Origin of the sequence: Stenotrophomonas maltophilia (genome assembly GCF_004920835.1) — a bacterium.
Taxonomy (GTDB): domain Bacteria; phylum Pseudomonadota; class Gammaproteobacteria; order Xanthomonadales; family Xanthomonadaceae; genus Stenotrophomonas; species Stenotrophomonas maltophilia_AQ.
Map to the genome: position 1 here is coordinate 218,572 of NZ_QFHO01000003.1, position 42,293 is coordinate 260,864.

Below are 42,293 nucleotides of genomic sequence, written 5' to 3' on the forward strand. Positions count from 1 at the left end.
TACGCAGAGGACCAGATGTGACCATGACCAATCCAAGTGCGGCGGTCATGCGCCAGCTGCCCATCGTCGGTGCCGTGCGGCGTGAGCTGGCCCTGGTCGGCGGCACCGCCGTGGCGCTGGCCGGTGCAAAGAAGGGCCAGAGCAAGTCGCGCGAGCCGGTCGAAGGCCCTGACACCCTGCGATCGCGTTCCTTCGCGCGCGTGCTCGACCTGATCAGCGAGGGCGAGATCCGTGGTCTGGTCGCGGGCAACCAGTCGATCTACCTGGACCAGGTGCCGATCCAGAACGCCGACGGCACGCTTAACTTCCAAGGTGTCAGCGTCGAGACCCGGTCAGGCACGCAGGACCAACCCCACATTGCCGGGTTCCCCTCGGTGGAGAACGAGGTGGGCGTTGGCGTGGAGCTGCGCAGCAACACGCCAGTGACCCGCACTGTCTCTGGGTCGAGCCTGTCGGCTGTGCGGGTGCGCCTCGCCGTGCCGCAGCTCCAGAAGGTGAACACCGACAACGGCGACACCGAGGGCTACAGCGTCAGCTATGCCATTGACCTGTCGACGGACAACGGCCCGTTCAACACGGTTCTGACCACTGCCTTCTCGGGCAAGACCACGACCGAGTACCAGCGCAGCCACCGCATCGACCTGCCGGCGGGCAATCAGTGGCAGACGCGCATCCGGCGCCTGACCCCGAACGCCAACAGCGCGACCATCGCCGATACCACGAATGTCCTGTCTATCACTGAGGTTATCGACGCGAAGCTGCGCTATCCGAACTGCGCGCTCGCAGCGATTCAGGTAGATGGCAGCCAGTTCCAGAGCAAGCCGAGCACGGCCTATCGCATCTGGGGCCGCATCATCCGCGTGCCGGCGAACTATGACCCGCTGACCCGAGCCTACTCCGGGGTGTGGGATGGCACGTTCAAGTCGGCATGGACCAACAACCCGGCATGGGTGTTCTACGACATCGTGACCAACGATCGGTTCGGCCTTGGCCACCGGATCCCGCAGGCCTACGTCGACAAGTGGAACCTCTACGCGATCGCGCGGTATTGCGACCAGCTGGTGAGCGACGGCGTGGGCGGCATGGAACCGCGGTTCACCTGCAGCCTGTACCTGCAGACCGAGGCTGAGGCCTTCCGGGTGCTGCAGGACATGGCTTCCATCTTCCGCGGCATCAGCTTCTACGCCGCCGGCCAGGTGATCGCCTCGGCAGACATGCCCAAGGACCCGACGTTCACCTACACCCAGGCCAATGTGGTGGAGGGGCGTTTCACCTACGAGGGCACCGGACGCAAGGCGCGCCACACCGTTGCCCAGGTGTCGTGGACCGACCCGGACGACTTCGGCCGGCAGAAGGTGGAGACCGTACAGCTGCGCAGCGGCATCGCCCGCTACGGCATCAACAGCACCAGCGTGACCGCCTTCGGCTGCGACCGTCGCAGCCAGGCCCAGCGCATGGGCAACCACATCCTCTACAGCGAGAACCTGGAGACGGAGACTGTTGCCTTCGCAGTGGGTCTGGACGCGCTGCGCGTCACGGTCGGGGACATCATCCGGGTAGCGGATCCGGATCGGGCAGGGCGCCGCATGGGCGGCCGCATCCGCAGTGCCACGGCCAGTGCGCTGGTGCTGGACCGGGTGCCGGAGGCCACCGCCGCCGGCCAGACGATCCATGCCACGTTGCCCAGCGGCGTTACCGAGACCCGCACCATTCAGTCGGTCACCGGCAACGAGGTGCGTGTGACCGTGCCGTGGTCGACCGTGCCGGTTGCGCAGTCGGTGTGGGCTACCGAGTCGAGTGAACTGGCGCTGCAGCTGTTCCGGGTGATGTCGATCACCGAGCGCCCGATCACCGGTGAGGACGGCATCACCTACGACGTGGTGGGCCTAAAGCACGTGCCGGGCAAGTTCGCTGCGATCGATGACGGCACCCGGATCGAGCAGCCGCCGATCAGCATCATCCCGCCCAGCGTGCAGCCGCCGCCGGCCAACGTGCATCTGTCGTCTCACTCGGTGATCGACCAGGGCATTGCCACCCATGTGCTGACCATCGCGTGGGACCAGGCCGACAAGGCCATCGCCTACGACGTGGAGTGGAAGCGGGGCGACCTGGACTGGGTGCGCGCGGGCCGCGTGTCGACGCAGAGCATCGAAGTGCGCGGTATCTACGCCGGTGAGTACTTGGCGCGCGTGCGGGCGATCAATGCCGTGGGGGCGGTGTCCCAGCCGGCGCTGAGCCCGCTGACCAGCATCGAGGGCAAGACCACACCACCGCCTGCGCTGACCTCGCTGACGACCACGCCGCTGCCGTTCGCCATCGCGCTGGCTTGGGGCTTCCCGCCGGGCGCTACCGACACCCAGCGCACCGAGATCTGGCGCAGCATGGGCCCGAACAGGGAGAACGCGGTGAAGCTGGGCGATTACGCCTATCCGCAGAACCGGCTGCAGCTGGATGGCTTGGCGGCGGGTGCACGGTTCTACTTCTGGGGCCGGCTGGTCGATCGCAGCGGCAACATCGGCCCGTGGTATCCGGCCGGCACCGGTGTGATGGGCGAATCCAGCACGAACCAGTCGGACTACGACGCGTATTTCTTGGGCAAGATCAGCGAGAGCGCGCTGGGCCAGAGCCTGCAGACCAAGATCAATAGCATCAGCTCGCTGGTGCCGTTGGTCTGGACTGCCGGCGCGACTTACGAGCCAGGCCAGACGGTGGTCTACAACGGGCGCATCTGGCAGTGGAAGGGGCCGGGCAACGGCAACGAGACGCCGCCGGGCACAAAGTGGGTGGACGTTGGCCAGGCCGTGACCGAGGCAGGCGCGCTGGTTGGCCAGGTGAATCAGCTGCAGCTGGACGTGCAGGAGGTGGACGGCAAGGTCACTGCGGTGGGCCAGCAGGTCAACGGCCTAGTGGCGCAGTACAGCGCAGAGCATGCCGGCGATGAGGATTGGAACGCCGGTGACGAAACCTCCTTCGCGGGCACCATCACCACGCTGTCGGTCATCGCCACTGGTGACTACGCACTGTCGGAACGGGTGGAAAATACCGAGGCATCGGTGGGGGAAACCCAAGCGATCGTGCAGCAGACCTCGCAGGCCGTGGTCGATATGAACGGCCGGATCAGCGCGTCGTGGAGCTTGAAGCTGCAGGTTGCGGCCAACGGCCAGTACTACGCGGCCGGCATGGGCATCGGCATCGAGAACCAGCCGGACGGCAGCTACCAGAGCCAGATCCTGTTCCAGGCGGACCGGTTCGCGGTGATCAATGTGGTCAACGGCCAGGTGACGTCACCGTTCGTGATCCAGGGCGGCCAGACCTTCATCAGCCAGGCGCTGATCGGCACTGGCTGGATCCAGAACGCGATGATTGGTGACGTGATCCAGTCGAATGCAACAGGCGTTGGTGGACAGCCGCGCTGGAAGCTGGACAAGAACGGAACACTCACGATGACCGGCGCGAACAGCGGCGGCTACCTTACGATCAACGATCGTGTCATTCAGGTGTACGACGGCAATGGCACGCTGCGTGTTCGCCTTGGAATCTGGTCGTGACGCAGGGTCTGCAGGTATGGGATCAGAATGGAGCGCTGGTGCTCGATGTCACCGATCGTCTGACCCGCCATGTCGTTTCAGGATCATACGTGGCGCCGGCCGGATCATGGCCAATCATCGCTTTCATCAGTGTTCCAGGGATGGTCAACGATGGAACTTGGCTCGCCGTAGCATCGTCGGGTCCAGGCGCTGGGAACCCTGTGACAATCATCAATGGCGGTTTCAACGTTCTGTGTAACGACGCCTTCGGCGGGGTCCGCAACACTAACTACTACTCGGTGTTTCGCATATGAATGCAGGACTGCAGGTGTTCAATGACGATCAGATTCTGCAGATCGACAGTGACTATCGAAACCCGAGGTACGCGTTTGGTGGCTATTGCAACACCAAGGCCGTAGGCAGCAACAGCTACTTCGTGGATGTGGCGATGGATGCGACGACCAGCATCGCAACAGAGTGCCCAATGGTGATTATCAGACCGGAGTCTGCTGATCAGTACGTCGGGGGGTGCTTTGTCAACGCGCCCCATCCCGAGGTTGGCAGTTTCCCGGCAAGGCCAAACGGTGCGGTCCAGTTGTGGGGGCAGTGCCCGTTCGATTGGGCTGTGCTTTCAACACGTGTAGCGATCGGGTCAGGTGGGTCGCCATACGGATTGGACATCTTTGACGCGAGTGGCAACCTGGTATTTGCGTCTGCATACCGACAGTTGAGGATCACGCAAACGTTCGATGATCCAGACAGCCAGGGATGGCCTAAGACGTTCGCGCTCACGAAGGGTCAGAACAATCCGTGGATCTGGGCGAATCCGATGATCGGACTGGCTGGAGGCACCTGGGATGAGCAGTTTCCTGGCATCGTGGGACGCTTCAATTCCGCTCGCAATCAGCTCACCGTCGCAGCACTCGATCTGGTGACGATGCAGCCGATCGTTGGTGGCGGTAACCCCTTCGCAGGCGTTCGCCGACTGTTTGGCACCGCGAGCTACTAATGCGCGTGAGCTGGGGCTGTCTTCCTGTTTTTCAGGATTGAATGCGGAATGGAGACCTCTTCCGGCAGCTTCATGGTCAGCTGGATAATCATGTGGCTACCGGTCTTCCATCGGAAGCGTCGCGCGCGAACCTGGAAGGGGAGTTTTTCTCCGCCTACATCGAGATCGACGAGATCGCCTGTCCCGGGCGTGAGGCCGTCCACTGGCAATAGGCCAGGAAGCGACACTGGGATGCCCTGCAAGCGATCGATGGTGTCCTGGGTGAACAGCAGATCGAAGGTTACGTTGAGGGCTTCGCTCATGGCTCCATTCCGTGGGTGCGAGGTTCGGGAAGTCTAATCCAAGCGGGCCAGCTGCCGCTAAGCCACTGGCGCCAGCAGATCCTCGCGGTTGTTCCGCGGCGTGTTGACTGCGCGGCTGACGCGGTAGGCCTCCATCGCCGGCGTCTCGCTGGCCAGCAGCATCGCCATAGCGTCGTCCGGGCCCGCTGCCATCCACTCATCGATCTGGCCGGCATGCAGCCACACCGGCATGCGGTCGTGGATATCGGCAGAGACGCCGCTGCTGTCGCCGGTGATGATGGTGAAGGTGCCCAGGTTGCCGTCGGGCAGCAGAGGGCTGGTGTCCTCCCACAGGCCGGCGGCCAGTAGCGGCCCGGTGGCGTGGATGAACCACGGGTCCTTCTTCTCATCGATCGGGCTGACCGACCACTCGTAGTAGCCGGCCATGGGGATGACACACCGGCGTTTCTTGAACGCCGACCGGAAGGCGGGCTTTGTGGCCACCGTCTCTATCCGGGCGTTGATGGTCGAGCCCTGTAGGCCCTTGGCCTTGGCCCAGAACGGCAGCAGGCCCCACGCAAGCCGGGTTACCTGCCGGCCTTCGCCGCGATCGAGGATCACGGATGCGCGCTGCGTCGGCGCCAGGTTGTAGCTGGGCTGGATCTCGGCCAGGCCGGGGGCAAGGTCAGCCAGCCCCGGCTGGCCGAAGTCGATCACGGGGAGCTGGACGAAGCGGCCGCACATACGTGTAAGACTGCATCTCGGCTCGTGAGAACGCTGTCAGGTATGCTCATTTTTGACGGGGCATTGCTAGGCTAGGTTCTATAGCTTAACGTTCAGGTTTGTTCGCACTCGACACCGGACGTCCCCACATGACTGTGCCTGAATGGAACTCGGCAGGTTTGCTCCCACCTCACGATCCAGAGGCTCCTGTCTCCCGGGAAAGATCTCCGTATCTGGTGACCGTCGCGGACCTCGTTGCCAAGCTGTCTACAACGCCTCAGCGTTGCGTCATTGCCGACGGATTTCTCCGCTACAGAGCAGATCTTCACGCTTTAGGGTTCACCTCTGGTTTCCAATGGGTGGACGGTAGCTTCTGTTCCGATGTTGAAACGTTGGAAGGCCGGCCGCCCAGCGATATAGATGTTGTTACGTTTCTCGACGCACCTGCGGACGTGGATCACGAAGCGGCCTTTGTAGCAAAGCCTCAGTTGTTTTTGGACCCGAAGAAAGAATATTTCTGCGACGCCTATTTTGTGGAGCTGAATGGCACTAGCCCTGAATATTTGGTTGCCAACTCTGCGTACTGGTCAAGTGTGTGGGGGCATACCAGGGGAGGTGCGTGGAAAGGCTTCTTGCAGGTGAGTCTTGATCCCGCATTTGATGCGGCCGCTAGGGGCATGCTGCAAATGGCTGAGGTGGCTCAGTGAGAATCTTCGAAAAAAATTCGCTCAAGAGTGAAATTGCTGAGGTTTCGAGGTTGCTTCGGCTGGCTGGTCCGAATGACGTTTTTACGCGCATCGGATTAGAGCGCAGGCTAAGAGAGCTCACTGCTCAACAAGACGAGGATCCTGGTAATCATTTCCAGTCGCGTGTGACTTTTAAAGGTGCACCAGTCGTTGGAAGTTATGGGATTTCGGCATCTTTTGGTGCTAAAGCTATGACGGCTTTCTCAGACGCCGTCTCTGCGGTCGGTGCATCCTTGCGTGGAGTTCTCGCTCCTCGAGGGCCACTCCCTGATCGGCCTGATTTCGAAATGTTGATCACAGGAACGGCTGTGGGGTCGTTTGGTTTCGAGCTTGAAAGTCGGAATAGGGAGCTGGTGGAAGGTGGCACCGTTTCTGAGGCAGTGGAGCGAGCACAGCTTTTGCTTGAGGCTGCATCTCAAGAGGAAGACGATGCTCTCGCAGAAGCTCTTGTTGATCTTGATAGGCGTGCCATAGCGACCGTTCGTTCATTTGTCGAAGTCCTTCATCAGCATGGCGCTCTGTGCACAGTAGCTACTGCACATAGGACATTCAGCTTCTCTAACAACATGGAAGTTGTGCGTAGCGTGGCCCGGCTTGAGGACGGGAACATTGAAGAGGATGAGGAAATACTGGATGGGGTCCTGATCGGTGTTCTTCCCGTAACTAGGACGCTCGAGTTCCGCTTGCCGGATGCAGTGGTTATCCGAGGGAAGGTAGATAGATCCGTTGGAGATCTTGAAACTGTCTATGAGGCGTTGCACCAACGGTCCACGGTCCGCGTCCGAACGACAAGAGTCGGCAACGGAAGGCCTAAGTATTTGTTTGTTAGCAAGCCAGAAGCCTTAGGCAATGGGGATAACGTTCTGAACCCATAAATTCCTCCGAGCAAAGGATCAACATCCAGCGGGTGCGATCTCGTGCACGGAGCTTGTGTAGTTCGGCAAGACCATGTGTTGCCGCATGCCCCACGCTGGCCGCAGCTGCCAACCTGATGCGCCAAGGCCGGCCGTGCCCGGGGTGTGTAGGGCACGGCCGAACTGTGACGCCGGTCAGGCGGCCTCTACACGGTACTTGCGGTGTCGGATCTACGCTCGGTCTCCCCCAGGAGCCTGGAGAGAGCCATGCCTAACAGGGCTGTTGTATTTGTCAGTGAAGCGGTCGGCGACCTGACCTCGGCCCACCTGTCCAAGATCATGGCGGACGCAGAGCGATTCAATCGCACTGCCGGAGTAACCGGGGTCACGCTGTTTGATGGACAGAGGTTCCTCGCTTACATGGAGGGGCCGCCCGATGGCCTGGATGTGGCCTTTTCCAGAGCAGCGGGCGCCACCAGCCATTCAAGCCTGATCGAGATTGCGCGGGGGCGGGTCGGGCAGCGCAGGCTTCCGTACTGGCCAATGCGTTGCATCCCCCTGTCGCCGCCGGAGCTGGTGCAGCTGGTGCGGGCCGACTGGACTTCCTTCCTGCAGCGGGGAGGCGATCAAGCTGGCCAAGCCACCGCGATGGAGATGCTGGTGGCACTGGTCGAACCATTCGCCGAGGCTGCCTGAGCAAGATCTTCGACAACAAGCGGCATCCGTTCTACGAGAACGAGGCCGCGTGGGGAGAACCCCGAACGACGGTGGGTGGTTGCCCGATAGTGCCCAGCCGCCGGCGCTGGCATTCTGACTGTACCGGATCCGGGGCCGCAGGCAGCTCAACCCGGGGGCGCTTGAGCAGCGCCGTGCCGGCACTCATCCCGAACGATTCAGCCAGGTCGCCGCCGCGTTCGCAGGATCTGCGACGGCCGGTCGTATCCTTCCGGCCATGCTTCCCATGCACGGCTACCAAGGCTTCCGCAGCGCCCCCGTTCCCACTGGCTGGGTCCAGCTGGGTGACAACTGGGTGCTGTGGTGGAGCGGTCGGCAGATCGCCCAGGTTTCCCCAGCCAAGGACCGTGGGGTGCGTGTGCACCTCGATGCCCGGAAGATGTGGCAGACCAAGGACGAATGGGCAGCCAGTCTCGCCCAGGGCAAGCGCTATGCCGAGCGCTGGTGCGCGGTCAGGCTGTACCCAGAGCTGCGCCTTCGCGCCGCCGTGGCCCGGCTGCTGGGCACCAAGCCGGCCGAACCGCTGCCCGGCCTGCCACCGACCCGCGAGCAGCAGCAACAAGCCCGGCGCCTGGCTGAGGCCACGGCTACCGCTACGGCGCGGGTCAAGGAAGCGCTGGAGCCGGCCAAGCCGCCGGCGACAAAGCCCCGTCCGAAGGACGCGCGCAAGGCGTGGGTGAGGGCAGGGCTGCAGCAGATGCGCCGCGGTGTGTAACGAGAGGGGGAGTTAAAAAAGGCGGAGCCGGAAGATTCACGACTCCATTACGCCATTTTCTTGGAAACCCTTATGCCGCTAGGGTCTTTGGTGCCGGTGAAAGGACTCGAACCTTCATGGGGTCACCCCCGGCTGATTTTGAGTCAGCTGCGTATACCATTCCGCCACACCGGCAGGCAGCGTGCGAGTGTAACCGAGGTCGGCAGGGCTTTCATAGGGGGAGAGGCGATCAGGGCGCTTCCTGTCGGCTTCGACCCCATGGTGGCTATACTGCGGCGGCATGTATCCCTCCAGGAGCGGTAGCCGATGACAGTGTTGCAGGACCTGAGGGTGCTGGTGGTCGAGAACGACGAGATGAGTGCCGCCTTGCTGCAGATGCAGCTGGTGCATGCCGGCGCGACCGTGGTCGGGTTGGCGGCGGGCGTGGCCGAAGCGCTGCGCCTGCTGGAGGATTCGGCGCCGGACGTGGCCCTGCTCGATTATCGCCTTGCCCGCAATGAAACCAGCGAGCCGGTCGCAGCTGCGCTGTCGGCGCGTGGCGTACCGTTCGTGCTGGCCACGGGGATGCTGGCCGAGCAGCTGCCTGAGTCCATGCTGGCTGGTGTGCTGCTGGTCAAGCCGTACCTGTCGGCGGATCTGAGCCGGGCGCTGGCGCGCGCGGTGGGTCGTTCCAGCGCGAAGGCCTGATTGGTCCTGATGGAATCGGCGGGCGTATGCTGCCCGGGCCTGAATGCTCAGGCCTACAAGGAGAGTGGCATGAAGAAGTGGATCAAGCGCGTGGTTGCTGCGGGTGTCCTTTCGATGGCTGTCTTCGGTGGTACGGCCTCTGCCGCGTGGTGCGGCCAGCCTTGTTACCAGCTCTACAAGAGCTGCATTGCGCGGGGTGGCGAGGTTGAGCAGTGCCTGCAGGAGCAAGCGTTCTGCGAAGAGGCGATGTGCGGCGGCAACCCCTGATCCAGGAACCCCGCCCAGGCGGGGTTTTTCATTCGCGCGCCATGTTCAACCTGCTTCCTCATACATGTAGCGGATGTCCTCGCGGTCATCGAGAATTCGGTACTGCCGCGCCAGGTCGTCCGGATCGGGATTGAGCCAGGCATCGAGGTATTCCTTGCGGATAGGTACCACGCCGCGATCATGACCAGCCGCAGCAACGTCGCCGGGCGGTGTGTCGGTGATGGTGGCGAATGACAGCAGGCGGCCCTCCGGGCCCTCCCATTCCGCCCACAGGCAGGCCAGCAGCAGGTCGCGCGGTGGATCGGGACGAAACTCCAGCACCGCGTCCTGTTCCTTTTCGTCTGCGCCGAGCGTGCGTCCCGCGATGGCATGGCGGGGCACGTGCTCGTAGAACGCCTGCACCACCACCACGCCGTGGCGCAGGCCGAACGCACCACGCCAGTAGCCTTCCAGACTGTCGCGTCGTGCGTTGTAGGTGCCGGGATAAAGCACGTCGTTGCGTGCGGGCTTGTCAGGAAGCCGGCACTGGTAGCGCATCGGCTTGATCACCCGCTCACCGTTCTCGCTGATCATCACCGGCGCATAGGTGCCAGGGAAAATCCGGTTATCGCGTGGCAGCAACTGCACCCGGTGCAGGTCTTCAAGCCGGGCTTGCGCGCGCTCGATGCGGTTGCCGGCCACGCGCAGGTCATTGCGTGCTTTCTGGGTAGGGCGGGTCGCCAGCGTGGCGTTGGCGATATCACGCCGCTCGCACTGGCGGGCCAGGTCCGCTTCCAGTTCGCGTTGCTCCTGCGCATGCCACTGCTGGATCTTCGCCACGATGTCGCGCCCCAGCTCGGTGCGTGCAGCAGCGAAGCCGTCATCCATCGCCTTGGGTGTCTTCGGTCGCTTCTTGCCCGGATCGTGCGCGTACAGCTCCGCGAAATCTTCCAGCGACAGGATGGCGCCGAACTCGCGCACCAGCTTGGCGTAGTCGGCGCGGATCAGGGCGGAATAGCACATGGTAAATCTGCCGGGATGGATCGCAGCAACTGCGACGGGGATGAGGCAGGATAGCTCGACCTATAGGGAGATACCGCATGAATGATTCCGCCACCTGCCAGTTCCGCGAGACTGTGCCAACCGTCGAGGGCTACTGCCGGTTGCGTGTGCTGGCCGGTCTGAGTGCCAAGACCGAGGAGGCCGCGGCGCGTGCACTGCCCAATACCTTGTTCGGCGTGTGTGCCTACCAGGGCAACGAACTTGTGGCGATGGGACGGATCGTTGGTGATGGCGGATGTCACCTTCAGGTCTGCGATATCGCGGTGTTGCCGCGCCTGCAGGGGCAGGGTCTGGGCAAGGAAGTGATGCGGCGCCTGAGCGAGTGGATGCAGGGCAACCTGCCGCCGTCGGCCTATGTGAGCCTGTTGGCCGATGGCGAGGCGCATCGGCTGTACGCGCAGTTCGGTTTTGCACCGACGGCACCGGCATCGATCGGGATGTATCGGCGGTTCTGAGGCGCGGTCCAGCGTTTTCCATCCACGCATGGCATGGATCTACTGCAGAGTCGGGGTAGATCCACGCCATGCGTGGATGCGTTCCACCAGCAGATCGCAGGCAAAGAAAAACCCCGGTCGAAACCGGGGTTTTCAAGAATTGGCGTCCCCACGGGGATTCGAACCCCGGTCGCCACCGTGAAAGGGTGATGTCCTAGGCCTCTAGACGATGGGGACGCACGAAAACTTCAAGTTGTAGATTCTTCGACGGCCTAATGTCGAAGTGGTGGAGCCAAGCGGGATCGAACCGCTGACCTCCTGCATGCCATGCAGGCGCTCTCCCAGCTGAGCTATGGCCCCATGAAACGTCGGAATTCTGCTGGGAGCAGAGTCCGTTTGAAACTGGCGTCCCCACGGGGATTCGAACCCCGGTCGCCACCGTGAAAGGGTGATGTCCTAGGCCTCTAGACGATGGGGACGCACGAAAAACTTCAAGTTGTAGAACCTTCGACGGCCTAATGTCGAAAGTGGTGGAGCCAAGCGGGATCGAACCGCTGACCTCCTGCATGCCATGCAGGCGCTCTCCCAGCTGAGCTATGGCCCCGTGTTACCGAGCCGCCCATCATACCTGCGTGTTCACATTTGTGGAAGCTTTTTTTTAAGCTTTTTTCGTTCCGGATCAACCGCAGCCATGAGGGCAGGGGAACCGCAACGCCACAACCTGAATGCCGGTGGGCGGTGAACAAAAAAGACCCGGTTATCGGCCGGGTCCTCGTTGTTCATGATGAGTGGCGTCCCCACGGGGATTCGAACCCCGGTCGCCACCGTGAAAGGGTGATGTCCTAGGCCTCTAGACGATGGGGACGCAATTCTCATCAATGTTCTTTAGCGACCTTTCGACGGCCTAATGCCGAAAGATTGGTGGAGCCAAGCGGGATCGAACCGCTGACCTCCTGCATGCCATGCAGGCGCTCTCCCAGCTGAGCTATGGCCCCACGTCGCTGAGGAGCGAAATAATAGCCTTGCCCCAGGGGGTTGGCAAGCATTTGTTGCACTTTTCTTCACGTCGATTGCGAGGTGGATCTCGCTCGCCTGGGCTCATGCAGTGTCGTCGGTCAGCGCGGCCAGGATCGGGCATTGATCCAGCGTGCCGTGCCCCGGGCAGGCATCGACCAGTTGTGACAGCGCGTTGTGCATGCGCTGCAGTTCGGCCATCCGCTGCGCGATATCCAGCAGGCGTGCCTGGGCCGTGTCGCGGACGCTGCCCATGTCCTGCTGGTGGCGATCACTGAGCGCGAGCAGCTCGCCGATTTCTTCCAGGCTGAAGCCCAGTGATTTGGCCCGGCGGATGAAGCGCAGCCGGCGCAGGTCCCGCTCACCGAAGATGCGGTAGCCACCGGCCGAACGTGCGGCCGTGGGCAGCAGATGCTGGCGCTCGTAGTAGCGGACCGTATCGATGGGCACGCCAGCCTGGCGGGCCAGTTGTCCAATGTTCATGGCGGATTCCTGCGGATGCTGCCGCGCATTGTGAAGCCTTGAGTCTGGTCAAGAGTCAAGACTTTCTGCCGAGCCGCGTATTCAGCGCACTTTGCAACTTTCTTCATAGCCCTGCCGCTGGACCAGTTCCTACCCTTCGCCTGAACCGGCCATTCGATGGCCCGCAACGAACCGAGGAGGTGGTGTGTGGAAGGATTCAGGAACGAAGGATTCGTCGAGGTCGCGGTGGTCGAGTACCCGGGAGGCGATCCCTCGGCCGCCTCGGTGCTGGCAGAGATGGCGCACGTGGCCAATCGCCTGGCCCAGCAGCAGCGCCGGCCGTTCAAGCGCGTGTTGGTTACCCGCTGGATCGTGCCGGCCAGTCAGACCGGCGTGCATCGCATCGCCGGTGCGGAAATGCTCGATGCCGCCATTCCCGCAGTGATCGCGGTGCCGGGCCAGATCAGCCCCGGAGCCTGCCTGCGTGCCGACGAGATCCTGCTGGACTGGCTGCGGGCTCATTACGACGGCGGCAGCCTTCTGGCGGCCGCCAGTGATGGCGTAAGCGTACTGGCACGCGCCGGATTGCTGGCCGGGCGCACCGTCAGTGGACCTGATCTGGCGCGGCATCCCGGGCTGCAGGCACAGGCTGCCAGCTGGGTGCCGAGTGAACGCGCACTGGTCGATGACGGCGACCTGTTGACCGTTGGCGGTTCGCAGGCCTGGCGCTTCCTGGCGCTGCGCCTGCTGTACCGGTTGCACGGGCAGGGCGTGGCCAGCGCGGTGGCACAGCAGTTGGGAATCACCGTGCCGGCGACGATCCAGCAGGATCTGGAGCGTTTCAGCGCCAACTTCGCCCATGGCGATCGCGATGTGCTGAAAGCGCAGCGTTGGTTGCATACCACAGCAGCACGCGGCGCTACTCTCGCCGCGATCTGCGAGATTGCCGGGCTTGAGCCGCGGACGCTGCAGCGACGCTTCCTGCGGGCCACGGGGCTGCGCCCCATCGAGTACTGCCAGCGGCTGCGCATCGCCAAGGCGCAGACCCTGCTCCAGCAGGGGGCAGGCATCGATGAAGTGGCCTGGGGCGTGGGCTACGCGGATCAGAGTGCCTTCCGGCGTCTGTTCCTGCGCATTGTCGGCATGACGCCGGCCAATTATCGCCGCCATGTCAACAGCAAGCGGCGTGAACGGCCGTTGATGCCATCGGTGGCGGGCAGCCTGCGCGGTCTGCAGGTCCCCTCGGCACTGCAGTTGGGACGCAGTGCGGCCTAGCGCATGATCAGATGTCGCGCTTGCAACGTGGGCGTGACCCTTCGACCATGCAGCCAGTGAACGAATGAGGCAGGTGGGCTGATGTCGAGTGTTGGACCGGTGCCGATGCCGGTGGTATTGATTCTCGCGTGCGTGTTGCTGGCGATGGCCGTGGCCCATTTATGGCCACGTCGGAAGGACGGGGGGCCGTTACCCTCGGCGGCAAGCATGGTGCTGGACATGTTGCTGATCGGCCTGCTCTTTGGCCGCATCAGTTTCGTTGCCTTGAACCTTGCCTTGTATCGCGAGGCACCCTGGAGCATTCTGCAGATCGCAGACGGCGGCTACCACCTGCCGGTAGTGCTTGTTGCCGGGCTGGCGTGGGGGCTGTGGCGATTGCGGCGTTGGCGCCCACTGCGCGCGCCGGTACTGGTCGGCGCGTTGATTGGTATGTTGCTATGGGCAGGTGGCAGTCAGCTGCTGTCAGCCTGGCAGGAACGGCAGATGCCGCTGCCGACGTTGCAGGTGGCTGATCTGCAGGGCGGGAAGGTTGATCTGCAGCAGTTCAAGGGTAAACCGCTGGTACTGAATCTCTGGGCGACCTGGTGCGGGCCCTGCCGGCGCGAGATGCCGGTGCTGGCGGCGGCACAGCAGGCACACGCGGATGTGCAGTTCGTATTCCTCAACCAGGGCGAAACCCTGGGCGAGGTCCAGGGTTTCATCGCCGGCGAGCGGCTCATACTCGGCAACGTGTTGCTCGACGATGACGCTGCAGCATCCACCGTGCTCGGCGTGCAGGCCTACCCGTCGACCCTCTTCTTCGATGCCGAAGGACGCCTGCGCGAACTGCACCTCGGCGAACTGACCGCAGCCGGTCTTGAACACAAACTGCGCCGGCTGCGGTAGCCTGCGCGGGCATCTCACTACGGAGTTCCCATGTTGTCGACTTCCCTGCGCACCGTTCCTGCGGTGCTGTTGCTGCCGGTCATGCTGGCATTGGCCGCCTGCAGCCAGGCACAGACACCGCCGGGCAAGACCGCCGCGGCACCGGCAGCAAGTGCTGCGGCCTCCGCCGCCAAGGGCGACCGCCCCGCTGTGCTGAAGGGCATCGAGAAGCATGGCTTCGAGGTTGTTGCCGAATTCGACGCCCCCGGTGGCCTGCGTGGCTTTGCCGGCGTGGTCGGTGGCCAGCAGCCGGCCGCGGCTTACGTCACTGCCGATGGCAAGCATGTACTGGTTGGCAGCCTGTTCGATGCCGAGGGCAACGACGTGGCCGCCGAGGCCGTTGAGAAACTGGTTGCGCAGCCGATGTCGGCCAAAATGTGGACCAAGCTGGAGGCCAGCGCGTGGGTGCGCGATGGCAAGGCCGACGCGCCGCGGGTGGTCTACACCTTCAGCGATGCCAACTGCCCGTACTGCCACAAGTTCTGGGAAGCGGCGCGTCCGTGGGTCGATGCGGGCAAGGTCCAGCTGCGTCACATCATGGTCGGTGTGATCCGCGAAGACAGTCCGGCCAAGGCGGCCGCCATCCTTGCTGCGCGTGATCCGAGTGCAGCGCTGCTGCAGAATGAGCATGAGTTCGATCGCGGTGGCATCAAAGCGCTGCCGAACATCAGTCGCGAGATCGCTGGCAAGCTCGACGCGAACCAGGTGCTGATGATCGAGATGGGCTTCCAGGGCACGCCAGGCATCCTGTTCCAGGATGCGCAGGGCCAGGTGCAGCGTCGCGCCGGCCTGCCGCAGGGTGCCGACCTGCAGACGGTGCTGGGCCCGCGCTGAGCCGCGACTCTCATCGTGAATGACCCACGGGCCCGCATGGCAGCATGCGGGCCTGTTGCTTTTCGTGATCAAAACCGACATTGCGGCCTGCGCATGACTTGTTCGTCATCACGTCTGAATAGTGACTGACATCAAGCCTCGCGCCTTGATTCCAATCAAGGCCAAAAACGACAGGTGAATTAGCCTGTGACGCATGGAATACAGCGTCAATGCGCGATGGATGCCGCGCTCGCCACGCCCTGATCAGGGTCGGCCGGCTCAGCCATTCACGACAACCTCACCCCGTGCTTGTTACCCAGACCGCTGCGGCCGCCACCTCTCTGGCAGCGCGGCCTTGTTGGCGTCGACATTGGTGTGGGCAGGACAGTGTCATCGTCCTGTGGCCTGCGATGTGCAGGCTGACTGGTGTCGTCAACGCAGTATCCGCATTTCCAGCAACGGTAACGTGAGGCCGGAGCGGCGCATGCGTGCGTCCCGCCATCGCGCTGCGAGTGTTTTTCCAGGGAGGATGCAATGCGCTTGGCGGTAGTGAGTCTGGCCTGTTTGACCGCGTTGGTGATCACACCGGCGTATGCGCAGCAGGATGACCGGGAGGACGCGCAGGCCCTGCGCCGTGAGATCGCGGCCATGCGGCAGGCACTTGAAGGCATGCAGCAGCGCTTGGACCGTCTCGAGCGGCACGATGGGGCTGCTGTACCCGCCAGCGCATCGCTGCCAGCTCCCGTGATCGCACCCACCGGTACCGCCAACCTGCTGCACCCTACCCAGGTGCCGGGCGTGGCGCCGCCGGTGCTGCCACTGCGCGAATCGGTGGCCGATCCGTCCACCGCTGCGTCGCGTCCCGACAGTGCTGCTGGTCCGACCGATCCCGATCTGAAGGGCTTCTTCGCTATTCCAGGTACCGACACGGTGATCCGTATCGGCGGCTACGCCAAACTCGATGCCATCGCCGATTCGCGTGGAGCAGGTGACGAGGATCAGTTCATCCCCTCGTCGATGCCGGTGGGCGGCAATCATCGCGATGTCTCCAACTTCAACATCCACGCCAAGCAGACCCGTTTCAGCTTCGAGGCACGGCGCCCGACCACGCATGGCAACCTGCGCTTCTACCTGGAGAATGATTTCTTCGGCAGCAGCGATGGCTACCAATTCCGCCTGCGCCATGCCTATGGCCAGCTCGGCAATACCTACGCCGGCTATGGCTATTCCAGTTTCATGGATCCGGACAGCCTGCCCGATACGCTGGACTTTGCAGGGCCCGGCGGCGCCGGTTACCTGCTGGTGGCAGGCATCCATCACAGCTTTGCGATGGGCAAGGGCAACACCCTGACCGTCGCTGCAGAAGATCCGAAGACCGAACTTGCCGGTGCCAGCGATGAGCGCGCCGCCGTGAACCGGCTGCCGGATGTGACGTTGACCGCGCGCATGGAGCGCGATTGGGGCCACCTGCAGTTGGGCGCGGTGGCACGTAGCCTGGCCTACGACGGTGACGATGAGCGCGACCGGCGCATGGCCGGTGGCCTGCAGCTGAGCGGCTCGGCATCGGTAGGCGAACGCGACCTGCTGCTGTTCGGCGCTTTGGGTGGGCGCGGCCTCAGCCGCTACACCGCTGACCTGACCGGCTCCGGACTGGACGCGGTGGTCGGTGCCGATGGCCACCTCGATGCACTGGATCTGCACGGCGGCTTTGTGGGTTACACCCACTACTGGTCCGAGTTGTGGCGTTCGAACCTGATCTTCGGCCAGCTGACCCTGGAGCGTAATGCTGCACTGGCGGCCGACGCGTTCCGGCAGAGCCGTTACGGCGTGTTCAATCTGATCTGGAGCCCGGCACCGTCGTGGACGATGGGCATGGAGCTGCTGTACGGACGTCTGGAACAACAGGGCGGCGCGCGCGGCGACACGGTCCGGGTGCAGGGCAGCCTGCAATACAACTTCATCAAATAGGCGCCAGCGGTCGTACGCCAGCGTAACCGTCCCCACGCCCGGTTGTACCGGGCTCATGCCAGTACAGGAGATTGTCATGGCAGAAGCAAAGAAAATCGGGGTGGTCGGAGCCACCTTCCTCGTCGCCGGCAACATGATGGGCTCAGGCGTGTTCCTGCTGCCATCCAGCCTGGCCAAGATTGGTACCGCCTCTATCTGGGGCTGGCTGATCACCACCGCGGGCGCGCTGCTGCTGGCCTTCGTGTTCGCCAAGCTGGGCAAGCTGGCACCCAAGGCGGGCGGCCCCTACGCCTATGCGCGTGACTGGTTCGGGCCCTACATGGGCTTCCAGACCAACACCATCTACTGGTTCGCCAACTGGATCGGCAACGTCGCCATCCCGATCGCGGCGGTCGGCTACTTCAGCTACTTCTTCCCGATCCTGTCCGAGCCGCTGGTGCGCTGCATCGCGGTGCTGGTGCTGGTGTGGGCGCTGAGCTTCGCCAACATGATCGGCCCGGCATTCGTCAGCCGCGTGCAGACGGTCACCACCAGCTTCGCACTGGTGCCGATCCTGGGCATCGCCATCTTCGGCTGGTTCTTCTTCGATGCCGACATCTTCAAGGGCGCCTACAACGTGTCCGGCGAGTCGAACTTCGGCGCGATCTCCAGTGCCGCGGCACTGACCCTGTGGGCCTTCATTGGCGTCGAATCCGCTTCGGTCACCGCCGGTGTGGTGGAGAACCCGGAAAAGAACGTGGCCCGCGCCACCCTGGCCGGCGTGTTCCTCGCCGCCATCGCCTACATCGCAAGCTCCTCGGTGATCATGGGCATGGTCCCCAACGGTGAACTGCAGACCTCCGATGCACCGTTCGCGCTGGCTGCGGCCAAGGCGGTGGGCGGCTGGGGCGGGGCGCTGGTCAGCCTGTGTGCCTTCGTTGGTGCCGCCGGTTCGCTGGGTGGCTGGATCCTGCTGACCGCGCAGAGTGCCAAGGCAGCGTCCGACGATGGCCTGTTCCCGAGCATCTTCAGCAAGACCAACAAGGATGACGTGCCGGTCAAGGGCGTGCTGATCGTAGCGGTGCTGATGACCCTGGCGGTGCTGGTGACCTCCACCTCGAAGACCGCCTCGGCCCAGTTCGACGTGATCACTTCGGCGGCGGTGGTGCTGACGCTGCTGCCGTACATCTATTCGTGCGTGGCCTGCTACTTCGTGGTGGAGCGGTCGCACACGCTGGTGCACACCGGTGCGTTCTGGACCCTGACCAGCCTGACGGTCGTGTACTGCCTGTGGGCGATCTACGGCTCGTCGGGAACGATCGTGCAGTACGCCTTCCTGTTCGTGCTGTTCATCACCGTGTTCTATCCCTTCTTCAGCGAGGAGCGTCGCCAACAGCGGCAGCGTTCCCGCGAGGCGGCGGCAATTTCGTCCGGCGCCCAGCGTTCCTGAGTTAGACAAGGAGAATCAACGTGTATTTCAAGTCTCTGGATTATCCGGTCATCGTCATTGACGGTGACTACGACTCGCCGCGCATCGGCGGCATCCTCATCCGTGCGCTGGTGGAAGAGCTACGCAGCAATGACCAGCGCGTGCTGTGCGGCCTGAACCTGGATGACGCCCGTGCCGGCGCCCGCACCTATGTGGCTGCTTCGGCGGTGCTGATCTCGATCGACGGCAGCGAGGAGGTCGATGGCGAGTTCCAGCGCCTGACCGCCTTCCTGCGCGAGCAGAGTGCGCGCCGGGCCAACCTGCCGGTATTCCTGTACGGCGAGCGCCGTACCATCGAGAAGGTGCCGAGCAAGCTGCTCAAGTACATCCATGGCTTCATCTTCCTGTTCGAAGACACCAAGAGCTTCATCTCGCGTCAGGTGATGCGTGCGGCCGAAGACTACATGCAGAACCTGCTGCCGCCGTTCTTCAAGGCGCTGATCCACCACGCGGCGGAGTCGAACTATTCCTGGCATACGCCTGGCCATGCCGGTGGCGTGGCCTTCACCAAGTCACCGGTCGGGCGCGCCTTCCACCAGTTCTACGGTGAGAACACGCTGCGCAGCGATCTGTCGATTTCGGTGCCGGAGCTGGGCTCGCTGCTGGACCACACCGGCCCGATCAAGGAGGCCGAGGACGAGGCCGCGCGCAACTTCGGCGCCGACCACACCTTCTTCGTCACCAACGGTACGTCGACGGCCAACAAGATCGTGTGGCACGGTACCGTGGCCCGTGGCGACGTGGTGTTCGTCGACCGCAACTGCCACAAGTCGCTGCTGCATTCGCTGATCATGACCGGCGCGGTACCGGTGTATTTCACGCCCAGCCGCAATGCGCACGGCATCATCGGCCCGATCAGCCTGGACCAATTCACCCCGGAATCCCTGCAGCAGAGCATCGCGGCCAATCCGCTGGCCAGCCAGGCCTACCAGGCCGGTTCCAAGCCGCGTATCGCGGTGGTGACCAACTCGACCTACGACGGCCTGTGCTACAACGCCGAGAAAATCGCGGAGGAGATCGGCAGCGCGGTCGACTTCCTGCATTTCGACGAGGCCTGGTACGCCTATGCCGCGTTCCATCCGTTCTACGAGAACCACTACGGCATGGCCAAGGGCAAGCCGCGCGAGCAGGATGCGATCATCTTCACCACTCATTCCACGCACAAGCTGTTGGCTGCGTTCTCGCAGGCCTCGATGATCCACGTGCGCAATTCGGCCAGCCGCGACCTGGACGCTGAACGCTTCAACGAATCGTTCATGATGCATACCTCGACCAGCCCGCATTACGGCGTGATCGCGGCGTGTGATGTTGCCTCGAAGATGATGGAAGGCGATGCGGGTCGTTCGCTGGTACAGGAAATGCACGACGAGGCCATCGCCTTCCGCCGCGCGATGCTGCACGTGCGCGATGACCTCGGTCGCGACGACTGGTGGTTCAGCGTGTGGCAGCCGACCCAGGTCGAGCGCAGCCTGGACAAGGGCGATACGCCGGCACCGCTGGTGGCCAAGCGCGAGGAGTGGTACCTGCAGCCGGACGCGCACTGGCACGGTTTCGAGAACCTGGTCGACGACTACGTGCTGATCGACCCGATCAAGGTGACCCTGCTGACCCCGGGCCTGGCGATGGACGGCAGCATGGGCAAGCTGGGCATCCCGGCGGCGGTGCTGAGCAAGTTCCTGTGGGGCCGCGGCATCACCGTGGAGAAGACCAACCTGTACTCGGTGCTGTTCCTGTTCTCGATGGGCATCACCAAGGGCAAGTGGAGCACCCTGGTCACCGAACTGATGGCGTTCAAGGAGCTGTACGACCGAAACGCGCCGCTGACCCAGGCGCTGCCGACGCTGGCCGCCGATTACCCGGTGGCTTACGCCGGCTGGGGCCTGCGCGACCTGTGCGATGCGCTGCATGCGTTCAACCAGGAGTTCGCGGTGGCTAAGGTGATGCGTGAGATGTACGTGGATCTGCCGACGCCGGTGATGACCCCGGCCGATGCCTACAACCACTTGGTGAAGGGCGAGATCGAGCGGGTCGACATCGAGCAGATCAGCGGCCGCATTGCCGCGACCATGCTCGTACCGTACCCGCCGGGCATTCCGACCATCATGCCGGGCGAGCGCTTCGGTGACAGCGACGAGCCGATCATCCAGTCGCTGCGCATCGCCCGCGAGCAGAACGCGCGCTTCCCCGGCTTCGAGTCGGACGTGCACGGGCTCATCATCGAGCAGGAGGATGGTGCGGTTTCGTACAAGGTGGAGGTGTTGAAGGCCTGACCGGCAACGGTCGGCCCTTCGACGACCGATGGATACCGCGCGCGAGCAACGCATCCTGACGTTCTCGATCGGGGTCACCCTTGCGGTGAGCGCGGTTGGTTTCAGTGGTGGCCTGCTGGTGGGATCGCAGGCCATCCTGTTCGACGGCGTGTACAGCCTGGTCGACGTTGCCCTGACCCTGGTGTCGTTGTCGGTGTTGCGGCTGGTGGCGCGGGAACAGAGCCCACGCTTCCAGTACGGCTATTGGCACCTGGAGCCGATGGTCGAGGCGCTGGGCGGTGTGATCCTGTCGCTGGCCTGCGTGTACGCGCTGGCCAACGCCGTGATCGGCCTGACCACGGGCGGGCACGAAGTGAAATTCGGGCCCGCGCTGTGGTGGGCAGCGTTGCTAAGTGCCAGCAACCTGGCGATGGCGGCGTTCGTCGCGCAGCGGGCGCGGCATCTGCGCTCGGCGCTGCTGTGGCTGGACGTGCGTGGCTGGCTGTTGGGTGGGTTGATGAGCCTGGCGGTGGTACTGGCCTTCGTGCTGGCACTGGCGCTGCATGGCGGTGAGTGGCACCACTGGGTGCCGTACCTGGATTCGATCGTGCTGGCCTTGATCAGCCTGGCGGTGCTGCCGGTGCCGGCACGCAGTGCATGGAAGGCCATGCGCGAAGTGCTGCAGGTAGCGCCGGATGATCTGGACGGTCGCGTGCAGCAGGTGATGCAGGCCTTCGTGGCCGAACGTGGCTATACAGGCTTCACCAGCCACGTGGCGAAGATGGGGCGGATGCGCTTCATCGAGATCCATGTGCTGGCCGACCCGGCCACGCCATTGGGTTCGGTCGGTGATGTCGACGCGATGCGAGATGAGATCGCGGTGCGATTGGATGCCCGTGCCAGCACGTTCTGGCTGACCATTGATTTTACTGCCGACCCGGCGTGGACGTGACCCCGGAACTGTAGAGCCGGGCCCATGCTCGGCTGCTCCACGCGAACGGCAGCCGAGCATGGGCTCGGCTCTGCAGGTGGACGCAATCGTTGCGCATGGCGGACTACTCTGTTGCGCCAGTTCCATTTGACCTCAACCAGAGTTGAGGTTGCAGACTGCCTCGCAATCCCCGACATCAAGGCGGAGGCTTGGATCGTCTAGCGCAGGTAGTACTCCACCGGCACCACCAGTTCCTGCGGCGCCTTCAGCTCGGCGGGAATGGGCGGTAGCGGCTGCGCACGACGGAAGGTCTGCAGCGCGGCGTCATTCAGCATCGGCTGGCCACTGGACTGCTCCAGCCGCAGCGCCAGCAGGCGGCCCTCACGGTCGATGCTGGCCCTGACCCACGCCGTACCCTGCTGGCGACGCGAGCGCGCGGCGGCGGGGTAATAGCGGTAACGCTCGAGCCGCGCCATCAGGCGGGCTTCCCACTGGTCGCTGGCGGCGCCGGCCTGGAAGTCTGCCGGTGGCGCGTCCGGAGCGGGCGGCGCGGCCGTGATCGATGCCGGTGCGGGACTTGCATCGGTCGCGGCCGCAGGCGGGGCGACCGGCAGCGGTTGCCGGCCACGACCGCCGGTTTCACTGGCAGCCAGCTCGCCTTCGCGTGCGGCGGTGGGCGTGGGCGGCGGAGGCGACTTCGTGGCTTGTGACGCCCGTGCCTGTTGTGCCTGGCTGGGCGTATCGGCCTGGCGTTCCTCTACGGGCTGTGGCGGAGTGGCCGGTGCCAGCAGGCGCAGGCTGATGCGCACGTCCTGTTCCGGTGGCGGCAGCATGGGCGGCGTGGCGACCCAATGCACCAGCAGCAGCAAGGGCAGCAGGTGAAGCCCGATGGTGATCGCGATGGCCTGCCAGTGTTGGCCGCGCTCACTCATCGTCCAGCACCCACAGCAGATCGGCATCGGCGGCGTCGACGGATTCGCCGGGTGACGCGAGTGCGATCACCAGGGACGGCGCCTCTGGCGGCAGGTAGCCCGGCACGCCGGTCCCGCGCAGTACATGCCAGCGGCCGGCAACCAGCACCGCCGGTGCTGGTGCACGGGTCAGCACCTGCGCCATGCGGCTGTCGCGGGCCTGCTGCACGGCCAGCATGCCGTCCAGCATCGGCGCGGCCTCTGCATGCTGGGCCAGCACCACCGCCGAAAGGCGTTGCCGTGCAGTGGCAACCGGGAACCGGACTGCCTTGGTCGAAGCCAGCAGCGTGTTGACCTCGGCGCGCGACAGGTTGCCACCGAACAGGGCCGTACCCGCAGCGGTGGCGTCCTGTACCAGCCCGCCATAGGCCGTCCACGGCCAGCGCGCATCCCAGTCAAGCAACTCCTGCAGGCGCGTGCCGTCGGCGTGGTTGCCCTTGGCCAGCCAGCGCTGCACCCGCTGCAGGCGTGGCTGGCGCTCACTGGCGATCATCTCCAGCACCAGGGCAGCCTGCGGCCGCTGCTGCTGCAGGACCTGCAGCAACCAGCGCTGGGCGGCATGGTCGCCGGCCAGGTCATGGCGCTCGCCCAGCAGCATCCGTTGGGCCGTGGCCGCGCGCTTCACGAACGCGGCCTCGTCCAGGGGCTGGCCACTGGCCAGGTCGATCACCGTGCCGGGCATCGGCTGCGCGCTGGTCACTGTCGCCAGCGCGAGCAGGCACACGGGCAGCCAGCGACGGCTAGAACGCCACATTGATGCCCATCGAAACGGTGCGGCCACGGCCGTTGCCGCGGTCCAGGATCGGGCTGAAGATGCTGTCGATCGAGGCATTGTTGTTATAGGCCTTGTTCTGCAGGTTTTCGATGTTCAGCCACAGGGTGGTGTTGGCCTGGGGCTTGAAGCTGGCGTAGAAGTCCAGCAGCACGCCGGTGCCGCCGGTCTTGCGGGTCTGGAAGAAGTCGTAGCCTTCCTCGGTCGGCCCGGAGTACTCGGCACGCAGGCCGGCCTGCACGCGCTGCTGCCACCAGCGGCCACCCACGTCCAGCGTCCAGTAGCGGTCGGGCAGCGCGGTGATGTCTTCCAGGTTGACGAACTCGATGGCCGGCGCGCTGGTGCGCGAGCGGGTCCAGCTGAGCGTGGCGTGGTAGTGCTCGCTGGCGTAGTGCGCCTCAAGCTCGATGCCGCGCATGCGCACGATGCCTGGGTGGTTCATCCAGCGCGTGGTGGTGCTGAAGTCGTCCACGTCCAGTGCATCGGTCCAGGCGTTGAGCTGCGGATCGCTGTCGATCGGCACCACGAACGGTTCCACTTCCGGCGGATGCACGATCAGCAGGTACTGCGGCTTGATGTAGTCGCGGATGCGGTTGTCGAAGCGGGTGATCCGCAGCTGTGCCAGGTCACCCTCGACGAGCAGTGAGTCGGTGCTGAGGTTGGCGCCGAACTGCAGGTTGCGCGAGCGCTCGCGGTGCAGGAACGGATTGGCACCTACGCCGTCGGCATCGCTCATGCCCTCCAGCGGAATCTTCTCGAAGAACATCTCCTGCACCCGCGGCGGCCGCGAGGTGCGCGAGGCTTCGGCGAACAGCTGCAGCCAGTCGGTGGCCTGCAGCGAGACCGCCAGGCTGGGACTGAGTGCACGCTCGGTGCGACGCACGTCGATGTCGCCGCCATTGATCTCCGTGCATTGGCCCGGCACATCCGAGCACACCGGAATATGGCCGCGGATGCCGTAGCGGTCCTGGCGCAGGCCGGCGGTCAGGGCATAGATGTCGTACTGCAGTTCCAGCGTACTGAAGACGCTGTCGAGCTGGCTGCGGCCCTGCGGATTGGCGCCGCGCAGGGTGGGAGTGTCGGCGACGTAGATGTCCGACTGGTGCTTGATGCCGGTATTCCAGCGCGCCCGCAGCGCACCGATGTCGAAGTGGCTGGTGTTGTCTACGGTCCAGCTGCTCAGGCTGCTGTGTGTGCGGCGGCCGATGTAGCTGGAATCCTCCACCGGCGGATAGAACAGCCGGGTCTTGTTGCTGGCGAAGGTCGCGCGCAGGTCGATCCACGGCGAATAGGGCGTGTAGTGGTAGCTGGCCCGCTGGTTGCGCGCGGAAATCTGCCACGGGTAGTTGTGGTAGAAGTCGTTTTCGTAATGCATGTGGCTCAGGTCGAGCCGATGCTGGTCACTCGGCTGCAGGCGCGCTTTCAACAGCCAGCTGCTGGGCTGCTGGCTGCCGGGGTCGGCACTGTTCTTCTGCCCGCGTGCGGTGGCGTACTCGTTGCTGCGGCTGCTGCTGGCAGCGGCCAGCAGGCCGAACTGGCGGTCACCGCCGTCCTCGCTGTGGCGCCACGCACCGGCGAAGGTGCGGCCGCTGCCATAGCCGTTGTTGCCATGGCGATAGCCCGCACGCAGGCCCCAGTCGCGGCCTTCGCCGAGCAGATCCTCGATATCCAGCGTGCGGAAATTGGCACTGCCGGTCAGCGTACCGGCGCCATCACCGCCGGCAACCGCGCCGCGCTGCACGTCCACGCCGGCCAGCAGGAACGGGTCGACATAGGCGAACGGGCCACCCGAGCCATGCCCGGCGTTGTTGCGGAAGGTCTGGGTGACTCCGTCGATCATGGTGTTGACCCGGCCGGCGCCGGTCATGCCGCGGATGTTGACCTGCAGGCCAGGTTGGCTGCGCGAATGGAAGCTGTGGGTGCCGGGCATCGAACGCAGCAGGCTGTTGCCTTCCTGGCGTTCGGCAACCGCCACACGCTCGCTGCCGACCGTGGGCGCGAAACCATCACGGGTGGCCGGTACGTACTGGCTGGCGCCGGCGCCCGGTGCATGGCCGTGCGCGGTATCGCCCTGCACCCGCAGCGGCCCGGTGCGGCGGCTGCCATCACCCCGTTCGGCGGGTGCCGGTTCCAGGGTGGCGCGGCGTGCATCGATGAAGCGCGGGCGCAGGCCGCTGCCTGTGAGCAGATGGGACAATGCCTGGGCGTCGTCGAAATCACCGCGCAGGGCAGGGGCGGCATGGCCGGCGGGCAGCGCCGCACCGATCACCAGATCGACGCCGCTCAGGCGGCTGTAGGCATCCAGTGCGGCAGCCAGTGGCTGTGCGGGCAGATCGTAGTGGCGGGTGGCCGCCTGCGCCTGCGCACTGGCAGGCAGCAGTGGAATCGCGCTGGCACAGGCCAGCGACAGGGCGAGGACAAGGGGGCGGTGGCACAGCATCGGGGGCTCCAGGAGGTGACGCAGAGCGTCGTCATCCTGGGTAGACGCGGCCGCGGACCGGATGTCAGGGTGCATCACGCTGTTCCCTGCGCGGCGGCAGCCACACCTGTATGCCTGCACCGAAGTGCAGCACGCGCACCTGCAGCTGGGTGGCCAGCTGGTCGCGGTTGCTGGCCGCACCATCGGCCCTGCCGAGCAGGGTGACCGGCTGCTGGCGCAGGCGCTCGCCGACGACCCATGTGTGCCCGCCATGCCAACGGTCCAGACCCTGGGCGACTTCAGCCAGGGGGGCCGACACCCAGTGCAGGCGCCGTTCGCGCCAGGCCAGGACACTGCTGTCTGCGTCTGTCGCGATCGCCGGTGTGTTTCCATTGAAGCGCAGCTGCTGACCCTCGCTGGCCTGCACGCTGCTGGCGCCGCTTTCCACGCGGACGCTGTGTTCGGTGACTGTGACCACGCTGCTGCCGCCCTGCACGGCCAGATCAAATGCGGTTCCCAGTGCGGTGACGGTGCCCTGTGGGGTGTGTACCTGGAATGGCCGCTCGGCATCGGCGGCGACCTTGAACCAGGCTTGCCCTCGCTGCAGCTGCAGCTGGCGGCGCTGTGCGTCGACGCGCACATGCACTTCGCTGCCCGGCGACAACAGCACATGCGAGCCGTCCGGCAGGGCTTCATCACGGATCTCGCCAGCGGCGGTGCGCAGTACCTGAGCAGCAGGCGGCGAGGCGTGGCGGCTGTACAGACCGAGCGCGCACAGCAAAAGGACCGCAATGCCGGCTTCGCGGAGGCGGCGGCGTTGCCTGCGTTGCTGGTGCCGCTGCAAGCTCGGCAACGCTGCACCGGCCTGCCACAGCTGCTGCAGATGCTGGTAATGCGCGGCATGTCGCGGATCGGCCTGGTACCACTGTTCGAACGCGCTCTCGTCGCGGTCACCGTCGTGCCCGTCCAGCCACCAGCGTGCGGCTTCGCGCGCGATCGCGTCCTGGCTCATGCGCCCGGTACCTGCTGCAGGGCGACCAGAGCACGCAGCAGATGGCCATGCGCGGTCTGCCGGCTGATGCCGAGCTGGCGGCCGATCTCGGCCAGTGCCAACTGCTCCACCCGGGCCAGCAGGAACACCTGGCGTGATCGCGGCGGCAGCGCGGCGATGATTGCATCGAGATGGCGCAGCTGTTCGGCGTCGAGCAGGCGTTGCTCCGGCAGCGGTGCAGGATCGGCGATGGCGTGCAGCTGCGCGTCATCCAGCGCCTCTTCGCGACGGCGCTGGCGTTGCCGGTAGTGGTCGGCGATCAGGTTGTGGGCAACGCGGTACAGATAGGCGCGGCCATTGTTCAGCAGGCCGCTGGTGGCGACCTTGACGACACGCAGCCAGGTTTCCTGGACGACGTCATCGGCGTCGCTGCGTTGCGGGAGTTTGCGGCGGACATGGGCGTGCAGCGGCCGGTAATGGGCCGCGCACAGATGCGCGACATCCGTCGGTTCGACAGGCGTGGACACGGGGCGGGCGACAACTGGGAAAGGGAACAGCCCGCGGCGGCAAGGGCAGCGGCTGCACCTTACAGCAAAAGAGAATCATTTGCATCAACGAGTGCGGGCGGTGAACGACGCACGGCCGCCGGTGGGGTTACCGTGGTGGGTAATCGCAGTGGATCTGCAACGATTCGGTCGGGTTGTGATGCAGCACGAATCCGCAGTGCTGCAGGCTGCGCTTCACCCGCGTGACCGCCTCGGCATGGCGGGCGACGCGACGGCGTTGCCAGCGCAGCGGAGTAAATACGCCCAGGGGCAGCAGTCGTAGCCGCTTGCCGCGCAGTACCAGTGAGACATCGACATGGCAGCCATCGATGTCGTGACCATTGGCCCCGAAGATAGCGTCGACCTCATCGTGACGCTGAGGGTAGCAGGTGCGGAAGAGGGTGATGCCGAACCGCCGCACCAGGCGGCGGAAACCACCGAGGCGGCTGTGGCTGGGTTCGAAGCCTCGGGTGAGCAGCAGGCGCAGTTCGGCAGGTAGCAGCGACTGTGCATCGAGCAGGCGCTGCAGCACCTCTGTTTCGATCTGGATATGGGTAGAGGGCCAGCGCGGGGCGATGAGCAGCCCGTGGTGGCTGCCGCGTTGCAGGGTCAACATGGCGGAAGATTGACATGCCGGAATGCCGTCGGGTAGTGCCGGCCGCTGGCCGGCACTACCATCGTCGGGTCAGAGATCGCGGTACTGGATCTGTGAAGCCAGCACGCGCAGGCCGTCAGCATTGCTGGACAGGATGCGTTCTTCGCCGACACCTTTCTGCCGCTTCAACTGGAAGCCCTGATCCGCAGGCAGCTGTGCGGCGATGGCGTCCATGCGTTGCAGGGCATCAGGGCCGCTGCAGTCGAAGTGGCCCCAGTGGGCGCCATCGCGGTGGATCTGCAATCGGTAGTTCATCGCGGCATCTCCGGCAGGTCCTGTAGCCAATGGTCGAACATCGCGGTGGCGGCAGCGGCCAGTGGTGCACCGTAGCGGCGTGCCTGCGCGCGCATATCGTTCGGATCGATGCCGGCCTGGGCCAGCTCCAGGGTGTGGCCGATCAGCCAGCGCTCGAACTGGCGCGCGTCCAGTTCCGGATGGCATTGCAGGGCCAGTGCGTGGCTGCCGATGGCGAAGGCCTGGTGACGGCAGGCCGGCGTGCTGGCCAGGCGGCGTGCACCGGCCGGAAGTTCGAACGCCTCGCCATGCCAATGCAGTACCGGAATGCCCTGCAGGGCCTGCAGCGGGGAACGCTGGCCTTCATCGGTCAGCAGCAGCGGTGCAAAACCGATCTCTTTGCCACCACTGGGAGCGACGCTGGCACCAAGCGCGTGGGCCATCAACTGCGCGCCGAGGCAGATGCCCAGGGTCGGCCGCTGCTGCTGCAGGCGACGCTGCAGCACAGTGATACTCTCGGCCAGGAACGGATAGGTATCCACATCGTTGACACTGATCGGCCCACCAAGCACTACCAGCAGGTCGGCAGAGTCGACCGGATCGAGCGCATCGATACCGGCCTGCAGCACCTGCAACTGCCAACCCTGCGTCAGCAGCAGCGGCTGCAGGGTGCCGAGGTCTTCGAAGGCGACGTGTTGCAGAACGACTGCGTGCTTCATGCCGGGGCTCCGCTGTTCGGCCAGTAGAAGCTGTCCGGGGTGGCGCGGGCGCCGAAGATGGCTTGGCCGACACGAACCACGGTGGCGCCTTCCTCGATGGCGACTTCGAAATCGCCGGACATGCCCATCGACAGCTGCGACAGGTCGAGACCGGGCGGGGCGGTGTGTTGCAGTTGGTCGCGCAGTTCGCGCAGGCGCACAAAGCAGGCGCGCACGCGCTCGACGTCGGGGGTGAAGATGGCCAGGGTCATCAGGCCGCGCACGCGCAGGCGATCGAAGGCCGGCAACTGCTGCACGAAGGCCTCGACCGCGTCGGGTTCCAGTCCGTACTTGCTCGGCTCGGCCGAGGTGTTGACCTGCACGAACACATCCAGCGTGCGGTCTTCCAGCTGCAGGCGCTGCTGCAGGGCCTCGGCCACGCGCAGGCTGTCCAGCGCCTGGAACTCGCTGGCAAAGCGCGCCACGTAGCGCGCCTTGTTGGTCTGCAGATGGCCGATCACCGACCAGTGCACGCCAAGGTCGGCCATTGTTTCGGCCTTGCGCTGTGCTTCCTGCACCTTGTTCTCGCCCAGTTCCTGGCAGCCGGCGGCCACCGCCATGCGGATGCGGGCGTCATCGACGGTCTTGCTGACCGGAAGCAGGCGCACGCTGGCCGGATCCCGGCCGACACGCGCGCAGGCATTGGCGATGCGTTGGCGCACCGTGACCAGGTTGTCGGCGATCTGTTCAACGGACTGGGCGACGGGCCAGTCGGCAGCGGCAAGGGGCATGCGGGCACCTCCAATGCAGGGTGGCCAGGGTGGGATACACTGGCACAGGACAAGAGATATTTTGGCATAGGACAAAATGAAAATCACCGGGCATAGCGCCGAGTCGATCTTCGACAGCATCCGCGACGGCATCGGCAAGGGCCGCCTGCCGGCCGGCAGCGTGCTGCCGCCGGTGCGTGAATTGGCCGAGCAGCTGGGCGTGAACCGCAACACCGTGGCCGCTGCCTACAAGCGCCTGGATGCGGCGGGCCTGGCCAGCACGGCGGGCCGCCGTGGCACGGTGGTGCGCGGATTGCCGCCGACGCTGGCGCGCGAGGGCAGTACGCCGGGGCTGGCGCTGCAGGACCTGGCCGGCGGCAACCCGGATCCTCGCCTGTTGCCGAACCTGCGCCTGGCCCCGGCGGCGCCGCGCTTGTACGGCGTGGGCACGGTCGACCCGAGGTTACAGGCGCTGGCACGGGCCTCGCTGGATGCGGACTGCCCCGAAGGCTATGCGCTGGAGCTGACCCATGGCGCGGTCGATGGCATCGAGCGCCTGCTGGCGGCGTGGCTGCTGCCGGGCGATCGCATCGCGGTGGAAGATCCGTGTTTCCTCGGCAGCCTCAACGTGCTCAACGCGGTGGGTCACGCGCCGTTGCCGGTGGCGATGGACGCGCACGGCATGCAGGTCGAATCGCTGCGGCAGGCGCTGGGGGCCGGTGCACGCGCGGTGCTGCTGACCCCGCGGGCACACAACCCGACCGGGGCCAGCCTGGATGCGAAGCGGGCGCGGGCGTTGCGCCAGCTGCTGGCGGCCTATCCGCAGGTGGCGGTGCTGATCGATGATCACTACGCGCTGCTCTCGCAGCAGGCCTATCACTCGGTGCTGCCGCTGGATGGTCGTCGCTGGGCTGTGCTGCGCTCGTTGTCCAAGCCACTCGGTCCCGATCTGCGGCTGGCGTGGTTGGCCTGCGATGAAGAGACCGCGTCGCGGTTACGGTTGCGGTTGGCGTCCGGTACCGGCTGGGTCAGCCACCTGCTGCAGGATGCGGCGACTTCGGTGCTGGCATCGGCGACGCAGCAGGCGAAGATCGCGTCGGCAGGTGAGCGCTACCAGCAGCGGTTGCAGTCGCTGCAGGAACTGCTGCGTGCACGTGGCGTGCCGACACCGCAGCCGATGGAAGGATTGAACCTGTGGCTGCCGTTGCTGGCGGACAGCCATCCGCAGGTGCTGGCGCTGGCTTCGCGCGGATGGCATGTGCGTGCAGGCGAAGTATTCGCGGTGGCGGCACCGGGCCATGGTCTGCGCATTACCTGCGCGGCGCTGGGGTCGGCGCAGCTGCGGCAGCTGGCCGATGATCTGGCGGCGGTGTGTGGTTTGTAGCGTCGAGCCATGCTCGCCTGCCGTGCGCGTAAAGCAGTCGAGCATGGCTCGACGCTACAAAAGCAGATCAGGGCGCGGCGTTGGCACCCGGGCGCACGTAGTAGGACTGGCCGCTGTCATCGACGAACATCAGTTCCGGCTTGCCCTGCCAGGAGGTGAGCATGGCGCCAGTGTTGTTCTGGTGCTTGACCATCAGGCTGGCGCCACGGTCCGGATTGGCCACCACCTTGAACACTTCGGTGGTGCCGGTGGCATCGTCCAGGGTCAGCAGCGCTTCGCCGCCGCGGTCGCTGGTGCCGTAGCCGCCGCGTTCGGAGCCGTCGGGGCCGAGCAGGATCAGGCCGGACAGGGCGGTGGCCCGCGGCCCCTGGGTGCGGCCCTGGCTGAGCGGATCGGGAACCGGTGCGCCGAGGATCACCCGCGGTTGGCCGCTTGCATCGTGGATGATCAGCCCGCGTGCCTCGATGATGCGCTGTGGCGATTGGCTGCGATGCAGGTTCCAGGCGGTCCAGCCGGAAACAAGCAGGGCGAGGGTCGAGACCACCAGTGTGGTCAGCAGCAGTGCACGGGGCATCGGGTCGTCCTTCCTTGGATGTGCCGACGATAGCGGATGCGGGCCGGCAATGGCCAGTTCGTTGTGTGACGTTGTGTATCGTCAGTGGAAATCGCGGCTGTGGCTGCGCAGTCCCTGCAGCAGTTCATCCAGGCAGTGCATGCGTTGCACGATGACATGCTGCACGCCATCAACGCGTTCCAGGCGGCCATCGATCTGCATCAGCTGGGTATCGACCAGCACCCGGTGCTGGCGATCGGCCAGGTGCCGCCAGACCACGGCGTTGACCATGCCGGTCTCATCTTCGAGCGTGAGGAAGGTGACGCCGCTGGCGGTCTGTGGGCGCTGGCGCATGCGCACCAGGCCGGCGACGCGCACGCGCCGACCATGGCCGTGGCCCGCCAGCTGTGCTGCGTCCAGGCAACCGCGACTGCGCAGCTGCGTACGGAGGAACCAGATCGGATGGCGGCCAAGGGTGGTACCGGTGCTGCGGTAATCTGCCTGCATGTCCTCCCAGGCGCTGGGCAGGGGCAGTGGCACGCGGGCTTCGGCGGTGGCGCGGGCCTGGTCGAACAGTGGCAGCCGGTTTTCCACGCCGGAGATATCCCAGCGTGCACGATGGCGATGGCCGCTGATCCCGCGCAGTGCACCAGCATCGGCCAGCAGGCCCTGCTGGCGGCGGTCCAGTGCGGCGCGCTGACACAGGTCGCCCACATCGTCGAACGGGCGCCGCGCACGTTCGCGCATGATGGCCTGCACGGCGGGCTCGTTGCAGCCATCGACCAGGCGCAGTCCGAGGCGGATTGCCGCCGGCCCCTTGCTGAAGTCCAGGGTGCAGTCCCAGTCGCTGTGGCGCACGTCCACTGGCAGCACGCGAATGCCGTGTCGGCGCGCGTCCTGCAGCAGCTGGTCGGGGCTGTAGAAGCCCAGTGGCTGGCTGTTGATCAGGCTGGCAGTGAACGCGGCGGGGTGATGGCACTTCAGCCAGCAGCTGTTATAGGTCAGCAGGGCGAAGCTGGCAGCATGGCTTTCCGGGAAACCGTAATCACCGAAGCCCTTGATCTGCTCGAAGAGGTGTTCGCCGTACTCACGGCTGAAGCCATTCTTCAACATGCCGGCCAGCAACTTCTCGCGATGCGGTTCCAGGCCGCCACGACGCTTCCATGCCGCCATCGAGCGGCGTAGGGCATCGGCTTGGCCAGGTGTGTAACCTGCTGCTTCCACTGCCAGCTGCATCACCTGCTCCTGGAACAGTGGTATGCCCAACGTGCGTGCGAACACGCGCTCCAGTTGCGCTGGATAGAGCGGATTGTCAGGGTCGTTCAGTGCATCCGGGCCTTGCTCGCGCAGGATCCTCCGCCGTTCCAGATAGGGGTGCACCATGTCGCCCTGGATCGGGCCGGGGCGCACGATCGCCACTTCAATCACCAGATCGTAGAAGCTGCGCGGTTGCAGACGTGGCAGCATCGCCATCTGCGCACGCGATTCGATCTGGAACACGCCGATGGTGTCGGCGGCGCAGATCATGTCGTAGGTCTTCGTATCCTTGGCAGGGATCGCATCCATGCGCCCTTCGTGCAGGCCATGCTGTTTCAGCATCGCCAGGCACTTGCGGATGGCGGTGAGCATGCCCAGCGCCAGGCAGTCGACCTTCATCAGGCCGGTGGCATCCAGATCGTCCTTGTCCCATTGGATGACGGTGCGGTCGGCCATCGCCGCGTTTTCCACCGGCACCAGGGTCGACAGCGGGTGCTCGGAGATCACGAAGCCGCCCGGGTGCTGCGACAGGTGGCGCGGGAAGTCGATCAGCTCGGCGGTCAGCGCCAGCAGCCGCCGCATCAGTGGTGTCTCCGGATCGAAGCCGCGCTCGCGCAGGGTCTCCGGCAGTGGTACGTGGCCGCCCCAGTGATCCATCGCCGCGCCCAGTTCGTTGACCTGGTCCATCGGCAGGCCGAGCGCACGGGCCACGTCGCGGATCGCGCTGCGACCGCGGTAGCTGATCGCCACCGCGGTCAACGCAGCGCGCTCGCGTCCGTAGCGGTTGAACACGTACTGCAGTACTTCCTCGCGGCGCTCGTGCTCGAAGTCGATGTCGATATCCGGTGGCTCGTCGCGCTCGGCGGAGATGAAGCGCTCGAACAGCAGGTTGCTGCGCGCCGGGTCGATCTCGGTCACGCCCAGCACGAAGCACACTGCCGAGTTGGCCGCCGAGCCGCGGCCCTGGCAGAGGATGTCCTGGCTGCGCGCGAAGCGCACGATGTCCTGCACGGTGAGGAAGTAGGAGGCGTAGTTCTTCTGCCTGATCAACGCCAGTTCGTGCTCGATCTGCGTGCGTTGCGCTGGTTCGATGCCGCCTTTCCAGCGCCACGGGATGCCACGCTCGACCAGCACGCGCAGCCAGCTGTCCGGATCGTGGCCCTCCGGCACCAGTTCGCGTGGATAGGTGTACTGCAACTGCTCCAGCGTGAAGTGGCAACGCTCGGCGATGCGCAGGGTCTCGGCCAGCAGTTCGGGCGGATACAGTTGGGCCAGTGCGGTACGCGGACGCAGGTGGCGCTCGCCGTTGGGGAACAGGCGCCAGCCGGCTTCGGCCACGCTGCAGCGGTGGCGGATCGCGGTCAGGGTGTCCTGCAGGGCGCGGCGGCGGCGCACGTGCATGTGCACATCACCACTGGCGACCAGCGGCAGGCAGTGGCGTTCGCCGAAGGCCTGTAGCAGCTGCAGGCGGCGCGCGTCGTCGTGTTCGTGGTGCAGTTCCACCGCCAACCACAGCCGATCATCGAAGCCGGCGCGCAGCAGTTCCAGATCGGTGGCCGCCGGTTGCCGGTCCAGCCACAGGCACAGCAGGCCGTCGGGCAGGCCGAGCAGGTCCTCGCGCAGGCAGCGGTATTCGCCCTTGGCCGCGCGCCGCCGGCAGGTGGTGATCAACTGGCACAAGCCGGCGTAGGCGGCCTGGTCGGAGCACAGCAGGGCCAGCTTCGGCCCGTCCTCGACCTGGAATTCGGCGCCGACGATCAGCGCCACACCATGCGTCTTGGCGGCCTGCCAGGCGCGCACGATGCCGGCCAGCGAGCATTCGTCGGTGATCGCCAATGCGCGGTAGCCCTGGCCAGCGGCGCGCGCGAACAGTTCTTCGGCGATCGAGGCGCCACGCTGGAAACTGAAGGCCGACAGGCAGTGCAGTTCGGCGTAGCCGGGCAGTTCGTTGTGCATGACGGCTCAGCCGAACCAGCCGTGCAGCATCCACGGCGCATGCGGATCATTGCGCTCACGGAAAGCCCAACCGCGCTGGCCATGCGCGGTTTCCACCACGTAGTAGTCGCGGCGCGCGTCGGCCTGGTCCCACCAGCCCGATTCGATCCGCTCCGGTCCAGTGACGATGCGCAGGCGGGGATCACGCAGCGGTTGCGGCGTGTCCAGCAGCCAGCCCGGACGCAGCGGCCAGTACGACGGAGGCTTGACCGCGGGCTGGGTGCCACTGGCGCGTTCGGGGCGATGGTCGGCCTGCACCGCCAGCGGCTGCACGGCTTCATCGCCCAGCCGCGCACGCAGGCGCTCGCGCAGCTGGTTCCAGGGCATTGCCTGTGCCGGCCGGGTGTCGAACAGGTCACGCGCGGCGGGCACGAACGGTGGCAACTGCTCGGCCTGCAGGCGCAGTGCGCGGCTGCCGGCCGGCAGGGCGAAGGCTTCCATGCGGTTGCGTGCGATCTCGAACAGCAGCGCGGGATCACGCTCGGGCGCCAGCAGGCCGATGGTCAGTACGCTGGCCGGCAGCAGGTCGTGCTCGAAATGCAGGTCGAAGCGCTGCACGCCGCCATCGCGCGAACAGAGGAACGCAGCCAGATCCAACAGCAGCCGGCGCAGCGGGAACAGCAGGGCCTGGCTGGATTCGATCTCGTATTCGAATTCGATGCGCGCATCGAAACGATCCGGTGGCTGGTAGTAACGCAGTGGCGCAGTGGGCAGGCCACGCAATGCGTCCAGCTGCTGCAGCACCTCGGGGGCGAAGCGCCGGGCCAGACTGTCACGCGGCAGTTCGAGCACCGCACCCAGCGTGCGCAGGCCGGAACGGCCGAGCACGGTCACCGCTTCGCTGGGCAGGCCACAGCGCGGCAAAGGCAGCTGAGCCAGTGCCGCTGGCAGCTGCTGCGCATCGATGCCGAGGCCGTCGTGGACATTGGCCAGCACGCGCGCGGCATGCGCGGTGGGCGCGGCCACCAGGCGATGGCGGAAACCAAGCGCATGCAGTTCGTTGCGCAGCCGCTGCTCGATCGTCAGCCAGTCGCCGAACAGGGCGCGGCTGGCACCGATCTCCATGACCAGCGCATGCGGAAAATCGAGGCTGACCTGCGAGCTGTAGGCATAGGCCCAGCTGGCCAGCAGCTGCCGGGTGTGCTGTTCGGCGGTGGGGTCGTAGTCGTGCAGGTGCATGTCCTGCACCAGTACCTGCGCGGCCGACAGCAGCATGCCCGGGCGCAGTCCCACCGCACGGGCGGCCGGGCTGACCGCACGCAGCACGCGACGCTGCGGCGGCCCCTGCAGCAGCACCAGTGGCCGCTGCGGGTCCGGCTGCAGGCGCAGCACGCTGTCCAGCGCCAGCTGCGGCAACAACAGGCAGGCCCAATGCATGGCGCGGCCTCAGTGGGTGATGGCCAGTGGCAACGGCTGCGCGGGTGGCAGGCCGCCACGGCACTTCAGCACCCGTACCTGGCCGTGGTCGAGCTGCAGGCGCAGGCTGGCCGGGGAGGGGTTGCGCGCTGCCTGCGCCTCGCGGAACACGAAGCCCAGGCACTGGCCGCTGTCGGCAGCCACCTGCAGCCGGCGCAGGGCGCGATCGTCGGCCTGGTGCGGCCAGCACAGCACCGCCGCGCAGGCCGCAGAGCGCAGGCACTGTTCGGCGGCCCACAGCGCCTGTTTCGGTGCGGCGTGGATGATCTGCAGCTGGGCCAGGTCCAGCCCGGCGGCGGCCCAGGCCGGGGCATGCGGGCGATAGGGCGGGGCGACCAGTACGATCGGGCGTTCGCGCTGGCTCAGCCTGGCCAGTGCCGGCCAGACCAGCGCCAGCTCGCCGACGCCGGGCGCTGCCTGCAGCACCTCGCACAGCCCGCTGGCCGGCCAGCCGCCGCCGGGCAGGCGTGCGTCCAGTGCCGGGTGGCCGCTGGCCAGGTGGTCGCTGGCCGGGCCCTGGCGGGCTGGGCCGCGCCACAGCTGGCGCCCGTCCAGCAGCCGGTCGAGGGCGACGACGGCACCCATCAGCCGGTCCTCCAAGGCAGGCGCCGGGTTGGCTTGAAGCGGCAGGAACGGGCGGAAACGGCAGGCATGGCGCGAGTATCGACGGGCCGGTATCAGGGGCTGAGACCGGACATGCTACTCGCGTTGTGAGTAGAATTACTAATGAAATCGGAGGGTCGGGTTTCAGGTTGCTGAAGGGGTAAAGGAGTGCCGACCAAGGTCGGCACCCACCGGGTATGGGACGGAATGCCGACCAAGGTCGGCACCCACAGGCCCCGGTTACGGGCGGACCGGCAACGCCACCGGGCGCAGCGGCGCGGCATCGCCGCCGCGGATCTTCAGCGGGCCGCCGATGAAGGCGAACTCATAGACCTTGTCGCGGGCCAGTTCGTCCAGCGCCACCAGCTCGATGATCGGAGCGCCCTGCTGGGCCAGCAGGTAGGTGTGCAGCGGCACGTAGTCGTCGGACACCTCCGAGGGGAAGGTTTCGAAGCTGAGGTTGTCGGCGCCGACGATCATCGCGCCGCTGTCCTCGACCAGGAAGCGCGCGGCGTCCAGGCCCATGCCCGGCGGGTTGGCCATGTAGGCCTTGGGCTGTTCGAACAGGCGCATGCGGCCGGTGCGGATCAGCACCACGTCGCCCTGCTGCAGCTTCACCTGCTGGCGTGCCAGCGCATCCTTCAGGTCCTGGCGGGTGACGCGGTAGCTGTCCGGCAGCATGTCCACGCCCTTGGCGCCGGCCACGTCGATCAGCACGCCACGCGCGATCAGCGGTGGGAATTTCTCGATGCCGGTGACGTTCCAGCCACGGTCGCCGAGGTGCTTGTCGGCCTCGAAGCCGTTCCAGATCTTTCCGTGGATGCCGAAGTGGTTCAGTGCATCGATGTGGGTGCCGGTGTGGCTGTACATCGAGAACGCGGTGCCGGTGTAGCTGCGGGTGAGGTTCATGGTTTCACCCACGCCCATCGGATCATCCATTACCGTGCCGCGCGGGGTATGGGTCATCCAGAACTGGTAGTGCGGGTCACCGGCGTCCTGCCAGCTGGGCATGCCGACGTAGTACTCGGTGGCCAGGTCATAGGCCTTGCCGCCACTGACCCGCGACAGGATCGCTGCGCGCGAGGCGTCGGTGATCAGGTTGAGGCGGCCGATCTCGTCCTTCGGCCCCCAGGGGCTGGTACCGACCTGCTGGCCGGAGGGAACGCGTTCGTGTGCGGAAACGGCGGTGGAAGCGGCGGTGCCGGCCAGCAGCAGGGCCAGCGCGGTGGCCAGGGTACGTGAGGTCATGGGGAATCTCCTTGCAGGGTGGGGGACGGTGCGGCTCAGGCCGCGACCAGGTGCGCCAGGGCTTGGCGCAGTTGCGGCAGCGGCAGGGTCTGCAGGCGCAGGCCGTTGCCGCCGATCACGGTGGGAATGGAGCGGATGCCGAGGGCCGCGGCTTCGGCACGGTCGGCCTGCACGCGCTGGCGCACTGCGTCGCTGCGCATGTGGTCAGCGAAGGCGCCACGTGGATGCCCCAGCGACTCGGCGATATCCAGCAGTACTTCGGCGTCGCCGACGTTGCGGTGCTGGTGCAGGTGCGCCCACTGCACGGCATCGAACATCGCGCCATGGGCGTCGTTGCCGCCGAGCATGCCGGCAGCCTGGCAGGCCAGTGCACCGAGCCAGCCGGACGGATACTCGAAGTCCTGTGCGCGCATGCCTTCGATATCGATGCGCGCGGTGTCTTCATGCGCGGCGCAGTCGGTCCAGTGGCGCAGGATGATCGCTTTGGCGCGCTCCATCGAGCCGAACACCTCGACCATCTGCGCGCGCGAGTCCTGCAGCACGAAGCTGCGATGTCGCACCTGGATGCTGAGTTCGGCGGAGACCTGCTGCAGGCGCGGGGCGAGCACGAAGCACCAGCCGCAGACCACGTCGTGGAAGAAATCGACCACCGGCGCGGTGGTAGCGGGGGAAGGAACGGAAGACATCTGCCTGCCATCGGTGAGAGGGGAGGCGGCAGATTAGGCAGCGCGGCGCGTCTGAAACAGTACGCCGCGGGCAGCTCAGTTTTCGCTGGCGGTTACGAATCCAGGCCGGCGCAGCCTGGCAGTTCGGCGTGCAGGAAATCGATGAAGGCACGCACCTTGGGCTGCAGGTGGCGTGAGGTGGGATAGACCGCATGCACGAAGCGCGGTGGATAGCGGTGGTCGGGCAGCACCTGCTGTAGTTCGCCACGGGCCAGTGCCGGTGCGGCCAGGAACGAGGGCAGGGCGCCGATGCCCATGCCGGCTACCAGCAGATCGCGCAGCAGCAGGCTGTTGTTGACGGTAGCGCGCGCCGGCAGGGTGATCGTTACCTGCCCATCAGGGCCGAGCAGCGGCCAGCTGCCGGGCGAGTCAGACAGGCTGTAGGCCAGCACGCTGTGCGCCTGCAGATCGTCCACCGCCTGCGGTGCCGGATGCTGCCGCAGGTAGGACGGAGCCGCGCACAGCACCTGCTGCAGCGAGGCCAGGCGGCGCGCTACCAGTCGCGAGTCGTCCAGCTCGGCACGCAGCCGCAGCGACACATCGAAACCTTCGCCGACCGCATCGAGCAGGCGGTCTTCCATCACAAAGTCCAGCGACAGCTGCGGATGCTGCTGCAGGAAGCGTGGCAGCAGCGGCGACAGCGTGCTCAGCGCGAATGATTGCGGTGCATTGACGCGCAGGCGTCCGGCCACGTCGCCGCGCTGTTCGGCGATGCCGCGTTCCAGCGCCTCCAGCTCGTCGAGCAGGCGGCAGCATTCGCGGTAATAGGCGTGGCCGGTTTCGGTCAGGCTCATGCGCCGCGTGGTCCGCTGCAGCAGCACCACTCCCAGATGCGTTTCCAGCGTGCGCAGCTGCTTGCTCAGCCCGGCGGGCGACATGCCCAGGTCTTCGGCAGCACGGGCCAGCCCGCCGCGTTCGACGATGCGGCGGAAGGCACGCATCAGGTTGAAGGAATCCATGCCGGTCTCGGGCGCGATGAGGCCGCCATTGTAGATCCACGCCATGCGTGGATGCGGGAAACGTGGTGCCGTCCACGATGGTCATCCACCAGGGGCGCGCCGGGTTGCGCCGTTTGTTCAAGCCGGCCACCCGCATGCCGCGCCAGCATGCAGGCCCCTTACTTTCCGGATTGCCCATGAAGCACTGGATGCTCCGCCTGTATGCCCCGCTGTTCCTGCTGGGTTTCGTTGCCGCCGCCATCGTCTGGGTCGGCCACTGCCACGGTAACCCGTTGTGGCTGCTGGCCCTGCTCGCGGTTGCCATCGCGGTTTCGTTCGCTGCCGAACGTGCCTGGCCGTATGACCCCACGTTCAACCACGACCAGGGCGACAGCCTGCGTGACACCCTGCATGCGCTGGTCAACGAAAGCCTGAACCTGCTGTCGATCGCTGCGGTTCCGCTGCTGGCAGCGCTCATTCCGTGGCAGCTGTGGCCGCTGCAGTGGCCGTTCGCGCTGCAGGTGCTGATGGCCATCGTCTGCGCCGACCTTGGCATCACTCTGGTGCACTACGCCAGCCATCGCATTGGCTGGCTGTGGCGGCTGCATGCGGTGCATCACAGCGTGACCCGCATGTATGGTTTCAACGGTCTGATGAAACACCCGCTGCACCAGGCGGCCGAAGCGGTGGGTGGTGTGCTGCCGCTGCTGGTGCTGGGCCTGCCGATGCCGGTAGCCGCGGTGCTGGCGTTCGCCATTGCCATCCAGCTGCTGCTGCAGCATTCCAACGTGGACATGCGTCCCGGCGTGCTGGGTCGGGTGATGGCATGGGCACCACTGCATCGCTTCCACCACATGCGCTACGGCACCGCCGGCGATGTCAATTTCGGTTTGTTCCTGACCGTGTGGGACCACGTGCTGGGGACCGCCTTCGATGCACCGGGCTATCGCCTGGGCCGGCCTGACCTGGGCATCGGCAGCCAGCCGGACTATCCGCACGATTATCCCGGGCAGCTGATGGCACCGTTCCGTGAACTGCCGCATGGCGAGGTGCCGGAGCTGCCGGAAGGCCTGCGCAGGCGTGGGTGATCGAGCGTGTCAGGTCGCGTGCAGCTGCAGGCCCTGAAGCTGCGCGGCACCGATGCCGAACATGCGGCGCAGGCTGCGTGACAGATGGGCGAGGTCGGCAAAACCGGCCGCATGCGCGCTGTCGGTCAGGTTGTGTCCGCGCAGATGATGCATGAGCGCGTTGCGCAGCCGTTGCCACAGTACCCAGCCGCGAAGGGTCACCGCCAGCTCGGACTGGAAACGCCGGTGCAGCTGGCTGGTCGACAGGTGCGCCGCTTCGGCGATATCAGCAGCCGGCACCGGGCCGGGCAGGTGCTCGGCGATACGGGACAGCGCGGCCTGCACGCGGCGGTCCAACGGCTGCGGGCGACTCAGCCTTGGCAGCCAGTCGTGCAGCTCCAGCGCGTTGCCCGGCAGCGCGAGCAGGTGCTGCCGGATCTGGTTGGGATCGGCATGCGCCGGTTCCAGGAACACCGTGCAGCCCGCTTCCGGCGCCGACAGGATTGCGTGCGGCTGGAATGACGGCAGCCACAGCCGTTGGCCCTGCTGCCGTACGCCGTCGATCTCGACCTGCCAGGGAGCGGCTTCGCTCAGCAACAGTTGATGGGCGTAGTGCGCGTGCGTATCGCTGCCACCAGCGTGGCCTTGCAGCACAGCCACGTGAGCATCCAGCAGCAGCGTGCCATTCCAGGGCAGGGCGGGAGAGGACATGGAGGGATTGTAGATCCACGTCATACGTGGATGAATCTCCATCGAAATCGAATATTCCGACAGTTGAACGAAGAGCAGCCGAGCATGGGCTCGGCTCTACAGCAGGCTGTGCAGGGAATTGTCGAAGGCGGGGTGGGTCCGGTTGCGGGGGCGTGAGCGCCATGGATGGCGCGACCGAGGCTACATGGACGTACTTGCGCCGTCCCCCGCAACCGGAC

At 65.7% G+C, this 42,293-nt stretch carries 41 protein-coding genes and 7 tRNA genes (1 of these 48 running past the window's edge); 20 read left to right on the plus strand and 28 right to left on the minus strand.

Going from position 1 to position 42,293, the window contains the following annotated elements; genetic code table 11:
• The 4 genes in view from DI041_RS04105 to DI041_RS04120 are tightly spaced (at most 2 nt apart) and all read left to right on the plus strand, a layout consistent with a single transcriptional unit that may run on beyond the window.
• Positions 1-21 carry the 3' end of a tail assembly protein gene (locus tag DI041_RS04105; RefSeq protein WP_211195174.1) on the plus strand. Its footprint begins 591 nt before the window's first position, so only the last 21 of its 612 coding nucleotides appear in the window; its start codon lies beyond the left edge, outside the window; the stop codon is at positions 19-21.
• 2 nt (positions 22-23) lie between these two features.
• Positions 24-3,548: a TipJ family phage tail tip protein gene (locus DI041_RS04110; RefSeq protein WP_248298415.1), complete on the plus strand. Its 3,525-nt coding sequence runs from the start codon at positions 24-26 to the stop codon at positions 3,546-3,548.
• Positions 3,545-3,841 carry a hypothetical protein gene (locus DI041_RS04115; RefSeq protein ID WP_136638130.1) on the plus strand — a complete coding sequence of 99 codons (297 nt, stop codon included), beginning with the start codon at positions 3,545-3,547 and terminating at the stop codon, positions 3,839-3,841. The genes DI041_RS04110 and DI041_RS04115 overlap by 4 nt, the downstream gene beginning before the upstream one ends.
• Positions 3,838-4,536 carry a hypothetical protein gene (locus DI041_RS04120; protein WP_136638129.1) on the plus strand — a complete coding sequence of 233 codons (699 nt, stop codon included), beginning with the start codon at positions 3,838-3,840 and terminating at the stop codon, positions 4,534-4,536. Before DI041_RS04115 ends, DI041_RS04120 begins: the two co-directional genes overlap by 4 nt.
• Here DI041_RS04120 and DI041_RS04125 read toward each other — a convergent pair.
• A complete protein-coding gene (locus tag DI041_RS04125) occupies positions 4,533-4,838 on the minus strand; it encodes a hypothetical protein (protein ID WP_136638128.1) in 306 nt (101 codons plus the stop codon). The genes DI041_RS04120 and DI041_RS04125 overlap by 4 nt on opposite strands.
• Positions 4,839-4,895: 57 nt before the next feature.
• Positions 4,896-5,561, minus strand: coding sequence for an SOS response-associated peptidase (locus DI041_RS04130; protein ID WP_136638127.1), 666 nt, complete (start codon positions 5,559-5,561; stop codon positions 4,896-4,898).
• 128 nt (positions 5,562-5,689) lie between these two features.
• Between DI041_RS04130 and DI041_RS04135 the strand changes: the two genes are divergently transcribed.
• The 4 genes from DI041_RS04135 (at position 5,690) to DI041_RS04155 (ending at position 8,590) form a co-directional block, all read left to right on the plus strand.
• On the plus strand, positions 5,690-6,247 hold the full coding sequence (locus DI041_RS04135) for a DUF6932 family protein (protein ID WP_136638126.1): 558 nt from the start codon (positions 5,690-5,692) through the stop codon (positions 6,245-6,247).
• A 326-nt stretch (positions 6,248-6,573) separates the two neighbouring features.
• Positions 6,574-7,161, plus strand: a complete 588-nt coding sequence (locus tag DI041_RS04140) for a hypothetical protein (protein WP_136638125.1) — start codon at positions 6,574-6,576, stop codon at positions 7,159-7,161.
• A gap of 246 nt (positions 7,162-7,407) precedes the next feature.
• Positions 7,408-7,836: a BLUF domain-containing protein gene (locus DI041_RS04150; RefSeq protein ID WP_136638124.1), complete on the plus strand. Its 429-nt coding sequence runs from the start codon at positions 7,408-7,410 to the stop codon at positions 7,834-7,836.
• 256 nt (positions 7,837-8,092) lie between these two features.
• The gene (locus DI041_RS04155) at positions 8,093-8,590 is read left to right on the plus strand and encodes a hypothetical protein (RefSeq protein WP_136638123.1); all 498 of its coding nucleotides are present in this window, start codon (positions 8,093-8,095) and stop codon (positions 8,588-8,590) included.
• Positions 8,591-8,678: 88 nt separating this feature from the next.
• Here DI041_RS04155 and DI041_RS04160 read toward each other — a convergent pair.
• Positions 8,679-8,764, minus strand: a tRNA-Leu gene (locus DI041_RS04160).
• Between the two features lie 132 nt (positions 8,765-8,896).
• Between DI041_RS04160 and DI041_RS04165 the strand changes: the two genes are divergently transcribed.
• Both DI041_RS04165 and DI041_RS04170 read left to right on the plus strand, forming a co-directional pair.
• Complete coding sequence (locus DI041_RS04165; RefSeq protein WP_046987588.1) at positions 8,897-9,277, plus strand: response regulator; 381 nt, start codon at positions 8,897-8,899, stop codon at positions 9,275-9,277.
• A 69-nt stretch (positions 9,278-9,346) separates the two neighbouring features.
• Positions 9,347-9,544 carry a hypothetical protein gene (locus DI041_RS04170; RefSeq protein WP_046987587.1) on the plus strand — a complete coding sequence of 66 codons (198 nt, stop codon included), beginning with the start codon at positions 9,347-9,349 and terminating at the stop codon, positions 9,542-9,544.
• Between the two features lie 45 nt (positions 9,545-9,589).
• On the opposite strand, the gene DI041_RS04175 is transcribed toward DI041_RS04170, so the two are convergent.
• Positions 9,590-10,546, minus strand: a complete 957-nt coding sequence (locus DI041_RS04175; protein ID WP_136638122.1) for an SOS response-associated peptidase family protein — start codon at positions 10,544-10,546, stop codon at positions 9,590-9,592.
• A 77-nt stretch (positions 10,547-10,623) separates the two neighbouring features.
• On the opposite strand from DI041_RS04175, the gene DI041_RS04180 reads away from it, so the two are divergent.
• The gene (locus DI041_RS04180) at positions 10,624-11,040 is read left to right on the plus strand and encodes a GNAT family N-acetyltransferase (RefSeq protein ID WP_046987585.1); all 417 of its coding nucleotides are present in this window, start codon (positions 10,624-10,626) and stop codon (positions 11,038-11,040) included.
• Between the two features lie 140 nt (positions 11,041-11,180).
• On the opposite strand, the gene DI041_RS04185 is transcribed toward DI041_RS04180, so the two are convergent.
• The 7 genes from DI041_RS04185 to DI041_RS04215 form a co-directional block, all read right to left on the minus strand.
• Positions 11,181-11,256: transfer RNA gene (locus DI041_RS04185), tRNA-Glu, on the minus strand.
• A gap of 47 nt (positions 11,257-11,303) precedes the next feature.
• A tRNA-Ala gene (locus DI041_RS04190) sits at positions 11,304-11,379 on the minus strand.
• A gap of 43 nt (positions 11,380-11,422) precedes the next feature.
• A tRNA-Glu gene (locus DI041_RS04195) sits at positions 11,423-11,498 on the minus strand.
• Between the two features lie 49 nt (positions 11,499-11,547).
• Positions 11,548-11,623 (minus strand) — tRNA-Ala (locus tag DI041_RS04200).
• Positions 11,624-11,808: 185 nt separating this feature from the next.
• Positions 11,809-11,884, minus strand: a tRNA-Glu gene (locus DI041_RS04205).
• Between the two features lie 54 nt (positions 11,885-11,938).
• Positions 11,939-12,014, minus strand: a tRNA-Ala gene (locus DI041_RS04210).
• 103 nt (positions 12,015-12,117) lie between these two features.
• Positions 12,118-12,516: a heavy metal-responsive transcriptional regulator gene (locus tag DI041_RS04215; protein ID WP_046984684.1), complete on the minus strand. Its 399-nt coding sequence runs from the start codon at positions 12,514-12,516 to the stop codon at positions 12,118-12,120.
• A 186-nt stretch (positions 12,517-12,702) separates the two neighbouring features.
• Between DI041_RS04215 and DI041_RS04220 the strand changes: the two genes are divergently transcribed.
• The 7 genes from DI041_RS04220 (at position 12,703) to DI041_RS04250 (ending at position 22,144) form a co-directional block, all read left to right on the plus strand.
• Positions 12,703-13,770 carry a GlxA family transcriptional regulator gene (locus tag DI041_RS04220; RefSeq protein WP_046984683.1) on the plus strand — a complete coding sequence of 356 codons (1,068 nt, stop codon included), beginning with the start codon at positions 12,703-12,705 and terminating at the stop codon, positions 13,768-13,770.
• 81 nt (positions 13,771-13,851) lie between these two features.
• On the plus strand, positions 13,852-14,655 hold the full coding sequence (locus tag DI041_RS04225) for a TlpA disulfide reductase family protein (RefSeq protein WP_136638121.1): 804 nt from the start codon (positions 13,852-13,854) through the stop codon (positions 14,653-14,655).
• Positions 14,656-14,685: 30 nt separating this feature from the next.
• The gene (gene dsbG, locus DI041_RS04230; RefSeq protein ID WP_136638120.1) at positions 14,686-15,528 is read left to right on the plus strand and encodes a thiol:disulfide interchange protein DsbG; all 843 of its coding nucleotides are present in this window, start codon (positions 14,686-14,688) and stop codon (positions 15,526-15,528) included.
• A 513-nt stretch (positions 15,529-16,041) separates the two neighbouring features.
• Entirely contained in the window at positions 16,042-17,475 is a 1,434-nt protein-coding gene (locus DI041_RS04235) for a DcaP family trimeric outer membrane transporter (RefSeq protein ID WP_136638119.1), read from the plus strand.
• A 76-nt stretch (positions 17,476-17,551) separates the two neighbouring features.
• A complete protein-coding gene (gene adiC / locus DI041_RS04240; protein ID WP_046984679.1) occupies positions 17,552-18,904 on the plus strand; it encodes an arginine/agmatine antiporter in 1,353 nt (450 codons plus the stop codon).
• 20 nt (positions 18,905-18,924) lie between these two features.
• Entirely contained in the window at positions 18,925-21,213 is a 2,289-nt protein-coding gene (locus DI041_RS04245; RefSeq protein ID WP_046984678.1) for an Orn/Lys/Arg family decarboxylase, read from the plus strand.
• Between the two features lie 28 nt (positions 21,214-21,241).
• Positions 21,242-22,144 (plus strand): cation diffusion facilitator family transporter, encoded by a 903-nt coding sequence (locus tag DI041_RS04250; protein WP_046984677.1) that lies wholly within the window; start codon positions 21,242-21,244, stop codon positions 22,142-22,144.
• Positions 22,145-22,341: 197 nt separating this feature from the next.
• On the opposite strand, the gene DI041_RS04255 is transcribed toward DI041_RS04250, so the two are convergent.
• From DI041_RS04255 to DI041_RS04295, 9 genes are all read right to left on the minus strand, one after another.
• Complete coding sequence (locus DI041_RS04255) at positions 22,342-23,055, minus strand: energy transducer TonB family protein (RefSeq protein ID WP_046984676.1); 714 nt, start codon at positions 23,053-23,055, stop codon at positions 22,342-22,344.
• Complete coding sequence (locus DI041_RS04260) at positions 23,048-23,848, minus strand: ChaN family lipoprotein (RefSeq protein ID WP_136638118.1); 801 nt, start codon at positions 23,846-23,848, stop codon at positions 23,048-23,050. The genes DI041_RS04255 and DI041_RS04260 overlap by 8 nt, the downstream gene beginning before the upstream one ends.
• Complete coding sequence (locus DI041_RS04265; RefSeq protein WP_136638117.1) at positions 23,835-26,306, minus strand: TonB-dependent receptor; 2,472 nt, start codon at positions 26,304-26,306, stop codon at positions 23,835-23,837. Before DI041_RS04265 ends, DI041_RS04260 begins: the two co-directional genes overlap by 14 nt.
• Before the next feature lie 64 nt (positions 26,307-26,370).
• Complete coding sequence (locus DI041_RS04270) at positions 26,371-27,297, minus strand: FecR family protein (protein ID WP_136638116.1); 927 nt, start codon at positions 27,295-27,297, stop codon at positions 26,371-26,373.
• On the minus strand, positions 27,294-27,803 hold the full coding sequence (locus DI041_RS04275) for an RNA polymerase sigma factor (protein ID WP_046984672.1): 510 nt from the start codon (positions 27,801-27,803) through the stop codon (positions 27,294-27,296). Before DI041_RS04275 ends, DI041_RS04270 begins: the two co-directional genes overlap by 4 nt.
• A gap of 127 nt (positions 27,804-27,930) precedes the next feature.
• Positions 27,931-28,437 carry a hypothetical protein gene (locus DI041_RS04280; protein WP_046984671.1) on the minus strand — a complete coding sequence of 169 codons (507 nt, stop codon included), beginning with the start codon at positions 28,435-28,437 and terminating at the stop codon, positions 27,931-27,933.
• A 69-nt stretch (positions 28,438-28,506) separates the two neighbouring features.
• On the minus strand, positions 28,507-28,731 hold the full coding sequence (locus DI041_RS04285) for a hypothetical protein (protein ID WP_046984670.1): 225 nt from the start codon (positions 28,729-28,731) through the stop codon (positions 28,507-28,509).
• Positions 28,728-29,429, minus strand: a complete 702-nt coding sequence (locus DI041_RS04290) for a glutamine amidotransferase (RefSeq protein ID WP_046984669.1) — start codon at positions 29,427-29,429, stop codon at positions 28,728-28,730. Before DI041_RS04290 ends, DI041_RS04285 begins: the two co-directional genes overlap by 4 nt.
• A complete protein-coding gene (locus DI041_RS04295) occupies positions 29,426-30,199 on the minus strand; it encodes a YggS family pyridoxal phosphate-dependent enzyme (protein WP_046984668.1) in 774 nt (257 codons plus the stop codon). The genes DI041_RS04290 and DI041_RS04295 overlap by 4 nt, the downstream gene beginning before the upstream one ends.
• Before the next feature lie 76 nt (positions 30,200-30,275).
• Here DI041_RS04295 and ptsJ point away from each other — a divergent pair, with 76 nt between their 5' ends.
• The gene (gene ptsJ / locus DI041_RS04300; protein WP_136638115.1) at positions 30,276-31,562 is read left to right on the plus strand and encodes a MocR-like B6 salvage transcription factor PtsJ; all 1,287 of its coding nucleotides are present in this window, start codon (positions 30,276-30,278) and stop codon (positions 31,560-31,562) included.
• 67 nt (positions 31,563-31,629) lie between these two features.
• Here ptsJ and DI041_RS04305 read toward each other — a convergent pair whose 3' ends face one another.
• From DI041_RS04305 to DI041_RS04335, 7 genes are all read right to left on the minus strand, one after another.
• Positions 31,630-32,136, minus strand: coding sequence for a hypothetical protein (locus DI041_RS04305; RefSeq protein WP_046984666.1), 507 nt, complete (start codon positions 32,134-32,136; stop codon positions 31,630-31,632).
• 81 nt (positions 32,137-32,217) lie between these two features.
• Positions 32,218-35,328, minus strand: coding sequence for an error-prone DNA polymerase (locus DI041_RS04310; protein WP_046984665.1), 3,111 nt, complete (start codon positions 35,326-35,328; stop codon positions 32,218-32,220).
• Between the two features lie 6 nt (positions 35,329-35,334).
• A complete protein-coding gene (locus tag DI041_RS04315) occupies positions 35,335-36,744 on the minus strand; it encodes a Y-family DNA polymerase (RefSeq protein WP_136638114.1) in 1,410 nt (469 codons plus the stop codon).
• A 9-nt stretch (positions 36,745-36,753) separates the two neighbouring features.
• Positions 36,754-37,368: a translesion DNA synthesis-associated protein ImuA gene (gene imuA, locus DI041_RS04320; RefSeq protein ID WP_046984663.1), complete on the minus strand. Its 615-nt coding sequence runs from the start codon at positions 37,366-37,368 to the stop codon at positions 36,754-36,756.
• Positions 37,369-37,626: 258 nt separating this feature from the next.
• On the minus strand, positions 37,627-38,634 hold the full coding sequence (locus DI041_RS04325) for a cyclase family protein (protein WP_046984662.1): 1,008 nt from the start codon (positions 38,632-38,634) through the stop codon (positions 37,627-37,629).
• A 35-nt stretch (positions 38,635-38,669) separates the two neighbouring features.
• On the minus strand, positions 38,670-39,320 hold the full coding sequence (locus DI041_RS04330; protein ID WP_046984661.1) for a DsbA family oxidoreductase: 651 nt from the start codon (positions 39,318-39,320) through the stop codon (positions 38,670-38,672).
• Between the two features lie 92 nt (positions 39,321-39,412).
• Positions 39,413-40,363 (minus strand): LysR family transcriptional regulator, encoded by a 951-nt coding sequence (locus DI041_RS04335; protein ID WP_211195173.1) that lies wholly within the window; start codon positions 40,361-40,363, stop codon positions 39,413-39,415.
• Positions 40,364-40,494: 131 nt separating this feature from the next.
• Between DI041_RS04335 and DI041_RS04340 the strand changes: the two genes are divergently transcribed.
• Positions 40,495-41,385 carry a sterol desaturase family protein gene (locus DI041_RS04340; RefSeq protein WP_046984685.1) on the plus strand — a complete coding sequence of 297 codons (891 nt, stop codon included), beginning with the start codon at positions 40,495-40,497 and terminating at the stop codon, positions 41,383-41,385.
• Between the two features lie 9 nt (positions 41,386-41,394).
• On the opposite strand, the gene DI041_RS04345 is transcribed toward DI041_RS04340, so the two are convergent.
• On the minus strand, positions 41,395-42,099 hold the full coding sequence (locus tag DI041_RS04345) for an AraC family transcriptional regulator (protein ID WP_046984660.1): 705 nt from the start codon (positions 42,097-42,099) through the stop codon (positions 41,395-41,397).
• Positions 42,100-42,293 lie beyond the last annotated feature (194 nt).

Bases quoted from the DNA above. Each gene is read 5' to 3' on its own strand.
- DI041_RS04155 (WP_136638123.1), top strand. From the start codon at position 8,093: ATGCTTCCCATGCACGGCTACCAAGGCTTCCGCAGCGCCCCCGTTCCC.
- DI041_RS04315 (WP_136638114.1), bottom strand. From the start codon at position 36,744: ATGCATTGGGCCTGCCTGTTGTTGCCGCAGCTGGCGCTGGACAGCGTG.
- DI041_RS04345 (WP_046984660.1), bottom strand. From the start codon at position 42,099: ATGACGTGGATCTACAATCCCTCCATGTCCTCTCCCGCCCTGCCCTGG.
- DI041_RS04260 (WP_136638118.1), bottom strand. From the start codon at position 23,848: ATGTGGCGTTCTAGCCGTCGCTGGCTGCCCGTGTGCCTGCTCGCGCTG.
- DI041_RS04125 (WP_136638128.1), bottom strand. From the start codon at position 4,838: ATGAGCGAAGCCCTCAACGTAACCTTCGATCTGCTGTTCACCCAGGAC.
- DI041_RS04140 (WP_136638125.1), top strand. From the start codon at position 6,574: ATGTTGATCACAGGAACGGCTGTGGGGTCGTTTGGTTTCGAGCTTGAA.
- DI041_RS04130 (WP_136638127.1), bottom strand. From the start codon at position 5,561: ATGTGCGGCCGCTTCGTCCAGCTCCCCGTGATCGACTTCGGCCAGCCG.
- DI041_RS04340 (WP_046984685.1), top strand. From the start codon at position 40,495: ATGAAGCACTGGATGCTCCGCCTGTATGCCCCGCTGTTCCTGCTGGGT.
- DI041_RS04235 (WP_136638119.1), top strand. From the start codon at position 16,042: ATGCGCTTGGCGGTAGTGAGTCTGGCCTGTTTGACCGCGTTGGTGATC.
- DI041_RS04270 (WP_136638116.1), bottom strand. From the start codon at position 27,297: ATGAGCCAGGACGCGATCGCGCGCGAAGCCGCACGCTGGTGGCTGGAC.
- DI041_RS04180 (WP_046987585.1), top strand. From the start codon at position 10,624: ATGAATGATTCCGCCACCTGCCAGTTCCGCGAGACTGTGCCAACCGTC.
- DI041_RS04120 (WP_136638129.1), top strand. From the start codon at position 3,838: ATGAATGCAGGACTGCAGGTGTTCAATGACGATCAGATTCTGCAGATC.
- DI041_RS04175 (WP_136638122.1), bottom strand. From the start codon at position 10,546: ATGTGCTATTCCGCCCTGATCCGCGCCGACTACGCCAAGCTGGTGCGC.
- DI041_RS04305 (WP_046984666.1), bottom strand. From the start codon at position 32,136: ATGCCCCGTGCACTGCTGCTGACCACACTGGTGGTCTCGACCCTCGCC.
- DI041_RS04250 (WP_046984677.1), top strand. From the start codon at position 21,242: ATGGATACCGCGCGCGAGCAACGCATCCTGACGTTCTCGATCGGGGTC.
- DI041_RS04165 (WP_046987588.1), top strand. From the start codon at position 8,897: ATGACAGTGTTGCAGGACCTGAGGGTGCTGGTGGTCGAGAACGACGAG.
- dsbG (WP_136638120.1), top strand. From the start codon at position 14,686: ATGTTGTCGACTTCCCTGCGCACCGTTCCTGCGGTGCTGTTGCTGCCG.
- DI041_RS04255 (WP_046984676.1), bottom strand. From the start codon at position 23,055: ATGAGTGAGCGCGGCCAACACTGGCAGGCCATCGCGATCACCATCGGG.
- DI041_RS04170 (WP_046987587.1), top strand. From the start codon at position 9,347: ATGAAGAAGTGGATCAAGCGCGTGGTTGCTGCGGGTGTCCTTTCGATG.
- ptsJ (WP_136638115.1), top strand. From the start codon at position 30,276: ATGAAAATCACCGGGCATAGCGCCGAGTCGATCTTCGACAGCATCCGC.
- DI041_RS04285 (WP_046984670.1), bottom strand. From the start codon at position 28,731: ATGAACTACCGATTGCAGATCCACCGCGATGGCGCCCACTGGGGCCAC.
- DI041_RS04325 (WP_046984662.1), bottom strand. From the start codon at position 38,634: ATGACCTCACGTACCCTGGCCACCGCGCTGGCCCTGCTGCTGGCCGGC.
- DI041_RS04280 (WP_046984671.1), bottom strand. From the start codon at position 28,437: ATGTTGACCCTGCAACGCGGCAGCCACCACGGGCTGCTCATCGCCCCG.
- adiC (WP_046984679.1), top strand. From the start codon at position 17,552: ATGGCAGAAGCAAAGAAAATCGGGGTGGTCGGAGCCACCTTCCTCGTC.
- DI041_RS04215 (WP_046984684.1), bottom strand. From the start codon at position 12,516: ATGAACATTGGACAACTGGCCCGCCAGGCTGGCGTGCCCATCGATACG.
- DI041_RS04335 (WP_211195173.1), bottom strand. From the start codon at position 40,363: ATGGCGTGGATCTACAATGGCGGCCTCATCGCGCCCGAGACCGGCATG.
- DI041_RS04150 (WP_136638124.1), top strand. From the start codon at position 7,408: ATGCCTAACAGGGCTGTTGTATTTGTCAGTGAAGCGGTCGGCGACCTG.
- DI041_RS04330 (WP_046984661.1), bottom strand. From the start codon at position 39,320: ATGTCTTCCGTTCCTTCCCCCGCTACCACCGCGCCGGTGGTCGATTTC.
- DI041_RS04110 (WP_248298415.1), top strand. From the start codon at position 24: ATGACCAATCCAAGTGCGGCGGTCATGCGCCAGCTGCCCATCGTCGGT.
- DI041_RS04295 (WP_046984668.1), bottom strand. From the start codon at position 30,199: ATGCCCCTTGCCGCTGCCGACTGGCCCGTCGCCCAGTCCGTTGAACAG.
- DI041_RS04310 (WP_046984665.1), bottom strand. From the start codon at position 35,328: ATGCACAACGAACTGCCCGGCTACGCCGAACTGCACTGCCTGTCGGCC.
- imuA (WP_046984663.1), bottom strand. From the start codon at position 37,368: ATGGGTGCCGTCGTCGCCCTCGACCGGCTGCTGGACGGGCGCCAGCTG.
- DI041_RS04290 (WP_046984669.1), bottom strand. From the start codon at position 29,429: ATGAAGCACGCAGTCGTTCTGCAACACGTCGCCTTCGAAGACCTCGGC.
- DI041_RS04135 (WP_136638126.1), top strand. From the start codon at position 5,690: ATGACTGTGCCTGAATGGAACTCGGCAGGTTTGCTCCCACCTCACGAT.
- DI041_RS04265 (WP_136638117.1), bottom strand. From the start codon at position 26,306: ATGCTGTGCCACCGCCCCCTTGTCCTCGCCCTGTCGCTGGCCTGTGCC.
- DI041_RS04225 (WP_136638121.1), top strand. From the start codon at position 13,852: ATGTCGAGTGTTGGACCGGTGCCGATGCCGGTGGTATTGATTCTCGCG.